46 protein-coding genes and 1 pseudogene (1 of these 47 running past the window's edge) are annotated in these 57,671 nt (G+C 72.7%); 28 read left to right on the top strand and 19 right to left on the bottom strand.

Annotated features, from left to right (window positions below):
- Window positions 1-111: 111 nt before the first annotated feature.
- Both glgA and ABZ854_RS23355 read right to left on the bottom strand, forming a co-directional pair.
- Window positions 112-1,260: a glycogen synthase gene (gene glgA, locus ABZ854_RS23350; protein ID WP_361214018.1), complete on the bottom strand. Its 1,149-nt coding sequence runs from the start codon at window positions 1,258-1,260 to the stop codon at window positions 112-114.
- A gap of 40 nt (window positions 1,261-1,300) precedes the next feature.
- Complete coding sequence (locus ABZ854_RS23355; RefSeq protein ID WP_361214020.1) at window positions 1,301-2,050, bottom strand: (2Fe-2S)-binding protein; 750 nt, start codon at window positions 2,048-2,050, stop codon at window positions 1,301-1,303.
- Window positions 2,051-2,325: 275 nt separating this feature from the next.
- Between ABZ854_RS23355 and ABZ854_RS23360 the strand changes: the two genes are divergently transcribed.
- On the top strand, window positions 2,326-3,561 hold the full coding sequence (locus ABZ854_RS23360) for a DMT family transporter (RefSeq protein ID WP_361214022.1): 1,236 nt from the start codon (window positions 2,326-2,328) through the stop codon (window positions 3,559-3,561).
- A gap of 26 nt (window positions 3,562-3,587) precedes the next feature.
- Here ABZ854_RS23360 and ABZ854_RS23365 read toward each other — a convergent pair whose 3' ends face one another.
- Window positions 3,588-4,823 (bottom strand): transglycosylase family protein, encoded by a 1,236-nt coding sequence (locus ABZ854_RS23365; protein WP_361214024.1) that lies wholly within the window; start codon window positions 4,821-4,823, stop codon window positions 3,588-3,590.
- A 283-nt stretch (window positions 4,824-5,106) separates the two neighbouring features.
- Here ABZ854_RS23365 and gndA point away from each other — a divergent pair, with 283 nt between their 5' ends.
- Entirely contained in the window at window positions 5,107-6,546 is a 1,440-nt protein-coding gene (gene gndA / locus ABZ854_RS23370) for an NADP-dependent phosphogluconate dehydrogenase (RefSeq protein WP_361214026.1), read from the top strand.
- Window positions 6,547-7,116: 570 nt separating this feature from the next.
- Here the strand turns inward: gndA and ABZ854_RS23375 are convergent.
- Genes ABZ854_RS23375 through panD form a run of 3 tightly spaced genes read right to left on the bottom strand, consistent with a single transcriptional unit; the run spans window position 7,117 to window position 8,575 of the window.
- Window positions 7,117-7,764 (bottom strand): aspartate/glutamate racemase family protein, encoded by a 648-nt coding sequence (locus tag ABZ854_RS23375; RefSeq protein WP_361214202.1) that lies wholly within the window; start codon window positions 7,762-7,764, stop codon window positions 7,117-7,119.
- Between the two features lie 14 nt (window positions 7,765-7,778).
- Window positions 7,779-8,123: a GNAT family N-acetyltransferase gene (locus ABZ854_RS23380; protein WP_361214028.1), complete on the bottom strand. Its 345-nt coding sequence runs from the start codon at window positions 8,121-8,123 to the stop codon at window positions 7,779-7,781.
- A 32-nt stretch (window positions 8,124-8,155) separates the two neighbouring features.
- Window positions 8,156-8,575: an aspartate 1-decarboxylase gene (gene panD / locus ABZ854_RS23385; RefSeq protein ID WP_361214030.1), complete on the bottom strand. Its 420-nt coding sequence runs from the start codon at window positions 8,573-8,575 to the stop codon at window positions 8,156-8,158.
- Between the two features lie 554 nt (window positions 8,576-9,129).
- Here panD and ABZ854_RS23390 point away from each other — a divergent pair.
- The 3 genes from ABZ854_RS23390 (at window position 9,130) to ABZ854_RS23400 (ending at window position 10,648) form a co-directional block, all read left to right on the top strand.
- Window positions 9,130-9,405 carry a hypothetical protein gene (locus ABZ854_RS23390; protein ID WP_361214032.1) on the top strand — a complete coding sequence of 92 codons (276 nt, stop codon included), beginning with the start codon at window positions 9,130-9,132 and terminating at the stop codon, window positions 9,403-9,405.
- A gap of 394 nt (window positions 9,406-9,799) precedes the next feature.
- Window positions 9,800-10,096, top strand: a complete 297-nt coding sequence (locus ABZ854_RS23395; RefSeq protein WP_361214033.1) for a DUF488 family protein — start codon at window positions 9,800-9,802, stop codon at window positions 10,094-10,096.
- Window positions 10,097-10,243: 147 nt separating this feature from the next.
- Entirely contained in the window at window positions 10,244-10,648 is a 405-nt protein-coding gene (locus ABZ854_RS23400; protein ID WP_361214035.1) for an STAS domain-containing protein, read from the top strand.
- Window positions 10,649-10,987: 339 nt separating this feature from the next.
- On the opposite strand, the gene ABZ854_RS23405 is transcribed toward ABZ854_RS23400, so the two are convergent.
- The 6 genes from ABZ854_RS23405 to ABZ854_RS23430 all read right to left on the bottom strand — a co-directional run bounded on the left by ABZ854_RS23405 (window position 10,988) and on the right by ABZ854_RS23430 (window position 15,793).
- Window positions 10,988-11,470 (bottom strand): universal stress protein, encoded by a 483-nt coding sequence (locus tag ABZ854_RS23405; protein WP_361214037.1) that lies wholly within the window; start codon window positions 11,468-11,470, stop codon window positions 10,988-10,990.
- Between the two features lie 67 nt (window positions 11,471-11,537).
- Window positions 11,538-11,669 carry a hypothetical protein gene (locus tag ABZ854_RS23410; protein ID WP_361214039.1) on the bottom strand — a complete coding sequence of 44 codons (132 nt, stop codon included), beginning with the start codon at window positions 11,667-11,669 and terminating at the stop codon, window positions 11,538-11,540.
- 430 nt (window positions 11,670-12,099) lie between these two features.
- Window positions 12,100-12,354, bottom strand: a complete 255-nt coding sequence (locus tag ABZ854_RS23415) for a DUF5302 domain-containing protein (protein WP_361214041.1) — start codon at window positions 12,352-12,354, stop codon at window positions 12,100-12,102.
- A gap of 114 nt (window positions 12,355-12,468) precedes the next feature.
- The gene (locus tag ABZ854_RS23420; RefSeq protein WP_361214043.1) at window positions 12,469-13,884 is read right to left on the bottom strand and encodes a DEAD/DEAH box helicase; all 1,416 of its coding nucleotides are present in this window, start codon (window positions 13,882-13,884) and stop codon (window positions 12,469-12,471) included.
- A gap of 487 nt (window positions 13,885-14,371) precedes the next feature.
- A complete protein-coding gene (locus ABZ854_RS23425) occupies window positions 14,372-14,602 on the bottom strand; it encodes a hypothetical protein (RefSeq protein ID WP_361214045.1) in 231 nt (76 codons plus the stop codon).
- Between the two features lie 183 nt (window positions 14,603-14,785).
- A complete protein-coding gene (locus ABZ854_RS23430) occupies window positions 14,786-15,793 on the bottom strand; it encodes an Lrp/AsnC family transcriptional regulator (RefSeq protein ID WP_361214047.1) in 1,008 nt (335 codons plus the stop codon).
- A gap of 132 nt (window positions 15,794-15,925) precedes the next feature.
- Between ABZ854_RS23430 and ABZ854_RS23435 the strand changes: the two genes are divergently transcribed.
- The 9 genes from ABZ854_RS23435 (at window position 15,926) to ABZ854_RS23475 (ending at window position 27,344) form a co-directional block, all read left to right on the top strand.
- On the top strand, window positions 15,926-17,149 hold the full coding sequence (locus ABZ854_RS23435; protein WP_361214049.1) for a M20 family metallopeptidase: 1,224 nt from the start codon (window positions 15,926-15,928) through the stop codon (window positions 17,147-17,149).
- Between the two features lie 53 nt (window positions 17,150-17,202).
- Complete coding sequence (locus tag ABZ854_RS23440; RefSeq protein WP_361214051.1) at window positions 17,203-18,633, top strand: cytosine permease; 1,431 nt, start codon at window positions 17,203-17,205, stop codon at window positions 18,631-18,633.
- Between the two features lie 45 nt (window positions 18,634-18,678).
- Window positions 18,679-19,899, top strand: coding sequence for a metallophosphoesterase (locus ABZ854_RS23445; RefSeq protein ID WP_361214053.1), 1,221 nt, complete (start codon window positions 18,679-18,681; stop codon window positions 19,897-19,899).
- A 245-nt stretch (window positions 19,900-20,144) separates the two neighbouring features.
- Complete coding sequence (locus tag ABZ854_RS23450) at window positions 20,145-21,161, top strand: GlxA family transcriptional regulator (protein WP_361214055.1); 1,017 nt, start codon at window positions 20,145-20,147, stop codon at window positions 21,159-21,161.
- A complete protein-coding gene (locus tag ABZ854_RS23455; protein WP_361214057.1) occupies window positions 21,158-22,915 on the top strand; it encodes a thiamine pyrophosphate-binding protein in 1,758 nt (585 codons plus the stop codon). Before ABZ854_RS23450 ends, ABZ854_RS23455 begins: the two co-directional genes overlap by 4 nt.
- The gene (locus tag ABZ854_RS23460; protein ID WP_361214059.1) at window positions 22,887-23,540 is read left to right on the top strand and encodes an SRPBCC family protein; all 654 of its coding nucleotides are present in this window, start codon (window positions 22,887-22,889) and stop codon (window positions 23,538-23,540) included. The genes ABZ854_RS23455 and ABZ854_RS23460 overlap by 29 nt, the downstream gene beginning before the upstream one ends.
- Window positions 23,537-24,556: a ketoacyl-ACP synthase III family protein gene (locus tag ABZ854_RS23465; protein ID WP_361214061.1), complete on the top strand. Its 1,020-nt coding sequence runs from the start codon at window positions 23,537-23,539 to the stop codon at window positions 24,554-24,556. The genes ABZ854_RS23460 and ABZ854_RS23465 overlap by 4 nt, the downstream gene beginning before the upstream one ends.
- A gap of 222 nt (window positions 24,557-24,778) precedes the next feature.
- Window positions 24,779-26,203 carry a cytochrome P450 gene (locus tag ABZ854_RS23470; protein ID WP_361214063.1) on the top strand — a complete coding sequence of 475 codons (1,425 nt, stop codon included), beginning with the start codon at window positions 24,779-24,781 and terminating at the stop codon, window positions 26,201-26,203.
- Between the two features lie 58 nt (window positions 26,204-26,261).
- Entirely contained in the window at window positions 26,262-27,344 is a 1,083-nt protein-coding gene (locus tag ABZ854_RS23475) for a MerR family transcriptional regulator (RefSeq protein WP_361214065.1), read from the top strand.
- Between the two features lie 71 nt (window positions 27,345-27,415).
- Here the strand turns inward: ABZ854_RS23475 and ABZ854_RS23480 are convergent, their stop codons facing one another.
- Complete coding sequence (locus ABZ854_RS23480; RefSeq protein ID WP_361214067.1) at window positions 27,416-30,205, bottom strand: lectin; 2,790 nt, start codon at window positions 30,203-30,205, stop codon at window positions 27,416-27,418.
- 535 nt (window positions 30,206-30,740) lie between these two features.
- Between ABZ854_RS23480 and ABZ854_RS23485 the strand changes: the two genes are divergently transcribed.
- From ABZ854_RS23485 to ABZ854_RS23505, 5 genes are read left to right on the top strand one after another with little or no spacing between them, the layout of a single operon-like run.
- On the top strand, window positions 30,741-32,003 hold the full coding sequence (locus tag ABZ854_RS23485) for a phenylacetate--CoA ligase family protein (protein ID WP_361214069.1): 1,263 nt from the start codon (window positions 30,741-30,743) through the stop codon (window positions 32,001-32,003).
- A gap of 38 nt (window positions 32,004-32,041) precedes the next feature.
- The gene (locus ABZ854_RS23490; RefSeq protein WP_361214071.1) at window positions 32,042-33,340 is read left to right on the top strand and encodes an MFS transporter; all 1,299 of its coding nucleotides are present in this window, start codon (window positions 32,042-32,044) and stop codon (window positions 33,338-33,340) included.
- Entirely contained in the window at window positions 33,337-34,542 is a 1,206-nt protein-coding gene (locus tag ABZ854_RS23495) for a GNAT family N-acetyltransferase (protein ID WP_361214073.1), read from the top strand. The genes ABZ854_RS23490 and ABZ854_RS23495 overlap by 4 nt, the downstream gene beginning before the upstream one ends.
- The gene (locus ABZ854_RS23500) at window positions 34,539-35,705 is read left to right on the top strand and encodes an acyl-protein synthase (protein WP_361214075.1); all 1,167 of its coding nucleotides are present in this window, start codon (window positions 34,539-34,541) and stop codon (window positions 35,703-35,705) included. Before ABZ854_RS23495 ends, ABZ854_RS23500 begins: the two co-directional genes overlap by 4 nt.
- On the top strand, window positions 35,702-38,227 hold the full coding sequence (locus ABZ854_RS23505; RefSeq protein WP_361214077.1) for an acyl-CoA reductase: 2,526 nt from the start codon (window positions 35,702-35,704) through the stop codon (window positions 38,225-38,227). The genes ABZ854_RS23500 and ABZ854_RS23505 overlap by 4 nt, the downstream gene beginning before the upstream one ends.
- A gap of 84 nt (window positions 38,228-38,311) precedes the next feature.
- Here ABZ854_RS23505 and ABZ854_RS23510 read toward each other — a convergent pair whose 3' ends face one another.
- Window positions 38,312-39,352 carry a LacI family DNA-binding transcriptional regulator gene (locus tag ABZ854_RS23510; protein ID WP_361214079.1) on the bottom strand — a complete coding sequence of 347 codons (1,041 nt, stop codon included), beginning with the start codon at window positions 39,350-39,352 and terminating at the stop codon, window positions 38,312-38,314.
- A 236-nt stretch (window positions 39,353-39,588) separates the two neighbouring features.
- On the opposite strand from ABZ854_RS23510, the pseudogene ABZ854_RS23515 reads away from it, so the two are divergent.
- Window positions 39,589-40,427, top strand: a pseudogene (locus ABZ854_RS23515) (MBL fold metallo-hydrolase).
- A 7-nt stretch (window positions 40,428-40,434) separates the two neighbouring features.
- On the opposite strand, the gene ABZ854_RS23520 reads toward ABZ854_RS23515, so the two are convergent.
- From ABZ854_RS23520 to ABZ854_RS23540, 5 genes are all read right to left on the bottom strand, one after another.
- Window positions 40,435-42,603 carry a xanthine dehydrogenase family protein molybdopterin-binding subunit gene (locus ABZ854_RS23520; protein WP_361214081.1) on the bottom strand — a complete coding sequence of 723 codons (2,169 nt, stop codon included), beginning with the start codon at window positions 42,601-42,603 and terminating at the stop codon, window positions 40,435-40,437.
- 26 nt (window positions 42,604-42,629) lie between these two features.
- Window positions 42,630-43,625 (bottom strand): xanthine dehydrogenase family protein subunit M, encoded by a 996-nt coding sequence (locus ABZ854_RS23525; RefSeq protein ID WP_361214083.1) that lies wholly within the window; start codon window positions 43,623-43,625, stop codon window positions 42,630-42,632.
- Window positions 43,622-44,182, bottom strand: coding sequence for a 2Fe-2S iron-sulfur cluster-binding protein (locus ABZ854_RS23530; RefSeq protein ID WP_361214085.1), 561 nt, complete (start codon window positions 44,180-44,182; stop codon window positions 43,622-43,624). Before ABZ854_RS23530 ends, ABZ854_RS23525 begins: the two co-directional genes overlap by 4 nt.
- 110 nt (window positions 44,183-44,292) lie before the next feature.
- Window positions 44,293-46,512 carry an RICIN domain-containing protein gene (locus ABZ854_RS23535; RefSeq protein WP_361214087.1) on the bottom strand — a complete coding sequence of 740 codons (2,220 nt, stop codon included), beginning with the start codon at window positions 46,510-46,512 and terminating at the stop codon, window positions 44,293-44,295.
- A 150-nt stretch (window positions 46,513-46,662) separates the two neighbouring features.
- Complete coding sequence (locus tag ABZ854_RS23540) at window positions 46,663-48,549, bottom strand: ABC transporter ATP-binding protein (RefSeq protein WP_361214204.1); 1,887 nt, start codon at window positions 48,547-48,549, stop codon at window positions 46,663-46,665.
- 209 nt (window positions 48,550-48,758) lie between these two features.
- On the opposite strand from ABZ854_RS23540, the gene ABZ854_RS23545 reads away from it, so the two are divergent.
- The 8 genes from ABZ854_RS23545 to ABZ854_RS23580 form a co-directional block, all read left to right on the top strand.
- The gene (locus ABZ854_RS23545) at window positions 48,759-49,523 is read left to right on the top strand and encodes a crotonase/enoyl-CoA hydratase family protein (RefSeq protein ID WP_361214089.1); all 765 of its coding nucleotides are present in this window, start codon (window positions 48,759-48,761) and stop codon (window positions 49,521-49,523) included.
- Window positions 49,524-49,706: 183 nt separating this feature from the next.
- Complete coding sequence (locus ABZ854_RS23550) at window positions 49,707-50,798, top strand: mechanosensitive ion channel family protein (RefSeq protein ID WP_361214091.1); 1,092 nt, start codon at window positions 49,707-49,709, stop codon at window positions 50,796-50,798.
- Window positions 50,799-50,863: 65 nt separating this feature from the next.
- Window positions 50,864-51,295, top strand: coding sequence for a DUF4186 domain-containing protein (locus ABZ854_RS23555; protein ID WP_361214093.1), 432 nt, complete (start codon window positions 50,864-50,866; stop codon window positions 51,293-51,295).
- Window positions 51,296-51,414: 119 nt separating this feature from the next.
- A complete protein-coding gene (locus ABZ854_RS23560; protein WP_361214095.1) occupies window positions 51,415-53,634 on the top strand; it encodes an NADP-dependent isocitrate dehydrogenase in 2,220 nt (739 codons plus the stop codon).
- Between the two features lie 157 nt (window positions 53,635-53,791).
- Entirely contained in the window at window positions 53,792-54,784 is a 993-nt protein-coding gene (locus ABZ854_RS23565) for an alpha/beta fold hydrolase (protein WP_361214097.1), read from the top strand.
- A 109-nt stretch (window positions 54,785-54,893) separates the two neighbouring features.
- A complete protein-coding gene (locus ABZ854_RS23570) occupies window positions 54,894-55,673 on the top strand; it encodes an N-formylglutamate amidohydrolase (RefSeq protein ID WP_361214099.1) in 780 nt (259 codons plus the stop codon).
- Window positions 55,674-55,767: 94 nt separating this feature from the next.
- The gene (locus ABZ854_RS23575; protein WP_361214101.1) at window positions 55,768-56,991 is read left to right on the top strand and encodes a cytochrome P450; all 1,224 of its coding nucleotides are present in this window, start codon (window positions 55,768-55,770) and stop codon (window positions 56,989-56,991) included.
- A 143-nt stretch (window positions 56,992-57,134) separates the two neighbouring features.
- Window positions 57,135-57,671, top strand: partial view of an FAD-binding oxidoreductase gene (locus tag ABZ854_RS23580; protein ID WP_361214103.1) — the 5' portion only. Its footprint extends 624 nt past the window's final position; only the first 537 of its 1,161 coding nucleotides appear in the window; its start codon is at window positions 57,135-57,137; the stop codon falls past the right edge of the window.

The raw sequence follows: 57,671 nt of genomic DNA on the forward strand, positions 1-57,671 counted from the left end.
CTCGGCGTGCGCCCGGATCGCCCTCGTACTGGACGTACTCGGGTGATTCGGGCGTGCGGCGAGAGGGCGTGCCAGGCGTCGCGGGCCCACGAAGAACCGCCGGACAGGTCCTTAAGCCTTGAGGATCTCCTCGTACAGCCGGACCGTGCGGCGGGCGACCGTGTCCCAGCCGAACTCGCCACGCGCGCGCCGCTGTCCGGCCTCCCCCATCCGCCGGGCCGCCTCCGGGTCGCCGAGGACGGTGTCCAGCGCCCGCGCCAGACCCGCCTCGAAGTCGTCGTCGACGGGGACGAGCAGGCCCGTCTCCCCGTCCCGGACCACCTCGGGAATCCCGCCGACCCGGGAGGCCACGACGGGCGTGCCGCATGCCATCGCCTCCAGGTTCACGATGCCCAGCGGCTCGTACACCGAAGGACAGACGAACACGGCGGCGTGGGTGAGGAGTTGGACGACGTCCCCGCGCGGCAGCATCTGCGGGAGCCAGTGCACGCCCTCGCGCACCCGGCTCAACTCCTGGAACAGCTCCCGGAACTCCCGGTCGATCTCCGGGGTGTCGGGCGCGCCCGCGCACAGCACGACCTGGACGCCCGGGTCGATGTCCCGTACGGCGCGCAGCAGATGGGGCACTCCCTTCTGCCGGGTGATCCGGCCGACGAACAGCACGTACGGCCGCTTCGGGTCCAGGCCGGCGCGCACGAGGGCGTCGGTGCCGTGGTCCGGCCGGTACAGGCTGGTGTCGATGCCGTTGTGCACGACGTGCACCCTCGCCGGGTCCAGCGCCGGGTAGCAGGCTAGGACGTCCTCCCGCATCGCCCCCGATACGGCGATCACGGCGTCCGCGGCTTCCACGGCGGTGCGCTCGCTCCACCCCGACAGGGCGTAGCCGCCGCCGAGTTGCTCGGCCTTCCAGGGCCGCAGCGGCTCCAGGGAGTGGGCGGTGAGCACGTGCGGGACGCCGTACAGCAGCTTGGCGAGGTGGCCGGCGAGGTTGGCGTACCAGGTGTGCGAGTGGACGAGTTCGCGCCCCTGGAGGGCGGCCGCGATGGACAGGTCCACGGAGAACGTGCGCAGCGCGTCGTTGGAACCGTCGAGGACGGACCAGGGGCGGTGGCGTACGACGCCCACCCCGCGTCCCTCGCCCCAGCAGTGCACCTCCAGGTCGACCAGCGAGGCCAGTTCGCGGGCGAGGAACTCCACATGGACGCCCGCGCCGCCGTACACGTCCGGGGGATACTCCCGGCTCAGCAGTCCCACTCGCACCCGACAACCCCCTGGTTCCGGCGGCAGGTTCCCCTCATGGTCACCCGGATGGGGCGCGCGGGGAAGAGCGCGGCGGCCGGGTGAAGCAGCAGTCGCCGCATACTCCGCCGCCGGGCACCCGGTAGTACAGGCAGCAGCTGCGCCGGCGGAACGCCGTTCCGGTGCGGGAGCCGGTGCCGCGCAGCAGCGGGTGGGCGAAGAGGGCGCTGGTGAGCTCGGAGGACCGCACCGCCACGTCGGTTCGGCCGTGCGCGTGGGCCCAGCGGTCCAGTTCGCGGGCGGCGCCGGCGAGCGTGGAGGCCGCGTTGCCCCTGAGGAGGCCGGCCGCGATCCCGTAGCGGGCCCTCAGGGCTGCCCCTAGGGGTTCGAGGTGCCCGAGGAGGACCGTCTCGGCGAGGGTGCCGGCGTCCCCGGGCAGCCCACGGACCCCGCGGAGTTGGAGATCGTCGGGGGCGGCGGCCGAGCCGTCCCAGCGCAGCAGGCGCGGGGCGAGGTCCGGGACGCTGCCGTACAGGGCGGCGCAGGCGAGGGCCGGGGACCACAGCCGTGCGGCGAGTGCCTGGTGGGCGATGGAGGCGGCGACCCGCGTCTCCCGGGTGGCGAGGCGGTCGGCGACCGTGGCGACACGCGAGGTCAGCGCGTTCGGGTCAACCCCCGCGCCGGCCGCGGCGTAGGTCTCCGCGAGCGTCGGGGGCGGCGCGCCGTCGGCCCCGGCGCCCTCCGCGACCGTACGCAGGACGAAGAAGCCGCCGAGCGGGCGGAGCGCGGCGAGGCCGGGGTCGAGGGTCACGAGGAGCAGTACTACCAGGGTGCGCTCGGGGTGCCGCCCCGGGGGCCGCAGCCGAGGGCGCGGGTGCCGCCGGGGACCCCGGACCCTGGGCGGCGCGCCACCGATAACCCACCCTGGGGATGATCGAGACGCTGCCGTACTCCATCGGTAGTAGGACGCATTGAGTGCTCAGGAACGACGACGGGAACAAGCCGGGACGGCAGAGTGTTGCTCATGAGAGCCGACCGTACGCCGCGCCGGGACCAGTGCCCCGGCCTCACGCAGGGGAGCCGCCGATGAGCGCCCTCGCGTTGTCCGTGCTCCTGTCGTTCGTGTCCGCCGTCGCCTACGCGGCCGGGGCGATCGTGCAGGAACAGGTCGCGGTGTCCTCCGGCGGGCAGTACGCGCCGCTGCGCCGGCCCAGCTGGTGGGGCGCGCTCGCCCTGAACGGTCTCGGCGGTCTGCTGCACGTCGTCGCGCTGGCCTACGGCCCCCTCAGCCTGGTGCAGCCGCTCGGCGCGCTCACCATCGTCTTCGCGCTGCCCATGGCCGCGCTGTTCGTCGGCCGCAAGGCCGGTGCCACCGCCTGGCGCGGCGCCATCATGGCCACGGTCGGCCTCGCGGGCCTGCTCTCCCTGGTCGGCGCGTCCGACACGCGCTCCCTCGACGCGGCCGAGCGGGTGGGCGTCGCCCTGGTCACCGGCGGCGCCGTCGTCGCCCTGATGATCGCGGGCCGGGCCGCCCACCGGCACCCGGCCGTGCGCAGCGTGCTGCTCGCCACCGGCTCGGGCATCGCGTTCGGCATGTCGTCGGTGTTCACCAAGACCGTCGCCGTCGACTGGACCCACGGCGTCGCCCTGACCGAACTGCCCTCCCTCGCCGTGATCGCCGTCTTCGCGACCGCGGGCGTACTGCTCTCCCAGGCGTCGTACAAGGGCGGTGGCCTCGCCGCGCCGCTGGCCACCCTGACGGTGGTCAACCCGGTGCTGGCCGCGGCGGTGGGCATCACGATGTTCGGCGAGACGTTCCGCTACGGCACCACCGGCACCGTGCTCGCACTGGGCTGCGGCGTCGTGGCGGCGGGTGGCCTGATCCTGCTGACGACGGAGCGGATCGGGCGGAGCGTCGGGCGGCCGGCGGCCGTGCCCGTGGAGGCGGCGGGCGGCAGACGGGGTGGGGCGGCCCCGGTGCCCGCGGCGGAGGCTCTCGACGCGGTTCCGCAGCAGCGTCCGACGGTGGAGAACGCGCGGACCGAGCCGGTGGCGGGCGCCACGGGCGCGGACGTGGCCGACTCCGGGGCCGGTGCCGGGCCCGGAGCGGACGACGTCGCGGACGGCGAGGTGGGCGCCGGTGTCGAGAGGCTGCTGGACGACGTGCTCGGGCGGCCGGTCCCGGACGGCGTGCCGCCCGGTGCCGCGGACGCCCGGAGGGCCGTCGAGTCCTGCCTCCCGGCGTCCTACGTCCCGTTCCCCTCGGGCGTCGCGGTACCGCTGCCCGTCCTGGACCGGCACCGCGCCCGTGTCAGATCCTGACCACGTCAGATCCTGATCTGATCACGTCAGATCTTGACCCCACCGGCTCGCAGATAGGCGAGCGGATCGACGTCAGAACCGAACCCGGGCCCCGTCCGCACCTCGAAGTGCAGATGCGGGCCCGTGACGTTTCCGGTGGCACCGGACCGGCCGATGCGCCGGCCCGCGGCGACGCTCTGCCCGGCGCGTACCGAGATCGCCGACAGGTGGGCGTACTGCGTGTAGTGGCCGTCGGCGTGCCGGATGACGACCTGATAGCCGTAGGAGCCGCCCCAGCCCGCGGCCACGACGTGCCCGGCCTCGACCGCGCTGACGGAGGTGCCGGTCGGCACGAGGAAGTCCACTCCGGTGTGGTAGCCCTTCGACCAGTGCGGTCCGGCCACGCGGTAGCCGGTGCCTATGGCCGCGTGCACCGGTGCCACGAGGGTGTGCCGGTCGGTGGACGCCGAGTGGCCGTGGTGGCTCTCGTGGTGGGGTTGCCTGTGCTCCGGCGGCTTTCGCTCCGGGGCCTTCCTTCTGGGGGACTTGGTGGTGGTGTGCGGCGGGTGTGCGGCCGGGGTTCCGGTGGCGCGCAGGTCGAGCCGCTGTCCCGGCAGGATCAGGTCGGGGTCGGCGCCGATGGTCGTCCGGTTGCCGGCGTACAGCCGCTGCCAGCCGCCCGGCACCCGCTCCGCCTCGGCGATCCCGGAGAGGGTGTCGCCGTGCACCACGGTGTACATCTCGGCCTTGCCGGCCCGGGACTGCGGGGTGGTCTGGGGGCGCACGTCGGGGGCGGAGGCGGACTTGGCGCGAGCGGTGGTGGTGTGAGCGGAGGCGGGCTCGCCGCCGGTGGCCCGTGCGGGCCGCTCACGGGTGCTCTCGGTGTGCACCGCCGCTCCGCCACCGTCCCGGTGCAGTCCCGCCCGCACCGAGCACACCGGCCAGGCGCCCGGCCCCTGCCCGTCGAGGACCTTCTCGGCGACGGCGATCTGCTGCTCCCGGCCCGCCAGGTCGGCGCGCGGCGCATACCGGGTGCCGCCGTACGCCTCCCAGGTGGACTGGGTGAACTGCAGCCCGCCGTAGTAGCCGTTGCCCGTGTTGATGTTCCAGTCGCCACTGGCCTCGCAGGCGGCGACCTTGTTCCAGGTGGCCGAGTCGGCCGCGCCGGCGGTGCCCGCGGCGACCAGCGGGATCGCGAGGCCGGCGCCGCTCGCGGTGACGGTGAGCGAGGCGCGGTTGATCCTGTTCGGCTGGTACCGGCGATGCCGGCCGCGTACGGCCATGTCCGAAGTCCCCTCGGCATGCGTCAGGAGGGGCAAAAGTAAGCGCCGCGAACAGGCCATGACAAGACGGCATTTCGGCCGCGTCGGCCCGTCAAGTGGCCGGGGGAACGGCGTGCCTTGACGGAGCCGGCGGCCGGACGGGGCCGCGCTGAGGCGTCGGGCAGGTCCCGCGCGTACTCAAGCGCGGCGGGCCGGATGTGCGCTCGCCGGAGCGGCGCGTCAGGATGGGCCGTGGCCCGCACGGACGGGGCCGTACTGACAAGGCAACCAGGGAGCAGGCGGTATGAGCACTTCAGCGCAGATCGGCGTCACGGGCCTGGCGGTCATGGGCCGCAATCTCGCCCGCAACTTCGCGCGCAACGGCTACGCGGTCGCCGTGCACAACCGTACGGCGGCGAAGACGCACGCGCTGGTGGAGGAGTTCGGGCACGAGGGCGAGTTCGTCGCGGCCGAGACCGCCAAGGAGTTCGTGGCGGCGCTGGAGCGGCCGCGCCGGCTCGTCGTGATGGTGAAGGCCGGCGAGCCGACTGACGCGGTGATCCAGGAGTTCGCGCCGCTGCTGGAGCCCGGCGACATGATCATCGACGGGGGCAACGCGCACTTCGCGGACACCCGGCGCCGGGAGCGGGAGCTGCGCGAGCGCGGCCTCCACTTCGTCGGCGCGGGCATCTCCGGCGGCGAGGAGGGCGCGCTGCACGGGCCGAGCATCATGCCGGGCGGATCGCCCGAGTCGTACGAGTCGCTGGGCCCGATGCTGGAGAAGATCTCCGCGAAGGCGGCGGACGGCGCACCCTGCGTGACGCACGTCGGCCCCGACGGCGCCGGCCACTTCGTGAAGATGGTGCACAACGGCATCGAGTACGCCGACATGCAGCTGATCGGCGAGGCGTACCAGTTGCTGCGCGATGTCGCCGGGTACTCCCCCGCGCAGATCGCGGACATCTTCCGCACCTGGAACACCGGGCGGCTGGACTCCTACCTGATCGAGATCACCGCCGAGGTGCTGTCCCACGTGGACGCGGAGACCGGCAAGCCGTTCGTGGACGTGGTCGTCGACCAGGCCGAGCAGAAGGGGACCGGCCGCTGGACCGTGCAGATCGCGCTGGACCTGGGCGTGCCGGTGTCCGGGATCGCGGAGGCCGTGTTCGCGCGGTCCCTGTCCGGGCACGCGGCCCTGCGTGAGGCGTCGCGCGGGCTGGCGGGGCCGAAGGCGTCGGCGCTGAGCGAGGCTGAGGCGGGCGCGTTCGCGGACCGTGTGGAGCAGGCGCTGTACGCGTCGAAGATCGTGTCGTACACGCAGGGCTTCCACGAGATCGCCGCGGGCAGCGAGGAGTACGGCTGGGACATCGACCTGGGTGCGGTCTCCTCGATCTGGCGGGGCGGCTGCATCATCCGCGCCGCGTTCCTGGACCGGATCCGGGCCGCGTACGACGCGCGCGCCGACCTGCCGAGCCTGCTGTCGGACGGCACGTTCGCACAGGAGATCGCGGCGGCGCAGGACGACTGGCGCGAGGTGCTGGTCGCCGCGGTGCGGCAGGGGGTGCCGACGCCGGGGTTCGCGGCGGCGCTGGCGTACTACGACGCGTTGCGGGCGGAACGGTTGCCTGCGGCGCTTACGCAGGGGCAGCGGGACTTCTTCGGGGCGCACACGTACCGGAGGGTGGACCGGGAGGGGGCGTTCCACACGCTGTGGGGCGGGGAGCGGGGGGAGGTTTCGGCGTAGGGCCGGGTTCGTTCGGTTCGGCCCGGTCCGGCTTGGCGCCCAAGGGGGCGTGGGGTGCGGTTGCTGCGCGGGGGCGGGTGTTTGGTGGCTTGTCGCGCAGTTCCCCGCGCCCCTTTGGGACGCGTTGAAGTGGGCCGGAGTTGTCAGGTGAGGGGTGGGCCCGGTTCTGGGGTGGGGGTCGGGTCCGGGTTCGGGGGGACCGGGGCGGGGCCCGGTGGTCCGGGGTGGGGTGGAGCCGGCGGGTGTGTGGGGTCGGGGCCCGGTGCGGGTGGGGCCGGGGGTGGGGTGGGGTCCGGTCCCGGTGCGGGCGGCGTCGGTTCCGGGCCCGGTGCGGGGGGTGGGACCGGGGACGGGTAGGGGTCCGGTGGGGTGGGGGTGGGGCCCGGGGTCGGGCCCGGGGGGACGGGGTCGGGGTGCGGGTTGGTCATGGTGTCCTCCGGCCGGTCGCTGGACGGTGCTGGACGTCGCCTCTGGACTACTCCCCCGCCTACCCGGGGCCCGCGCGGCCACTCACGGCCCGCCCGGCCACTCACCCGACGGCGGGCACGGCGCGGGGCCAGGTGGCCGTGCTCAGTGGCCGGAAACCGCCGCCAGGGCGGCGGCGGCCAGGCCGGGGCGCGGGCTGGAGAGCACCGGGAGCGTGGTGTCCGTGAGCCGCTGGGCCGGGGCCATGGAGGCCTGGGCGAGGACGATCACGTCGGTTTCGGTGGCGGTGACCGCGTCGGCCGCGGCGGCCACGTGACGGGCGTAGGCATTGGTGTCACCGGAGGCGAAATGGCGCCAGGCGCCGTCGACCAGCCGGGTGCGGACGGAGACGGGCCGGCCCGAGCGCGCCGCTTCCTGCTCGATCAGGTCGACGGTGGGGCGCAGCGTGGCGGCGACGGTCGCGAGGACGGTGACGCGCGGGCCGGCGGCGACGGCGGCGGCGGCCATGGGCCGGTCGACGCGCAGGACCGGTACGACCGCGTCGGCGCCGAGGTCCTCGGCAGCGCCGCCGATCGTGGAGCAGGTGCAGAGCACGGCGTGCGCGCCGGTGGCGACGGCCCGGTCGAGGGCGGCCCGCACGTCGTCGGTCACGGCGTCGACGCCGTGCCGCCCGGCCCGCTCCAGCAGGTCTTCGTCCACCAGGTGGCAAAGGCGCAGGCCGGGGTGGTCGCCGTCGCGCAGGGCGTCGAAGACGGGGATGTGGGCGGGCGAGGTGTGCAGCAGGGCGAGCATCGTCCGGGAGGCCATCAGAACCGGCCGGGGTGCGCCGCCAGCCACCGCTTCGCAGCGTCGAGCAGCTCCGAGTCGGCGGGCGGGGCGACGTCGCGGTGGCGTTCGGCCCACTGGACGACGTACGGGCACAGCGGGGCCACGGGGACACCGGCGCGCTCGGCGAGGGCGTACAGCTCGCGGGCCAGGGAGCCGGCAATGCCCTGCCCCTCGTGGGCCGGCTCCACGATCGTATGAACGGGGACCAGGGCGGGAGCGGGCGAGTCCAGCACGAAGTACTCGATGCGGCCGACGACTTCGCCGTCGGCCACGGCCTCCAGGCGGCCCGCCGCCCGGTCATCACGGATCTCGATGTCGCTCACGGGCACGCACGCTCCTGGTCCTCGTCCGGCGGTCAGGCCCCCACGGCCTGCGGGCTGCGCTCCTGGTCCGAGCCGGGCACCGGCTCCGACGGGTCGGCGCCGAGGGCCACGATCCGGTTGTCACCGTCGACGTGCACCACCCGCGGCTTCAGCGCGCGGGCCTCGGCGTCGCTGACCTGAGCGTAGCTGATGATGATCACCAGGTCGCCGGGGTGGACGAGGTGGGCCGCCGCTCCGTTGATCCCGATGACCCCGGACCCCCGCTCGCCCTCGATGACGTACGTCTCCAGCCGGGCACCGTTGGTGATGTCGACGATGTGCACCAGCTCACCGGGCAGCAGATCGGCGGCCTCCAGCAGCTCGGCGTCGATGGTCACCGACCCCACGTAGTGCAGGTCGGCCTGGGTGACGGTGGCGCGGTGGATCTTGGACTTGAACATGGTGCGCAGCATGTTGGACTCCCGAAAGACGGCTCCCTGCCCGCTTTGTGCAGGTCAAGGGCGCTCTTGACCCTACACCGACATCCCTGCCCGGTGTTGTGAGGAACATCGCTCCGCTCGGGCGGGACGGCTTCACGCCTGGGCTTTCGCGCCGCACGGCGCCTGTCCAGGCAATCCTCCAGGAAGGCCTGGCGACTCATGCTGACCGGATGCTGACTTGTCTGATGAGCCATCAAAGATGCGTGAGACCACTCTGCCCAGGACGCCGTGCCTGCACGCACCGACGGCCGGTCGGCGTTCGACCGCCCCGGAAGCCGGCTCGCTGCCTGCTGCCCGCCCGAGGCCCCTGGCAGCGTGGAACTCGCGAGCGAGGCGCGTCCAAGGCACCGACACCGGCCCGCCCGGGCCGAAGTCCACGTCCCGCGCCCCTGCGCACTTGCGTGCGCTGCTCCTCCCTTCCGTACCATCCAGCCGATGGCGAACCGGGGACCGGCTGCGGCGGATCTCGTGCTGAGCCGAGCCGCTTGCGCCGTGACAGCCGATGGCATCGCGGGTAGTCGGCCATCATGTCCGAGCGATTCCAGATTGAGCCGATGGGCGATCACGACTACCTGGTGCACCTCCGGTACAGCGGGGGCGTGATCGAATCCCGGTTCCAGGCGAGCCCGGCCGTCGTCGACGAACTCGATGCGGCGGAGGCCGACGAGCAGCGTGTGATCGAGGAGACCGCCCTCTACCTCGCCGAGCGGCAATCGGTCGTCGACTTCCCGCGATGGTCGACCTCGGCGATGTCGCGGCCGCCTACGGCGACCACTACATCGCCGAGACGACCCGGCGCTTGAAGGACGCGTGAAGCGCCGCCTGCCGCCCCGGCCTCGCGGAGTCGGGGCGTCGGCCGTCGTCGCCTGGCGCGGTCGCGGATCCGCCCTTCCGTCAGGACAGGCCGGCTCGGTCGTCATTTCCTCCACGGGGGCCCAGGCCGGCCTCGACGTCACCGCGCTTGTGCTGTTCGCCGTCAGCCTGGGAACGTATGTCACCGTGGCAGCCCGGCGACGGCGGCGGCGCCTCGGTGCAGGAGTGCGGGTGATGCGGGCGGGGGCGGGTGCCGGCCACCTCGTGGCCACATGATGTCCTCGCCAGGCCGTCCGGCATGTTCCTTCGACGGGTTCGCATGAGCCGCCTCCGATAAAATGGGCTGGTCGGGACCATCCGTTTCGCGGCAGGCCACGGAGCATCGTGGCCAAACAGATCACCTGCCGCAGGGTCTACGAGGAGACGGCGCCCGGGGACGGCAAGCGTGTGCTGGTCGACCGGATCCGGCCTCGGGGCATGCGAAAGGAGGACGCGCGTCTGGACGAGTGGCTACGTGACGTCGCCCCCTCCAGCGAACTGCGCAAGTGGTACGGCCACAAGCCCAGCCGCTTCACCAAGTTCCTCGCGGCCCACGAGAAGCTCACGCTGCTGACGGCCACCAAGGACGTGGACCACGGCCAGACCGCCGTCCTCGCCGAGTGGCTGACCAGGAACCGGTGACCCGCGCGGGAGACGGCGACGGCGGCAGCCGCCGTCGTTCACGCGAACACGTGCCTGCGCGGGCCGCGACCGCGGGGCGGGCCGGCCGTCTCTGCCGCACCACGACGGGGGTCTCGCGCCGTCACACGCCGGGAAGGAGGGATGGCGATGCGAACGAACATCATCCGGCACGAGAGCATGATGGTGAGCTACGACGTGGTCGACGGCTGGACCGTCGTCGAGGTCGACGGTGAGCTGGACGCTCACACCACACCCCTGATCCGGGAAGGGGTGATCAAGCTCGTCGACGAGGGACACCGCCACTTCGTGCTGGACCTGAGCTTCGTCCCCTTCATGGATTCGATGGGACTGGGCGTGATCGTGGCGATCACCAAGCGCATCCGTGAACACGAAGGCTCGCTGCGTATCGCGTCCGTCTCCCCCCGCATGCTCAAACTCTTCGACCTGAGCGGCATGCGGAAGAGCTACGAGATGTACCCCTCAGCAGCGGAAGCCACGCAATCCGTTCCCTCCCCCGGCAGCCTGGCGCGCTGGCCCCATCCGACCGACTAGAACGCGCACCGACCAGGAGAAGCCGCCGCGCCGATCGGCAGGTCGTCCGCCCAGCAGAAGGCCGGCGCCGCCGGGGCCTGCGGTTCCCACGATGCTGTGCAGCACGGTGCGCGTAGCCATGTCGGTGCTGACCGCACGGATCGCGTCCAGCACGTGCCGCTACCGGTGCCTGTCCAGCGCACGGTGCGGCGGCCACGCGGATACACCGCCCGGGGCCCGGCTCCGCTGCCGCCGCGGGGTGTCCGCCATGGTGCTTCCCCCCGGCGCGGTCGACCGCCGTCATCCATGTCGCCCTGCCTTGTCGCACTACGCGCTCACCTGGTCGGTGAGGGGCGCCCATCAGGATGGTTCGGCCTCCGTCATGGACGGCACGACCACCACAGGCAGGTGAGCGTGATGGACGACCTCGGTACTGGTGGATCCCAGGGTGAGGCGTCCCCACGCTCCCGAGCCTCTGCTGCCCACGACCAGGAGGCAGGCGTCCGCACTCGCGTCCAGCAGGACTTGCGAGGGCCGTCCTGGCTCCACCTTGATCTCCACTTCGACCGCGGCGCCCCCCAGTTCCTGCCCGGCTTCCGCCACGGCCTGGGCGACGGCCTCGTACGTGGCGTCGCGCATCTGGGTGTCCAGGTCGTGGGAATCCGGCACGGTCAGCCATCCGAGACTGCTCGTCCTGGAGGCGGTGAAATCGTAGGCGCAAACGGCACGTAGGCCGGTCCCGCGCAACTGGGCCTCGTGCAGCGCGAAGCGCAGGGCGAGTCCCGAGACGTCCGAGCCGTCCGTTCCCACAACGACCGGTGCAAGCTCCGTGGACTGCGTCATGGAAGTCTTTCCTCTTCGAGGAGGTGGAGGGCGGGATGATCATGAGGGGGCCGGTTTTCCCGTGCTGTCACTGATGGTCGTGCTCCAGCAGCACCAGGGGAACGGTCAGCGCCACCACGGCCACCGACGCGGCGCCCGGCATGTGCGCAAACCGGCCTCGCACTGTCTTTCGCCCGCCGCGCGGGGCAAGGGCGTCCATGAGGTGAGGCGACAACCGCCGACGGGACACGTCTCCACGGTCACGCCGACGTCCCGTCCCCGCAAGTTCCGCATCCGGGCGGGTCATCCGTCGGCGGCGCTCTTCGGGTGCACCGCCCACGCCGTCAGGCGCATCGCCCCACCTCACACACTCCGCGCCCTACCGGCTTGTGGCGCACTTCGGAGTCCATGAAGCGTTCTCATCTCGTCCGACCGGATCGCAGTCGGGTCGTCCAGACACCGCACGGCCACCAGCGCCACGGCCAACTCGTCACCCCGCGCTAGCTGTTCACGTGGGCTCGACCCTGTAGCCTCCTCGTTCTTGGTCTGTGCGGCCTCGTGGATGAGGGCGTGTGGACGCGGCGGGTCCATCGGATATCGACATCGGCGCGCAGGACGCCGGACCTCCCGGGCCCGCGAGACTGATCGGCTCAGCCGCCGCTCTTGCGCCTGAACGACCGCTGGGTCGCAGCCGGGCCGTGCGCCGCACGTACCTTCGACGCGTCCGGGTTGGCGGCGCCGTCGGCCGCGTCCGCCTGCGCACCGCGCTTGCGTGCCAGGGCTTCGCGGAACTTGCGCTTGAGGTCGTAGTTGCCGTCGCTGTCAGGGGCCAGGGGGGACGTCTCGGGGACGGCGGCCGGCTCCGAACCTTCCTGACCTTCCGTGGGTACGGACTCTGCGGTCATGGTGACCTCCTGGGTTCGGTGGGGGTGGGGCAGGCACAGCTTGTCATGCAGGGCGGGGTGCCGGGCGGAGGGTGTCGACCCCGGGGCCGGAATTCCTGCCGGGGCGGCAGCCTCTCAGCCGTTGCGGCGCACGTGCGCGGCCTTGCGGGCCTCGGCGAGCCTGCGGGCCTCGCCGGCTTTCCGGGACTTCCCTCCGGCGCGGCGGGAGGGGTCCTTGGTGGTGCCGAGACCGCGGAAGGGAGCGTTCGTGTTCTTGGCCCTGGGGACGGCGGGCCCGCCGTCGAGCGGGACGCCGGACGGAGCCTTCGCACCGGTGATCCGGCTCAGCTCCGCCTCGCCCGAACGCACCTTGGTCACGGTCGGCTCGACGCCGGCCTCAGCCATCACGCTGCTCGTCTCGCGCCGCTGGCCCGTCAGTACGAGCGTGACCACGCTGCCAGACTCTCCGGCGCGGGCGGTGCGGCCGGCCCGGTGCACGTAGTCCTTGGGGTCGGTGGGCGGGTCGACGTTGACCACGAGGTCGAGGTCGTCGACGTGCAGGCCCCGGGCCGCGACGTCGGTGGCCACCAGAGCGGTGATCTGACCGTCCTTGAACTGCGCCAGGGTCCGTGTGCGCTGCGGCTGGGACTTGCCGCTGTGCAGGGCGCCGGCGTGCACCCCGCTGGCCCGCAGGTGCCGGGTGAGCTGGTCGACGGCGTGCTTGGTGTCGAGGAACAGCAGTACGCGGCCGTCGCGGGCGGCTATCTCCGTGACGACGGCGTAGCGGTCGGGGCCGTGGACGACCAGAACGTGGTGCTCCATCGTCGTGACGGTGCCCGCGGACGGGTCGACCGAGTGGACGACGGGGTCGTGGAGGTAGCCGCGGACCAACTGATCGACGTCGCGGTCCAACGTGGCGGAGAACAGCATCCGCTGACCGCCGGGCCGCACCTGGTCGAGCACGTCGGTGACCTGCGGCAGGAATCCCATGTCGCACATCTGGTCGGCCTCGTCCAGCACGGTGATCCTGACCCGTTCCAGGCGGCAGGCGTTGCGCTCGATCAGGTCGTGCAGGCGCCCGGGGGTGGCGACGACCACCTCGGCGCCCTGGCGCAGCGCCGTGATCTGCCGGCCGATCGACATGCCGCCGACGACCGTGGTCATCCGCAACCGCAGCGCCTCGGCGTACGGCGCCAGTGCCTGGGTGACCTGTTGGGCCAGCTCCCGGGTGGGCAGGAGGATCAGGGCGAGGGGCTGCTTCGGTTCGGCGCGGCGCCCGGCCGTACGTGTCAGCAGCGGCAGGCCGAACGCGAGCGTCTTGCCCGATCCGGTGCGCCCGCGCCCCAGGACATCGCGTCCCTTCAGGGCATCGGGCAGTGTCGCGGCCTGGATGGGGAAGGGTTCGCGCACCCCGAGGGCGCTCAGCGTCCGCAGCACCTCCGCCGGCAGTTCCAGGCCGGAGAAGGAGAGGGCGGGGGGCGGCGCCGGGGTCGTGGCCACCGGCTGGGCGGGGACGCCGTGGGTGATGGCGGATTCGTCGGGGTGCTTCATGAACAGCCTTCCGCAGGGGGAACGTACCGAGGAAGGCCCGGCAGGATCGAACAGCAGCCCGCACACGCGCGGACCGATCAGGCGGAATCGCCCACCGCGACGACCACGCAAACGCAGAACACTAACACAAGGCACTCACACAGGGCGTGGCATCGCGTTGCCAGACCGGTGGCCCACCCCGCGTCGATGACCGGGGCGGGGGACGCGTGGCCGGTGAGATGGGGGGTGCGGCCGGGAAGCTGACCCGGCGGGGGTAGACGTCGGGTACGCCGGTGGTGATCGTGCCGGCCACTTCCGCCGGGATCACCTGCCGGCCTCCCACCGCGCCGCCGCAACGCAGCATCTTCGCCGAGCCGGGCCACGTCGCGTGCCGTCGCGCTGAATCCCCAGCCGGCGGCTTCGACACCGTCGGTGTCCAGGATGTAGTAAGCGTCCTCCTCCGCGCCGATCCCGGTCCACACGAGGCCGCTCAGGAGCGCGGAGGTGGTCAGGCCCGTGACCCTGCGGAGGACTTCGGCGGCGTCTCCACGTTGCCGTTCTCGTAGCGGAACTCCGCTCCCGGGGCCCCGGTGGCGCGAGCCGTCAGCAGGTGTTCGCGGATGCTGTTCGGACCGCTGTGGCCCAAGGGCCTCAACTGCGGGGCCACGACCGCGTGGTACCGCTGTGCCTCGATCTTCTTGTCGAAGGGGCGGCCCGCGTAGCCGACCCGGGTGCCCATGTGCAGCAGGTCCTGGACCCGCGCGTCACCGAAGGCGGTTCCGGCCGTTCGTCGCCGAGTCCGCCTTCCGCATCCTGACCGGCACGTCCGAGATCCAGCGCGACGGCATCGCCAGGCTCCGGCCTTCGACCACTGACCTACCACTGACCGGCCACTGGCCTTCGACCATCGACCCGGCTGAACTCAGCGCGGGGCCGGCTCGGCCCACGGGGCGAGGGGGACGGATCCGACGCCGTGGCCGCTCGCGTCGAAGAGCCTGCCCATGCGCTTGGCCGTGCGCAGCGCGATCGTGCGGTCCTGGACGAGGACGTCCGGGTGCCGGGCGGCGAGATCGGCCTCCAGCCGGTGGACTTCCTCGGCCCTGCGCAGCCAGAGCGTGACGAGCAGGTTCTCTCTGGCCGCCGTGGTCGCGACGAACCGCACGCTGGGGACGGCCGCCAAGTGACGGGCGACCGCCACCAGTTCAGGCGCCGGAACCCGCGCCCAGAGTGAGACGGTCACGGGGCGTTCGAAGAGCGGGCCCGCCACGTCGCAGCGCAGGGCCGCCTCCCCGCTGCCGACCAGACGTTCGGTCCGCCGGCGTGCGGTGGCGGCGCTGGTGCCCGCCGCCTGCCCCAGCTGGTGCCAGGCCAGGCGGCCGTCCCGCCCCAGTCCGGTCAGCAGCCGCCGGTCCAGTTCCGTCAGCGACCGCCCCGGCACTCCGCCGGGGCGGTCGGCGCGGCCGAGGGCGGCGGACTGGACCGGCGCCAGCGCGTCGAGTCGCCAGCGGCTGGCCTCCGTGACGACATCGGTCGCGATCGCCACCGTGGAGCCGGTCACCCCGGGTAGGCGCTCGACGCGGTCGAGCAGGTAGCGGCCGAACGAGGCCAGATCCGCCGTGATGACCTCCACCAGCAGGTCGTGGCTGCCCGCGGTGATCTCCACGGTGACGGCGGCCGGATCATGCGCGAGCGCCGCCGCCACCTCCTCGCGCGTGCCCGGCGCGCAGCGCAGACCGACGTAGGCCGTCAGGGCCGAGCAGTTCGGGCCGGGCACGGCCGTGACCCACGCCGACCCGGCCTCGGCGAGCCGTTCCCAGCGGCGGGCGGCCGTCGCGGGCGTGCACCCCAGCACCTCCCCCAGTTCGGTCCAGGAGGCCCGCGGCCGGACCTGGAGCGCGTGCACCAGAGACAGGTCCTCCTCGTCGATCATGCTCGATTCCCTCGCTGTTACGGCTGCGATTGTCTGATTCAGCCTATCCATCCGCTCACTGTGACCGGTGCCGCATCATCGTCTGCGCCGACTGGGGCCGGTCGAACGGCCGAGGAACACCGGAGGGAAGCGATGGACCTACGGGACGACGCGCGACGGATGTCCGAGTGGCTCACCCGGCTGCGCCGGGACGTGCACCGGGAACCGGAGACCGGGCTGCACCTGCCCCGCACGCAGGAGAAGGTGCTCGGCGCCCTCGACGGGCTCCCGCTGACCATCACGCAGGGCCGGGCGCTCTCCTCGGTGACCGCCGTCCTGGAGGGCAGCCGTCCCGGACCGGTCGCCCTCCTGCGCGCGGACATGGACGCACTCCCCGTCACCGAGCGGGCGAGCGTGGACTACCGCTCGCGCTTCGACGGCCGGATGCACGCCTGCGGCCACGACCTGCACACCGCGATGCTGGCCGGCGCCGCGCACCTGCTCGCCGCGCGGCGGGACCGGTGGGCCGGCCGGATCGTGCTGATGTTCCAGCCCGGCGAGGAGGGCCACGACGGCGCCCGGCACATGATCGAGGAGGGCCTGCTGGAAACGGCCGGGGAGCGACCGCGGGCGGCGTACGCGCTGCATGTCAGTGCGCGCCACTGGCCCGGGGGACGGTTCGCCACGCGCCCCGGACCGCTGATGGCCGCCTCCGACCGCCTCGCCGTCACCGTGCGCGGCATCGGCGGCCACGGCTCCGCCCCGAGCCACGCCCGCAATCCGATCCCCGCCGCCTGCGCCATGATCAGCGAACTCCCCGGCGCCCTCGCCCGCGTGGTGGAACCGCTCGAGCCCGCCGCCCTCAGCGTCGGCACCATCCGTTCCGGCACGGCCGCGAACGTCATCCCGGAGACCGCGCGGTTCGAGGCGACCGTCCGCACCTTCCGGCGGAGCACGGGCGAACGCCTCGCCGGCGAGCTCACCCGGCTGTGCCGGGGCGTCGCCGCCGCCCACGGGGTGGAGGTCGAAGTCCGGTACCTCAACGAGTACCCGCCCACCGTCGCCGCGCCCGCCGAGTCGGCCTTCGCCGCGGACGTGACCCGCGAACTCTTCGGCGCGGACCGCTACGAGGAGATGGCGCGTCCGCTCACCGCCTCGGAGGACTTCTCCCGGGTGCTGGAGGAGATCCCCGGCACCATCGTCCAGCTCGGCGCCGCCCCGCCCGGCCGGGACCACCGCGACGCACCCGGCAACCACTCCCCCCACGTCGAGTTCGACGACGGAGTCCTCGCCGACGGCGCGGCCCTGTACGCGGCCCTCGCCCTCCACCGCCTCGCCCCGGCAACGGCTCCGGTGCCGGCACCGGCAGCGCCGTAGCGCACCTCGTCCGATTCCCGTTCCCGTCCCGGCAACAGAGGAAGGCCCGCACCATGAGCGACAGCCCCCGGAGCAACAGCCTCCGGAGAAGCAGCACCCTCGAACAGCGCGCTATCGACCACGTCCCCGCCGGCGAACGCCACGGCAAGCCCTGGCACCTGTTCACCCTCTGGTTCGCGAGCAACGTCCAGATCACCGGCCTGGTCAACGGCGCCCTCGCCGTCACCATCGGCCTCGACCTGCCCTGGGCGGTCTTCTCGATCCTGGTCGGCAACCTGGTCGGTGGCCTCTTCATGGCCTACCACTCCGTCCAGGGACCGCAGCTGGGCATCCCTCAGATGATCCAGAGCCGGGCGCAGTTCGGCTTCTACGGCGCGATCCTCCCGGTCGCGATCGTGGTCGCCATGTACTTCGGCTTCGCCCTGGAGGGGGCGGTGGTCAACGGCCACGCGGTCGCCGACTGGATCCACGTCCCCTACGCCGCGGGCGTGGTCCTCTCCAACCTGGCCACCCTCGCGGTGGCCGTGGTCGGCTACAAGCTGATCCACGCCGTCAGCAAGTACCTCTCCGTCGTCTCCGGCGTGGTCTTCCTCGCGCTCTTCGTCCAGCTGGCCCGGCACCTTCCCGCCCACTACCACGGCACGTCGGTCAACGCCGGGACCGTGCTGCTCGCGATCTCCATCTTCGCGTCCTGGCAGATCACCTGGGCCCCGTACGTCTCCGACTACTCCCGCTACCTGCCCGAGTCCACCCCGGCGAAGGCCACCTTCTGGTGGACGTACCTCGGCGCGGCCGTCGGCGGGTCCTGGGTCATGGTGATCGGTGCGTTCGCGGCGGTCGTGGGCGGCGACTCGCTCGGCGACAACTCCATCGGCTTCCTGGCCCACCAGTTCCCCGCCGTGTCGGGGCTGCTGGTCGCGGCGCTGGTCCTCGGCGGCATCCCCGGCTCCGCCCAGAGCCCCTACGGCGCCTTCCTCACCGCACTCAGCGGCGTCTCCCCCACCGGCCGCGCCAAGGCGGCACCGCGCGCCCGCACCCTGTTCACCGTGGCGTTCACCGCCGTGACGACCGTGCTCGCGCTCCTGGCCGGCGCCCACACGATGGACCTGTTCCAGAACATCATCCTGATCCTGCTCTACCTGCTGATCCCGTGGACGGCGATCAACCTCACCGACTACTACCTGGTCCGCCACGGCGACTACGACGTGCAGGCGTTCTTCCGCAAGGACGGCCCGTACGGCCGCTGCGACACCGGAGCCGTGCTGATCTTCCTGCTCACCATCGCGGCCGAGATCCCCTTCATCGACAGCCCCGTCTACGAAGGCCCTCTGGCCGAGGCCCTGGGCGACGCGGACATCTCCTGGATCGTCGGCCTCGTCGTCGGCGCCGTCGCCTACTACCTCCACGCCACCCGCCGGCGCGCCCGCGCCCGTTCCCTCGCCCCGGCCGCCCCGAGAACACCGGTCCGGCCGGGCCGGGGGTGACCGGATACAGTGCGCGGAAGGGCAGTCCGGTCAGGGAGGGGAAACGTGACCGACACCAGCGACATCCGGCCCGCCAAGGGTGAGGCGCCGGCACCGCGGCTGAGCCTGCTGCACCGCCTGATGCGCTACCTCCCTCTGGTCGCCCCCGTCCTGCTGTGGGCCGTGCCCTGCTGGGTTCTCCTGTACGGCGGCCAGCACTGGCCGCTGCCCGCCACACTGGCCGGCACCGTCCTGTTCGTCCTCGGCCTCGCCGGTATGCCGCTCGCGATGGCGCGCGGCCACGGCCGGCGCCAGCAGGACCGGGCGGCGATCATCGGTGACACCCTGCTGGGCAGCAGCTGGGTCCTGTTCACGTGGTCCGTCGTGCTCGGTGTCGTCCTGCGACTCGCGCTGACCGTGGCCGGCGTGGAGGACGGTCAGGGCCGGGCCCGGATCGTCACGTGGGCCGTCCTCGGCGTCACCGCCGTACTGCTCGTCTGGGGGTACGCCGAGGCCCGCCGCGTACCCCGCGTGCGCCGGCTCGACGTACGCCTCCCACGCCTGGGCGCCGGACTGGACGGCACCCGCGTCGTCCTCGTCACCGACACCCACTACGGCCCGCTCGACCGGGCCCGCTGGTCGGCGCGGGTGTGCGAGACGGTGAACACCCTGGAGGCCGACCTGGTCTGCCACACCGGCGACATCGCGGACGGCACGGCCGAGTGCCGTCGCGCCCAGGCCCTGCCCCTCGGGACCGTGCGGGCCACCCGGGCCCGCGTGTACGTCACCGGCAACCACGAGTACTACAGCGAGGCCCAGGGCTGGGTCGACCTCATGGACGAGCTGGGCTGGCAGCCGCTGCGCAACCGCCACCTGCTGCTCGAACGCGGGGGCGACACCCTCGTGGTCGCCGGCGTGGACGACGTCACCGCCGAGTCCTCCGGTCTGGCGGGCCACCGCGCCCACCTCGCCGGCGCCCTCGACGGCGCCGACCCCGGCCTGCCGGTGCTGCTCCTGGCGCACCAGCCCAAGTTCGTCGACCGGGCGGCGGCGGCCGGGGTCGACCTCCAGCTGTCGGGCCACACCCACGGCGGCCAGATCTGGCCCTTCCACCACCTGGTCCGCATCGACCAGCCCGCCCTGGCCGGCCTCAGCCGCCACGGCGCCCGCACACTCCTCTACACCAGCCGCGGCACCGGTTTCTGGGGACCGCCGTTCCGCGTCTTCGCCCCCAGCGAGATCACCCTGCTCGTCCTCCGCTCCCCGGACCGGCCGGCCTCGTCGTAGCACCGGACGGGCCGATCCGTCCGGTTGGAGGTGTGCTCGGGCCGCGGGGTGCGACAGCGACCGACGGCCGGGCACCGCAACGATGTTGAGGGGGCGCCCTGTGAGCTGCCTCACCTGGCGTCGGCCGCTCGTCGTGCAATCTGCCTGGCCGTGGGCCTCCTCGCGGCGTCCGCGGCCGCCCGCTGGCCGGATACGTCAATAATCTGTCATTGCAGCCAGTGCGACGGCCGATACAGGCTGTCACCGTGCTGGAGCGACGTGTTGTTGTGGTGGTGTACGCGGGGGCGATGGCCCTGGACATCACCGGACCGATTGAAGTGTTCGATACCGCGAACCGGCTCCTGGGGGCCTCGGGGACCCCCTACCGGACCGACTTCGTCTCCGCCGACGCGCCGCTGGTGCGTACGAGTTCGGGGGTGGTGCTGGGTGCCTCGCCGTTGGAGGCGGGGGAAGGACCGATCGACACCCTGCTCGTGCCGGGTGGCTGGAGTCTCGACCGGGCGCTCCGGGACCAGGAGTTGGTCTCCTGGATCGGCCGGGCGGCGGCCCGGTCGCGCAGGGTCGCCTCCGTGTGCGGCGGATCCTTCCTGCTGGCCGAGGCGGGCCTGCTCGACGGCAGACGCGCCACCACGCACTGGGCGTACAGCGAGGCGATGGCGTGCCGCTATCCGCGGGTGACGGTGGACGCCGAACCGATCTTCGTGTGGGACGGCCCCTTCGTGACCTCCGCAGGCGTGTCGACGGGCATCGACATGGCGCTGGCCCTGGTGGAGGCCGACCACGGGGCGGCGCTCGCGCTGGAGACGGCGCGGTTCCTGGTGCTGTTCCTCAAACGGCACGGCGGACAGTCGCAGTACAGCGCCGTCCTCGACGCCCAGTTGGCCGACCATCCGCCGATCCGGGCGGCGCAGGAGTGGATCCTGGCGAACCTGGACAACCCGCTGCCCGTGGCCGAGATCGCGCGGCAGGCCAACATGAGCCACCGCAACTTCGCCCGGGTCTTCCGCCGCGAGGTGGGCACGACGCCCGGCCAGTACGTCGAGCGGACGCGTATCGCCCGCGCACGCGAACTGCTGGAGACCACCGACCTGACGATCGGCCAGATCGCCGGCCGCTGCGGGTTCACGGCCACCGAGACGTTCTTCCGCTCCTTCGGGCGGATCCTGGGCCTCACCCCCAAGGAATACCGGCACCGGTTCCAGGTCATCACGCCGTCCGGTCTCATCGACCGGCACCACGAGAGGGAGTCGAGTCCCGCATGACCACCACGGCCTCGGAAGCGTCCGCAGCGCGATCGTCACGACTGGTCGACCACCTGGCCGGGGAACTCGCCAGGGCCGGCGTCACCCACCTGTTCGGTGTCGGCGGCGCGAACATCGAGGACCTGTACGACGCCGTGCACCGCGGCGGCGCCGTCCGCGGCGTCGTCGCCAAGCACGAGTTCTCCGCCGTCACCATGGCCGACGGCTACGCCCGGACCACCGGTCGCCTCGGCGTGGTCGTCGCCACCTCGGGCGGCGGGGCGATGAACCTCGTACCGGGTCTGGCGGAGGCGTACGCCTCCCGGGTGCCCGTCCTGGCCCTGGTGGGCCAGCCGCCGACCGGCCAGGAGGGCCAGGGCGCCTTCCAGGACTCCAGCGGCAAGGCCGGCTCCTTCGACGCGCGGGAGGTCTTCGCCCCGGTCTCCCGGTTCTGCGCGTGGGTCCACGACGCGGACTCCTTCCCGGAGTTGCTGCGCCGTGCGGTCGCGGCGGCCCAGGCCGAGCCTCGTGGTCCGGCCGTGCTGTTGCTGCCCAAGGACGTGCAGCAGGCGGCGATTCACCTGCCGGCCCGCGGCCCGGCTCCTGAGTCCGCAGCTGCGTCTGCGTCTGCGCCGAGGCTCGACTCCGTCGCCGTAGACGCCGTAGACGCCGTCGTGGACGCCCTCCGCGATGCCCGTCGCGTCCTCGTCGTCGCCGGTGAGGGCGTCGCCGCCGACGGCGCGCGGGCGGAACTCGCCGAACTGGTCCGGCGGTTGGGGGCGTGGGTCGCGGTCACTCCGGATGCCAAGGACGTCTTCGACAACCATGACCCCCGGTTCGCGGGAGTGGCCGGGGTCATGGGTCACGCCAACGTGGAGGAGTGCCTGCGGCGGGCGGACCTGTGCCTGCTGGCCGGGACCCGGCTGCCGCTCCTCGCGCGCGGCGGCCTCGACCGCGCCCTGGCCGGCACCGACGTCGTGTCCCTCGGCCCGGAGGCCCCGTTCGTGGCGGCCACCGTACTCGGCGGGAACCTGCGGGACGCGCTGCGCGCGGTGACCGTCCGCCTGCCCTCGCGGCCACGGCCCTGCCCGCCGCACTCCGGCCCCCGCCCCTCCCCCACCCCGGGGCCGCCCGGCGGAGCCCGCGAGCGGACCGTCCCGCTGGCCCGGGCGGTCGCCGCCGTGGAGGCCGCGCTCCCCGAGGACGCGCACGTCTTCGTGGACGCCGGGAACGCCGGGGCCGCCGCGATCCACCGCCTCCCGGCACCGCGCCACGGCCGTTTCGTGGTGGCGACCGGTATGGGCGGCATGGGCTACACGTTCGGCGCCGGGATCGGAGCCGCGCTCGCCACCGGCCGGCGCACCTACGTCCTCGCCGGCGACGGGGCCTTCTTCATGCACGGGATGGAGGTGCACACGGCCGTCGAGTACGACGCCCCCGTCACGTTCGTGATCTTCAACAACAACGCGCACGGCATGTGCGCGTTGCGGGAGGAACACCTCCAGGGCGGCGTCCGTGACGACGACCTGTTCGTCCCGGCCGACATCGCCGCCGGCGTCGCCGCCGCCTTCCCGTCCCTGCGGGCCACGGGCGCCGTCGACGCGGCGCACCTGCGCACGGCGCTGCTGCGCGGCAACGCGGGCGGCGGCCCGGCGTTCGTGGCGGTGACCTGCGACCCGTACGAGATCCCCCCGTTCCTCCCCTTCCAGTCCTTCACCACGAACCTTGAAGAAAAGGAGATTTCAGATGAGCGAGGAGTCGTCCACGTTGGCTGACATCCCCGGTCTGATCCGGATCGAGAACGCCGGGAAGGAGGAACTGACCGCGCACTGCATGGAACTCACCCACTCGGTCTACCCCCACCACCAGGTCTACGGGCAGTACTGCACCATCCACGAGTACGTCGACTGTCCCCCGGAGCAGGCCTACGACTATCTGCGCCAGGGGCACCACCTGGAGGAATGGACGTGCAGCCTGCGGGACTTCGCGCCCACGGGCACGCCGGGGCTGTGGGCCGGCCGTGACCGGCTGGAGGACGACACCGCCATCTACTGCGAGGTGGTCGCGAACCCAGAGGCCATGACCGTGGACTACCACTGCTCCTGGGACCAGGGCGACGAGCTGTGGATGATCTACCTGATGCGGGTCGTGCCGGCCGAACTCGTCCTGAACCAACCGGGTTCGGTGATCACCTGGACCAACTGCCGGCACCCCTACTACGACAAGAATCCGCGCCCCGACCTGGCCCCCCGCCCGGACCGGCCCTGGGTGGGCGACTACTGGGACCTCTTCTACGCGGGCCACACCGTGGAGATGCGCAACCTCAAGGCCATCCTGGAACACCGCCACCGGCGCGGACTGCCCGTCGGTACGGCTCCGGCGAGGACGGTGAGCCGGTGACCACGGTCAGCCTCACCGACGTGGCGAGCTACCTGCCGGGCGAACCGGTGCCCGCCGCGTACTACACGGAGTATCCCGGAGCCGAGGACAAGCTCCGTCACCATCCCATGTTCAAGGTCCCGCCGTCGCGGCACCACGTGGCGGCGGACGAGACGAACGCGGACATGGTCGAACGGGCGGTGCAGCCGCTGATCGAACGGCACGGGCGGAAGGAGATCCAGGGCGTCGACGTACTGCTGGTGCACAGCCAGTTGCCCGACCTGCCGTTCGTCGGCGCCGGGACCGAGGTGGCGCGCCGGCTCGGTCTGAACCCGGAGTGGCTCGTCGACGTGGCCAACGCGGGCTGTGCGTCGTTCGTGCAGATGGTGAAGCTGGCCCGGCAGATCCTCGTCTCCACCGACGCCCGGACCGCGCTGATCTGCAACGCCCAGAGCGCCGCCGGGCAGTGGTTCACCCAGTCCGAGGTGCGCAAGCTCGCCCAGGCGGCGATTCCGGGCGACGGGTGCGGCGTCGGGTTCCTGACGACGTCGGCCGAATCGCCGGTGCTGGACGTGGAGACCCGCCACTTCGGGACGTACGCCGGTGACATGACCGTGGCGGTCGACGACGGTCGCAAGTACTGGGAGCCCGGCGAGTCCCAGCTGCGGATCGGGTTCACCGACGCGAGTGTCGCCAAGGTGCTGGCGCGCGGGAACCGGCTGGTCCCCGAGGTGATCACGGACCTGTGCCGGCGGCTCGGCGTGGCGAGCACCGACATCGACGTCCTCATCACCAACCAGCCCAACCGCACCTTCCTGCGGAACTGGCGCGAGGCGCTGCAACTGCCGGCCGAGCGGCACCTCAACACCTTCGACGCGTACGGCAATCTGTTCGGAGCGGCGATACCCGTCACCCTGGACCGGGCGATCGGCTCGGGTCAGGTGAAGGACGGCGACCTCGTCGTGCTGGGAGGATTCGCTCACGCCGGCGACTTCGCCGGGGCCACCGCCGTTCGCTGGCACGGGCGGCGGGGGTGAGCCGGGCCGCCGACTGACGGGACCGGGCCGCCTGAGGGGAGCGCCGGGCCGGGGGGTGGCGTGTGACACCGGGCCGGACGGCCGGGGGCTGGCGTGTGACACCGGGCCGGACGGCCGTAGGGCGGTGTGTGACGCAGGACTCGGTGCGACCGGGTATCACGGTAGGTGATCTTGGGCATGCATCGGCCGCATCGTCACCCCACATGAGGAGCGCGAAGCGCCGTGACCGCCTCGTCCACGTTCACCCCCACGCCGTCCGCGCCCGGTGGCCTCCCCCTCCTCGGGCACGCGCACCTGCTGGCCCGTTCCCCCCTCCCCTTCATCACCTCGCTGCGCCGCCACGGCAGCGTTGTCCGCATCGGAATCGGCACCACCCCCGCCTACGTGGTCACCGACCCGGCGCTCACCCGGCGCGTCCTCGTGACCGACGCGGCGCACTTCGCCAAGGGCGGCAAGATCATCGACGCGCTGCGGGTGTTCTTCGGCGACGGGCTCGCCACCGTCGCCGACGGCGACACCCACATGCGCAACCGCCGCCAGATGCAGCCCATGTTCAACAAGGCGCACATCGCCCGGCGCGGCGCCGCCATGATCGACCGGGTGGGATCCCTCGTCGCCTCCTGGAAGGAGGGCGAGGCCCGAGACGTGTACGCCGACATGAACGACATCACGCTCGCCGCCTTCCTGGTCGCCCTCTTCGGCACCGACCTGCCCGAGAACCTCCAGGGCGACTTCACGGCACTCATGCCGGCCATCATGAAGGGGACCATTCGGCAGACGGTCCTGCCGTCGTGGATCACCCGCCTCCCGCTGCCGGCCAACCGCGCCCACGCGGAGCGGGTCGCACGGCTGCGCAATCTCATCGACCAGGCCATCGATCACCGCAGCGGCACGCTGGACGCCGGTTCACCGCAGGAACTGGGCTGCCCGCACGCGAAAGCGGCGCAGGAACAGGACCAGGAACAGGAAGGACTGTTCGCCACGCTGCTGACGGCCGCCGACCCCTTGTCGCGGCAGCAGTTGCAGGACGAGGCCATCACACTGCTCACCGGCGCCATCGAGACGACCGGCACCACCCTGGCCTGGACGCTCTACGAGATCACCCGGCACCCCGGCATCGAGCGGCGGCTCCGCGCGGAACTCGACTCGGTCTGCGCCGAGCGGCCGGTGCGGTACGAGGACCTGGAGAAGATGCCGTACGCCAGACAGGTCCTCCAGGAGGCGATACGCAAGTACGGGCCGGCCTGGATGGTCACCCGCACCGCGACGGAGGACGTCGACCTGGGCGGCCACCGGATCCCGCGGGGCGCCGACGTCGTCTGGAGCCCCTATCTGCACCAGCACGACCCGGCGTACTTCCCCGAACCGGAGGTCTTCGACCCGGACCGCTGGAGCCCCGAACGCGCGGGCGCCACCCGTGGCTCGTTCCTCGCCTTCGGCGACGGCCGCCGTAAATGCATCGGGGAGAACTTCGCCTGGTCCGAGCTCCAGATCATCCTCGCGACGGTGCTGCGGACGTGGCCCCGGCTGGAACTGGCGTCCCGTCCGCCGGCCCCGCAGGCCGTCGTCACGGTGAAACCCGACGTGATCCGCCTGGCCTACTACGGTTCGGGTCAGCGGGAGACCGGCGGCACACCGGGGAAGTGACGGTGTGGTTGACCCTCGACCTTGTCGAGGGCTCAGAGTCCCGGGTGTGGAGAGCGAGATGCGCAGTATCGGGGAGATGGCCCGGGACAGCGGACTGGGCGTGAGCGCGCTGCGGTTCTACGACCGGGCCGGCGTGCTGGTCCCCGCCTGGGTGGACCCGGTCAGCGGCTACCGCTGGTACGAGCCGGGGCAGCTGGACGAGGCACGGGTGCTGGCCCGCCTGCGCCGGGCCGGCATGCCCCTGGCGGACATCCGGCTGGTGCTGGCCGGCTGGGCCGGGCCGGACACGGACCTGGTGCGCGGGCTCCTCAAGGCGCACCTGCGCCGTCTCGAACGGGGCCTGACCGATGCCCGCGTCGAGTTCTCCGCACTCCGAGCCCTACTCGACCACAGGGAGAACCCCATGACGTCGCCCCTCACCGCCACCGCCCGGCTCGCGGTCCCCGCCGGGGAGTTGGTCGCCGCGCTGGAGGCCGTGCGCTTCGCGGCCAGTACCGATCCGGAACTGCCCACGCTCGGTGGCATCCTGTTCGACATCGACGGCGAGAGCCTGACCGTGGTGGCCACCGACCGCTACCGCCTGGCTGTCGCCCAGGCCCCCGCCACCGGGCACGACGGACCCCGGGTGCGGGCCGTCGTACCGCTGCCCCTCGCCGACGCGATGCGGGCGCTGCTGCACGGCGAGGAGCCGGCCCGGCTCACCGTCGACGGAGACCGCGTCTTGCTGAAGTCCGGTGACCGCGAGACGGCCGGGCAGCGCCTCGACCACGACTTCCCCGACTACCGGCGCCTGGTCCAGCTGCCGGAGGGCCGCCGGGCCCGCGTCGACACGGCGGCCTTCCGCGAGGCACTGGTGACCGGACCGGTCCGTGGCTCCGAGACCCGTGAGCAGGACGGCGTGTCCTACGACGTCAGTGTGCTCGGCGTCACGGACGACGGCACCGTCACGGTCCAGGCGGACGCGGCCGACACCGAGGACGCCATCGGCGTGAACCGCGACTTCCTCCTGGACGCCCTCACCGCCGCGTCCCGCGACGAACTGATCCTCGAACTGGGCGCCCCCACGGCCCCCCTCGCCATCCGCCGCCCCGACGACGAGAAAACCTTCTCCCTGCTGATGCCGGTCCGGCTGGAGGACTAGCTCGGCCGGCGCGAACGGGCTCGCTCACGTCACCCGGGGTGATGTGAGCGAGCCCGTCGCTATTGCCGGTGTCAGGCCGGTGGCAAGGTCCAGTGTTGGGCTGCTGTGCCGTTGCAGGTGTAGAGCTGGAGGCGGGTTCCCTCCGTGGTGGTGGACTGGGGGTCGTCCAGGCAGAGGCCGGAGTGGGGGTTGTGGAGGGAGCCGTCGGAGGCGGCTGTCCATTGCTGGGCGCCGGTGCCGTTGCAGGTGTAGAGCTGCACGAGGGTGCCGTTGGTGGTGCCGCTGTTGGAGACGTCGAGGCACTTGCCGAGGGTGCGCAGGGTGCCGTCGGCGGCGATCGTCCAGTCCTGGGCGTAGGTGCCGTTGCAGCCCCAGAGGCGGATCGCGGTGTGGTCGGCGGTGGCGGAGTCGGCGTCGTCGACGCACAGGGCGGAGTTCACGCCGGCCGTGACCGGGCCGATGCGGGGTTTGGCCGGGGCGGAGGTGTCACCGGGGTAGGAGGGCGGGGCGGCGGAGGCCGCGGTGGCCCAGGTGGTGTCGGGGCTGGTGCCGAGGGTGAAGCCGAGGGTGCCGCCGGAGGTGATCGCGGTGGTGGGGGCGTAGGCGTTGTTCCAGGCGGAGCCGTCGAACGTGGCGGACTGGACGTAGGGGGCGTTGTCGGCGGCGCCGTCGCCGTTGATCGTCAGTGTCTTGCCGGAGGGGAGGGTGATGACCGCCTGCGGGAAGAGGGGTGAGCCGAGGGCGAGGTCGGCGGTGCCGGGGGTCATCGGGTACATGCCCAGGGCGGACCAGACGTACCAGGAACTCATCGCGCCCAGGTCGTCGTTGCCGTCGGCGAGGCCGGCCGGGGTGTTCGACCAGATGTGGTCCTGGATCGAGCGGACGGCCGCCTGGGTCTGGTAGGGGCGGCCGATGTAGTCGTACTCCCAGGGAAGTTCGATGCTGGGCTCGTTGCCGACCCAGGCGTAGCCGCGGTCGCCGGTGTAGCTGCGCAGCACGGTGTCGAGGTAGTCGGCCATCGCGTCGTCGCCGCCCTTGGCGGTGGCGAGCCCGGCCACGTCGAACGGCACCATGCCCGTGTAGATCCAGGCGTCGGCCTCCACCATGTCGGTGCCGCTGGTGGGGTCGAATCCGCCGGTCCAGCTGCCGTCGGCGTTGCGGGGCTGGACGAAGCCGGAAGCGGGGTTGAGGACGTTGCGCCAGTCCTGGGCCCGGTGGGCGTACGTGCGTTGGCTGCCGGTGTCGCCGAGTGCGCCGGCGAAGGCGGAGAGGGCGAAGTCGGCGGTGTTGTACTCCAGGGTCGTGGCGACCGGGCCGTAGAAGTTGCAGCAGCCGTAGCTGCCGTTGTGCGGCATGTAGCCCGGGTTGTCCAGGTAGTTGAGGCCGGGGCGGTCGTTGTTGGTGGTGCTGGCCTGCTTCAGCAGGCCGGACAGGGCCTTGGAGGTGTCGAAGTCCCGTGCGCCGAAGGCGTAGTAGTCGGCGACGATCGAAGCAGCCGGGTCGCCGACCATGACGTAGGACTCGCCGTTGTACTCGGACCACTTGGGGAAGATGCCGGTCTGGGTGTAATCGTCCGTCATCGACTGGGCGGTGTCGGAGGCGACCTGTGGGCTGACGAGCGCTTCGAGTTGGGCCTGGGAGCGGTAGATGTCCCAGCCGGAGTAGTTGGCGTAGGCGGCGTGGTGGCCCGCGTCCACGGTGTGGGTGCGGCCGTCGAAGCCGTAGTACTGGCCGTTGGTGTCACTGATGACGTTCGGGTGCAGCAGCGAGTGGTAGAGCGACGTGTAGAACAGGGTCTGCTGGTCCGCCGTGCCGCCGGCGATCCGTACCTTGCCGAGCGCGGTGTTCCAGGCCGCGTGAGCCTCGTCGCGGACGTCCGCGAAGTTCCAGCCGGGGTTCTCGGCGGTGCGGTTGGCCGTCGCGTTCGCCACGGAGACGTAGGAGATGCCGACCTTGGCCTGGACGACCGGGTTGCCGCTCGTGTCGAAGGTGACGTGGGCGTTCGACGCGGCGGCGGAGTCGGCCGCCGCCGTGCGGGACGCGTGACTGGGCGCCGCGCCGGCCGCGTGTTTCGGCATCGAGCCGTGCAGGCGGGGCTTGTTCGGCTGGTCGGCGGCGTTCTTTCCGGCCAGGTCGGTGGCCGGCCGGCGCAGCGGCGTCGCGTCCGCGAGGGTGGTGCCGCTGGAGGCGAAGGGCCGGTCGAAGACCATGTCGAAGTAGACGGTGTAGGTGTTGCCGGCGCCGCAGAACCGCCCGCTGGTGACCCGGCCGCTGACCTCCGTGTCGGAGACGACGTCGAACTGGGTGCCGGAACCGCCGTTCTGGCTGCCCGTCAGCTTGAACAGCAGGTTGGCCCGGGTGGTCGAGGGGAAGGTGAAGCGGGCCATGCCGCTGTGCGTGGTCGCGGTGAGTTCGGTGGTCACCTTGTTGTCGAGGGCGACCTTGTAGGAGCCGGCCGTGGCGGACTCGTTCGCATGCGAGAAGGAGTCCGTCGCCGTGTTGTTCACGCCGCCCACCGTCGGCAGCACGGGAACGTCACCGGCGGCGCCGCAGCCCGGCCCGGCGAGGTGGGTGAGGCTGAATCCGGTGATCGAGGAGTCCTTGTACTCGTAGCCGCCGCCGGGCGGCCGCGACGAGGTGTCCGGGCTCCACTGCACCATGCCGAAGGGCACGTCCGCGCCGGGGAAGTCGTTGGCGTCGTTGGACGTGCCGAGGAAGGGGTTGACCAGGTCGGCCGGGGAGGTGACGAGCCGGGCCGGTCTCTCGGGCGCCGCCCAGGCGGCCGGGGCGGCTGACGCGTACGCGCCGAGCAGGAGGGCGCCGGCGGCGGCGCCCAGGGCCGTGCGAAGGGGGTGGGGCATCGCGATCCGCCTCCTGAGGTCATTCGTGCGTCGAGGGGCCTGGGTTGCCTGGGCCGCGGCTGCGGCTGCGACACGGGGCGGCGAGGACTGCCGACAACGTTGTCTCCGAGCGGGCGTGACAGGGCACGGAGGCTGTGCATGACAACGTTGTCCATCGCGCGGGTGGAGCAGCCGTACCGGATCGGCTCGAGTACGGTCGCAACGTAGCCAGCGGGCGTGCTCACGTCAACAGGGTCCGCCGAACCGCCCTCCCGACCTCCGTCACATAAAAGCCACTTGAGGGTTATTCAAGTAACGCTTATACAAGGGCACAAATGTGAGCACCGTCTCTCCTTTCCGGGGAACCCGAAGGCATTACAGCCCATCCCGGGCCGAAGCGCCTTACCGACACACCGAGTTGGCGCAACTCCGTCCCGAATGGTGAGATATTCTTCTGGTCCGGAAGCCCGCCCGCCCGGGGCGCTTCCGTGTAACCGCCTCTCACCCCCGTCGGCCCATTCCCGCGCCGACACTCCACGCCTTCGAGCAGGAATTGATGCCCGTTCAACCATTTACGGAGCTCATACGCTTCGTACGCGCCAACTCGCCTTTCTACCGTCAGCTCTACGCGCGTCTACCTGAGGAGGTGACGCACCTGGCAGACCTCCCGCTGGTTCCGCAGACGGAGTTCTGGCGGGCCAATTCACCGCGTGACAACACCCTTCTGACCGCTCCGCTGCACGAGGCCGTCGTCTTCCGCAGCGGCGGCACCACCGGGGCTCCGAAGTTCTCGTATTACACTCGCACGGAATGGCGTGAATTCACCGCCGCGTTCGGAGCCGGGCTCGTCGCCGCGGGGCTGCGTCCCGGCCACCGCGTGGCCGATCTGTTCTACGCCGGTGACCTGTACGCCAGTTTCAGCTTCGTCCTCGACTCGCTGCACCGGTCACCGGTGGCCAATGTGCGCCTGCCGATCGGCGGTGCGGCACCCTGGGAATCCACCGCCGCGACGCTGGAGGAGTTCCGGGCCGAGGTCGTCGCCGGCACCCCGACCACGCTGTGCGCGCTCGCCGAGCGCCTGACCTCCGCCGACCGGACACTGCCGGACGTGGAGCTGCTGTTCTTCGGCGGCGAGTGCCTGTTCGGCGACCAACTGCCGCTGCTGAAAGCCGCGTTCCCGAACGCCGAGGCACGTTCGCTCGGCTACGCGAGCGTGGACGCGGGCCTGCTCGGTGAGGCCGTGCCCGGTGGCGACCCGCGGGTGCACCGCGCGTTCACGCCGCACACGGTGGTGGAGATACTCTGCGACGACACCGACCGGTCCGTCGAGGAGGACGGGGTCCCGGGGCGGCTCGTCGTGACCGACCTCCGCCGGCGGCTCATGCCCGTCATCCGCTACCCGGCAGGCGACCGGGCCGAGTGGGTGGACCGGGACGCGGGCGTCTTCCGCATCCTCGGACGCGCCGAGGAAGGCGTCCGGGTCGGCCCCGTCTCCCTCTACACCCAGGACGTCCACGACATCGTCACCGCCGTGGACACCGCCGGTGACGTGACCGGGCTGCAGCTCGTCGTGCGCCGGCTCTACGGCCGGGACGGCCTGACCCTGCGGCTCGCGGCCGGTGAACCCGGCCCCGGCCGGGCCGCGTTGGGGGACGCCGTGGTGGCCGCGGTGCTCGCCCAGCGGCCGCTGTACGCGAGCGCCACGGCCGCCGGCCATGTGAACCCGCTCACCGTCGAATGGGTGCGGCACCAGGACCTCTCGGTCAACTCCCGTACCGGCAAGCTCATCCGCGTCGTCGACGAACGGCCGCACTCGTGAGCGGGACGCCGGCCTCCCGTCCAAGGCGACTGCCTCTGGTGCTGCGCAACCCGTCCTTCGGACGGGTCTGGGCGGGGCAGTTGCTCACCCAGGCGGCGAGCCGGATGTTCCAGGTCGGCGCGGTCTGGTGGCTCGTGGGCTTCGCCGGGGGCGCGCACCGCGGGCTCGACTCGGGCCTGTTCCTCATGCTGAGCACGCTGCCCGCGGTCGCGATGGCGCCCGTGGTGGCCCGGATCGTCGAACGCCGCCCGCACCGCGCGGTGCTGGCCTGCGCGGCGGCCGGAGCGGGCGCGGTGGCCGGGGCGGCGGCCCTCTGGACGTACGCCGGGACCCTGCCGATGGCCGTCACCTACGGCGTGGGGCTCGCGCTGGCCGCCTGCCAGGCGGTGTTCGACCCCTGTCTGACGACGTCGGTTCCGGAGCTGGTCGAGGACGCCGACATCGAGTCGGCCACCGGCTTCGAGCTGTCCACCCAGTCGGTCGCCGGTCTCGCCGGCGGGCTGCTCGGCCCCCTCGCGGTCGACGCCGGAGGACTGAGCGGTGTCGTCACCGGCTGCGCGGCCGGGTATCTGCTCGCCGCGCTGCTCGTCGTCTCGGCCCGCTTCCCGCGCGCCGCGGTGACGTGCCCGGCCGCGACCGGGGCGGCAGGAGTGACGGACCAGGCCCCGGCCGACGCCGACCCGGCCCAAGTGGACCCGACCCAGGCAGACCCTGCACGACGTCCGTTGCGTCGCATTCTGGCTGAACTGCCTTTCATTCGGCGCGTGTTGATGTGCTTCGCCGCCGCCAACGTCTTCACCACCGCCGTCTACGTCGTGATGCCGCTCTACACCCGTGGCGTCCTGCACTCCACCGGCTCGACCGTCGCCTCGCTGGAGGCTGCGCTCGGCGCGGGCACACTGGTCGGCTCGTTCACCGGCGGCCGGCTGCCCGGACGGCCGGTCACCGTCGGGAGCGTCTGCCTGCTGGTGATGGGCGCGGCCCTGGGCCTGCCCGGACTGGTCACCGGCCATGCGGTGGCGCTCGGTTCGCTCGCCGTGACCGGCTGGTGCGTCGGGGTCATCGGCGTCCGGTTCGTCGCGCTGTTCCAGCGGCTGGTGCCCGCCGCCGACAAACCGGGCTTCTTCGCGGTCATGCAGGCGCTGCTGGGTGCCACGTTCCCCGTCTCCTCCCTCCTCTTCGGCGCGCTCGGCGACCAGTTGTCGGCCCGCACGCTCTGTCTGGTGCAGGGCGCAGGACTGGTGCCGGTGGCGCTGGCCCTGTGGTGGCTGGGCGGCCGGGCCGCCGTTCGCGACCAGCCCGCGCTTACGGCAGCACCCTCGGGAGCGACGGCGTGAGCGCGGACGTGTTCCTCTCCCCCGCGAGCGTCCAGGACATCGCGGAACTGCGGCAGTTGTACTTCGAGGTGTACGGGCACCGCTATCCGGTGCCGCTGGGCAGCGATCCGGCGGTGATGCGGCGGCTGATGACCGACGGCACCGCGCACTGGCTCCTCGCCCGCACCGCCGAGGGCGCCCTGGCCGGTTCGGCGGTCGTGCAGACCGAACCGGGCAGCCGCATCGGCAAACTCGTCGGGCTCGCCGTGCACCCCGGCCGGCGCGGCGGCGGGCTGGCGTCCCGGCTGACCGGCGCGGTCTGCGAGGAGGCCTTCGCCGGCGGCCGGCTCGACTCGGTCTACGCCACCGTCCGCGTCGTCACCGAGGGCCCGCAGCACGTCGTCGTACGCAACGGCTTCCGGCCGCTGGGCCTGCTGCCCAACGCGGTCGAGGTCGACGGCTGCGAGACGCTCGCCCTGTTCGCCCGGTACGCCGACGGCGTGCTGGAGCGGCGGGAACCCGTGGCCGCCGTACCGGAACGGCTGTCGCCGCTGCTGACCGCCGCGTCCACGGGTACCTGCACAGACACGGGAACGAGCACCGGCACCCCGAGCGGCCCCGGTCCCCGCACCACGACGGGCATCGACTACGGCGACACGGCCCGGCTCCCGGCCCACTTGGGACCCGCGCCCTCGGCCACCGGCGCCGAGCCCATCGAACTCATCGCCGCGCCCGCCTTCGTACGCCGCCGCTTCCTGGAGCGCTTCCCCGGCGCCGGGGACCGCTTCTTCCCGCTGCACACGCCGAACGCCCTGCTCGTCGCCGCCGACGGCGATTTCGAGGCGTACGCAGATCTCGATCCCGTGGCCGGGAGCTGCGCGCTCCTCGCCGTACACCCGCGTCCGGCGGCGGTCAGCGGCGCGCTGGAGGCGCTGATGACGACGGTCACCCGGGCCGGCGCGGACTACGCCGAGACGCTGCTGCCGCTGGCCGACACCGCCGCCCTGGAGGTGTTCCTCGCCTCCGGGTTCGTACCCAGCGCGGTGTACCCGGCGATGCGCCGCATCGGCGACCGGCTCCACGACTACGTGGTGCTGTCCCGCACCAGCCGTCAGATCGACTTCCGTACGACGGCCGTCAGCCCGCTCCTCCAGCCGTACCTCGGCGCCTATCTGAGCGCCTGGACCGCCACCTATCTGCCCCTTCCCGAGGTGTCCCGATGAACCCCCATCTCGCCCCCGTCGAGGTCCCCGACCCGGCGGCGCTCGGCCACGTCCAGCGGCTGTGCGACCTGACCGAGCCGTACGCGACCGGCGACGGCGCTGACGCGCTGTTCGCCGCCGCCATGGCCGAGGCGCACGCCTGGCACGCCGCTCGCTCCCCCTTCTTCGCCGCCCTGCTCCAGGACCCGCCCGAGGTCCCCGCGCCCACGGTCGGCGCGGACGTGCGCGCCCCCCTGGTGCCGGCCGCCTTCTTCAAGCGGCACGAGGTGCTCTCCGTGCCCCGCGACGAGGTGTTCCTGCACCTCACCTCCTCGGGGACCACGGGCCAGAAGTCCCAGATGTTCTTCGACGAGTGGACCATCCGCTCGGCCCAGCGCATGGTGGCCCGGATCTTCGACCACTACGGCTGGATCACCCCCGACCGGCCCGTCAACTACCTGCTCTACAGCTACGAACCGGCGCCCTCGCTGAAGCTCGGCACCTCGTTCACCGACAACTACCTGTGCGACTTCGCCCCTGCCCGGCACACCACGCACGCCCTGCGCCACACCGGCGGCGGCCACGAGTTCGACGTCCGCGGGTGCATCTCGGCCCTCCAGCGGTACGCCGACGACGACGTGCCGGTGCGCATCCTGGGCTTCCCCGCCTTCCTGTACTTCACCCTGGAGCGGATGCGGGCCATGGGCCTGCCGCCGCTCAGCCTGCCCGAGGGCTCGCTGGTGGTCCTCGGCGGCGGCTGGAAGGGCCACGCCGACCGCCAGATCGGCAAGGACACGTTCTACGCCGAGGTCGCCGACCGGCTCGGCATCCCCGGCGAGCGGATCCGGGACACCTTCGGCTCCGTCGAGCACTGCGTGCCGTACGTCGAGTGCGGGCACCACCGGCTGCACGTGCCCGTCTGGTCGCGGGCGGCGGTCCGGGACGTGGGCACGCTGCGCCCGCTGCCGTACGGGGAGCGCGGCTTCCTGCACCTGGTCAGCCCGTACATCACGTCCGTGCCGGCGCACAGCGTGGTGATGGGCGACCTCGCCTCGCTGCACCCGGGCGAGGAGTGTCCCTGCCCGCTGTCCACCGACTTCTTCACCGTGCACGGGCGTGCCGGAGTGAGCCGCAACCGCAGCTGCGCGGTCGCCGCCGCCGAACTGATGAAGGGAATGTCATGACCAACTCCCACCTGTGGCAGGGCGAGTTCATCGACGACGCCGAGGCCGGCCGGCGGCTCGCCGGGCTGCCGGAGCTGGCCGGACGTGTCCTCGGCAGGACGCTGCCGACCGACGTGGTCCTCGGCGCCTGCGCCGCGGTCGGCCGTGACCTGGCCGACCCCGCCTCCGCCCTGTACGGCCGGCTGGCCGGGCTGCTGCCCGCCGATGAGGCCGCCGTCACCCTGGCCGAGCTGGCCGCCGCGCTCACCCGCGAGGCCCTGGAGCGCAAGCTTCGCCGCGAGCTGGGGAGCCTGCGTCCGGAGCGGCTGACCCGGCCGGACGCCCGGGAGACGGTGTACGAGGCCTGGGCCCCCGTCGGACTGCTGGTGCACATCGCCCCCGGCAACGCGGCCGCCGTGGCACCGCTGAGCGTGGTGGAGGGCCTGCTGGCGGGGAACCTCAACGTCCTGAAGACCAGCCGGAACGACAGCGCGCTCGCCGCCGAACTGCTCGCCGCGCTGGGTGCGGCGGACCCGGCCGGGCTGATCGCCGAACGGATCGTCGTCCTCGGCTTCCCGTCCGCGCGCCGCGAGTGGCTCCAGGCGCTGTGTGGGGCGGCGGATGCGATCGCCGTGTGGGGCGGCGAGGACGCGGTGACCGCCGTGACGGAACTGGCGCCGCCTGGCTGCCGGGTGGTCGAGTGGGGGCACCGGATCTCCTTCGCCTATCTGACCCGGGAGGCCGCGGCCGACGACCGTGTGCTCGACGCGCTCGCCGAGGACGTGTGCCGCTTCGAGCAACAGGCCTGCTCCAGCCCTCAGGTGGTGTACCTCGACACCGATGACGCCGGTGCGGACGGTGAACTCCTCACACTCGCGGCACGATTCGCCGAGCGCCTGGCGAAGGTGTCCGGCGCCCACCCCGCCCCGGTGCCCGGCACGGCCGAGCAGGCGGAGATCACCACCGTCGAGCAGCTCGCCCGGCTGGAGCAACACCTGGGCCTCACCCGGGTGTTCGCCGCCGACGACGGCTCCTGGCGGGTCCTGGCCGACACCCGGCCGGCCCTGGACGCCTCCCCGCTGCACCGCAGCGTCCGGGTCAAGCCGCTCCCCCGGCACGCGGTCACCGCGACGCTGCGCCCGATGCGCCGCTACCTGCAGACGGCCGCCGTGGGCGGCGGCCAGGCGGACGTGGCCGAGCTGTCCCGCGCGCTGTTCGCGGCCGGCGTCACCCGCGTCACCCCGGTCGGCTCCATGCTCGACGGCTACGAGGGCGAACCCCACGACGGCGTCTACGCGTTGCAGCGCTACAGCCGCCGGGTCACGGTCCGCGCGGCCGAGCCGGGCTTCCGTACGGTGGCCTGCCTGGACGACCTGATCGGCGTGCCCGCGCTGCCCCCGGCGCCGGTCGCGCCACTGCTCGGCAAGGAGGGCGTCCAGCGTGCCCTCGCCACGCTGGAGGCCCGCCACGCCCACCTGTACTTCCGCAGCGGGGGCTCCAGCGGTGCGCCCGCCCTGTCGGTGTTCAGCTGCGACGACTACGACAACCAGATGCGCGCCGCCGCCGACGGGCTCCTCACCGCCGGATTCGACCCGGCCCGCGACCGGGCGGCCAACCTCTTCTACTGCGGCGGGATGTACGGCAGTTTCATCAGCTTCTTCTCCATCCTGGAGCGGCTGAACGCCACCCAGGTCCCGATGGCCGCGGGCCCCGACCACGCCGTGGTCGCCGAGGCGCTGGTCACCCACGCCGTCGACACCGTCTTCGGCATGCCGTCCTACCTGTGGCAGCTGTTCCACGCCGAGGGCGACCGGCTGCGCGGCTACGGCGGCATCCGCAAGGTGTTCTACGGCGGCGAGCACTTCACCGGCGAGCAACGGCGGGTGCTGGTCGAGGAGTTCGGAGTGGAGGTGATCCGGTCCGCCGCGTACGGCAGCACCGACCTGGGGCCGCTGGGCTACCAGTGCACCGAGGCCGCGGGGTCGGTCCACCATGTGCTGACCGATCTGCACACCCTGGAGATCCTCGATCCGCACGAGGACCGTCCGGTGCCGCACGGCGAGCCGGGACGGCTGGTGTTCACCTCCCGGGCCCGCGCAGGGCAGCGGCTGGAACGCTATGAGATCGGCGACCTGGGCCGGGCCGTGGCGGGGCCCTGCGGGTGCGGCAGCCATGTGCCGCGCATCGAACTGCTCGGCCGCTACGGCGATGTGGTGCGCGTCGGGACGTACTTCGTCAACTACCGGAGCGTCGTGCGCGCGGCCGAGGAGCGGCTCGGGTACCACGGCGAGGTGCAGGTGCTGGTGGCGCCGGGCGCCGGGCGGGAGCGGCTGACCGTCCGGCTGGACGAGGGGTACGCCGGCGGCGACCTTCGGGCGGCGCGGGACGTCATCGCCGGTGAGGTCGCCGAACTGGCGGCGGCCGAGGCGGAGGGGCTGCTGGAGTTCGCCGTCGAGGCGGTGCCGAGGGAGGGGTTTGCGCGGACCGCTACCAGCGGGAAGCTGAGGACTGTCGTCGACTTTCGCGGTTCGCTCCGCGGGTAGGGCCGCATTTCGGCTGCCGGTGCGTTGTGGCTGGGCGCGCAGTTCCCCGCGCCCCTTCGGGGCGCGTCCCCGCATTCCGCGTGGTCAGGCTGTGGCCCTCTGGATGAGGCGGGTCGGGATGATCAGGGGGGACGGGGGCTGGTCGGGCGCGTGCTTTGCGTGGAGGTCGCGTAGTAGCAGGCGCACCATCAAGCGGCCCATTTCCTCGATCTCCTGGCGGACCGTCGTCAGGGGTGGGTCCGTCAGTTCGACGACGGAGGCGATGTCGTCGAAGCCGACGACGGCCACGTCTTCGGGGACGCGGCGGCCGTGTTCGCGCAGGGCCCGCAGCGCGCCGGTGGCCATGAGGTCGGAGGCGACGAAGACGGCGTCCAGTTCCGGTGCCCGGTCCAGGAGTTCCGTCATCGCCCGGGCGCCGCCCGCGCCGGTGAAGTCGCTGTGGGCGACGAGCCGCGGGTCGGCGTCCGGCAGGGCGTCGCGGTAGCCGTCGAGCCGGTCCACGGAGGCCGTCTGGTCGAGTGGGCCGGTGATCGTCGCGATCCGCCGGCGGCCGAGGGAGAGCAGGTGGCGGACGGCGTCGGCGGCGCCGCCCCGGTTGTCCGAGTCGACGTAGAGGACGCTGTCGTCGCCGTCGGCGCCGGGCCAGCCGGGACGGCCTCCGAAGACGGTGGGGATGCCGATCCGGCGGGTGATGGCGGGCAGCGGGTCGTCGGCGTGCAGGGAGAACAGCAGGGCCCCGTCGACGTGGCCGCCGGCGAGGTAGCGGCCGACGCGGTCGTAGTCGGCGGAGCTCTCCACCAGCAGCACCACCGGCTGGGAGTCGTGGACGGTCAGCTCGCGGCTGATGCCGAGCAGCTGTTGCCCGAAGAAGGGGTTGGTGAAGACCTTGGTCTCCGGTTCCGCGACGATGACGGCGACGGCTCCGGTGCGGCGGGTCACCAGGGTGCGGGCCGCCTGGTTCGGGACGTAGCCGAGTTCCTCCACGGCGCGGCGGACCTTCTCCACCAGGACCTGGCGCACCCCGCTGCCCCCGTTGACGACCCGGGAGGCGGTCGCCCGCGAGACGCCCGCGCGTTCGGCCACGGCTTCCAGGGTGGGGCGGGGCGCGGAGATCTGGTCGGACAAGGAACGCTCCTCTCGGGACGGGACCAGCGTAGCCGTCGGCGGAGCGGCGGGCGGGCCGGTCGGAAAGCGCTCCCCGTACGGACCGAGGGCCGGCGCGGAGTCGCTTCCCCCGGGGCGGGGTACTCGCGCGTCACCGGTACGGGGCGGTGGCCCGGGACCGGACGGAAGGACGGAGCCGCCCCGCGGACGCGGTCGCTCGGAAGGAGCCCGCCATGGAGTCCGTCGTGGAGCCCGTCATGGGGCGCACGTCGCCCGAGGGCGCCGTGGAGCTGCTGTTCATCGGCAACGCCACCGTGCTGATCCGTTACGGGCGGCTGACCCTGCTGACCGATCCGAACTTCCTGCACCGCGGGCAGTTCGCCCACCTCGGTTACGGGCTGGTGTCCCGGCGCCGTACCGAACCGGCCCTGGCCGTGACGGAGCTGCCGCACGCCGACCTCGACGGCGTGGTCCTCTCCCATCTGCACGGCGACCACTTCGACCGGGTGGCCAGGCGCGGCCTGGACCACGGCCTGCCGTTCCTGACCACGCCGCACGCCTGCTGAAGGGCCTGTACGGGTTCCGGCACGCCACCGGTCTGCGCACCTGGCAGAGCCACACCCTGCGGCACGGGGACTCCGCGGTCCGCGTCACCTGCCTGCCCGGCCGGCACGCACCCCATCCGGCGCGTGCGCTGCTGCCGCCGGTGATGGGAAGCATGCTGGAGTTCGGCGACCGCGCCGGAGAGGTGCGGCTGGTCCTCTATGTCTCCGGCGACACGCTGATGTACGACGGCCTGGCGGAGATCGCCGCACGGTACCCCGACATCCACCTCGCCGTCCTGCACCTGGGCGGCACGACCCTGCCGGGCGGTCTCCTCGTCACCATGGACGCGGCGCAGGGCGCCGACCTGCTCGACCTGCTGCGCCCCCGGCGGGCGATGCCGGTGCACTACGACGACTACACGGTGTTCCGCTCCCCGGTGGGGGACTTCCTGGCCGAGGCGCGGCGCCGGGGGCACGGGGCCCGACTGCTGCGGTGCGCGCCCGGGGAGCGGGTGACGGTCGGCGCGGAAACGGTGGATGCCGTCCGCTGACGGTGGTTCAGGCCGCCAGCAGGCCGGTCAGCACCCGGTCGGGGGTGAGCGGGAGTTCGCGCAGCCGGACGCCGGTGGCGTGGTGGACTGCGTTGCCGATGGCGGCGGCGGTGCCGACGATGCCGATCTCGCCGATGCCCTTGCTGCCCATGGGGTTGAGGTGGGGGTCGTCCTCGTCGATCCAGTCGGCCTCGATGTCGGGGACGTCGGCGTGCGCGGGCACGTGGTAGGCGGCGAGGTCGGCCTCGGTGAAGTCGCCGAACGCGGGGTCCAGGGTGCTGCCCTCGGTCAGGGCCATGCCGAGGCCCATGGTCATGCCGCCGGTGAACTGGGAGCGTGCGGTGCGGGCGTTGAGGATGTGCCCGGCGGTGAAGATCCCGAGCAGCCGCCGTACCCGGGTCTCGCCGGTCACGGTGTCGACGGTGACCTCGGCGAAGTGGGCGCCGAACGCGTGCCGGGCGTAGGGGCTGTCGGCGTCGGCGAGGCCGCGGGTGTTGTCGTGTGCGTCGAGGCCGCCGTCGGGCAGCGGGCCGGTGTGCACGGCGAGCCGGCTGGACAGTTCGGCGCAGGCCCGGTGCACGGCCCAGCCCCAGGAGGCGGTGCCCGCGGAGCCGCCGGCGACCGGGGCCGGGGGCAGGTCGCTGCGGCCGATCTCGGTGCGCACCCGGTCCACGGGCACGCCGAGGGCGTCGGCGGCGATCTGGGCGAGGACGGTACGGGCGCCGGTGCCGATGTCGGCCGCGTCGACCCGGACGGTGAAGGTGCCGTCGGGCAGCGCGTGCGCGGACGCGGAGGACGGCCAGGCGTAGACGGGGTAGGTGGCCGCTGCCACGCCGGTGCCGACGAGCAGCGGGCCCTCGGTGCGGGAGCGGGGGCGCGGGTCGCGGTCCGCCCAGCCGAAGCGGCGGGCGCCCTCGCGCAGGCACGCCACGAGGTGCCGGCTGCTGAACGGCTTGCCGCTCACGGGTTCGTGCTCCGGTTCGTTGCGGACGCGCAGTTCGACCGGGTCCATGCCGAGCGCGTCGGCGAGTTCGTCGACGGCGGACTCCAGGACGTACATGCCCGGTGTCTCGCCGGGCGCGCGCATCCAGGACGGGCTGGGCACGTCCAGCGCGACCACGCGGTGGGTGCTGAGCAGGTGCGGCGCCGCGTACATGACGCGGGAGGGTACGGCAGCCTGTTCCACGAACTCCTTGACCCGGGAGGTCTGGGTGGTGACCTCGTGCAGCAGCGCGGTGAGCGTGCCGTCGGGGCGCGCGCCGAGCCGCAGCCGGTGCAGGGTGGGGGCGCGGTGGCCGACGGTGGTGGGCATGAGGCGGCGCGGCCAGGCCAGTGTGACGGGCCGACCGGTGTGGCGGGCGGCCAGCGCGGCGAGGACGGTGTCGGGGCGCGGGGTGCCCTTGGAGCCGAAGCCGCCGCCGACGTGTTCGCCGACGACCAGGACGTGGTCCCGGGGCAGCTCGAAGAGTCCGGCGAGCACAGCTCGGACGCCGGTGCCGTCCTGGGTGGAGGTGTACAGGGTGAGCCGGTCGCCGTCCCAGTGGGCGGTGGTGGTGTGCGGTTCCATCGGGTGGTTGTGCAGGGGCGTGACGTGGTAGGCGACGTCGACGCGGACGTCCGAGGCGGTGTAGGCGCCCTCGGGGTCGCCGTGTTCGACGCGGCACGGGTAGCCGCCGTTGACGATCTCCGGTTCGTAGGCGTCGGGGTGTTCGGGGGTGAGACGCAGGTCGGCGGGTTCGGCCTCGTACGTGACCCGGACGGCGTGGGCGGCGGCGCGGGCGGCTTCCAGGGTGTCGGCGACGGCGAGGGCGACGCACCAGCCGCGGTGCGGCACGTCCGGCTTCTGCAGGACGGCGAGGGTGGCGTCCTCCGGTTCGGCGAGGCGCGGGACGTCGGCGTGGGTGAGGACGGCGAGGACGCCGGGCAGGGCGAGGGCCTCGGTGGTGTCGACGGCGGTGACCCGGCCGCGGGCCACGGCGGCGGGCACGGGCCAGGCGTGGGCGCGGCCGGGCAGCGCGTACTCGGCGGCGTAGCGGGCGGTGCCGGTGACCTTCTGCCGCCCTTCGCGGCGCTCGACGGGGGCGCCGAGGGCGGGCCCGGCGCCGTCCTGGGCGGTGCCGGTGCGGCGGCCCGCGGCGTCCGGGGTGGTGCCGGTGCGGTCCGTGGGGTCCTGCATGGGGGTCCTCCTCGGGCGTGGCTTGGTCAGACCGTCGCCGGCGCCGGGGCCAGGCGCTTCAGGACGTCCAGGGCGAGGTTGCGGGCGAGGGGCACCTTGTAGGCGTTGTCCCGCAGGGGTTCGGCGTGGGCGAGTTCGAGGGCGACGGCCCCCTCGAAGGCGGGCGGGGTGGCGGCGGCGCCGAGCAGCGCCTGCTCGGCGTGGCGGGCCCGCCAGGGCCGGTGGGCGAGGCCGCCGAAGGCGATCCCGGCGTGGTCGACGACGCCGTCCTCGACGCCGAGGACGACGGCGACGGAGGCGAGGGCGAAGGCGTACGACGCCCGGTCACGGGCCTTGCGGTAGGCGGACGGCAGCCCGGCGCAGGCGGCCGGGAGCAGCACGCCGGTGATGATTTCGCCGGGGCGGATCTCGGTGTCCCGTTCCGGGTGGTCGCCGGGCAGCCGGTGGAAGTCGGCCACCGGGACGCTCCGGGCGCCGTCGGGGCCGTACAGCTCGACGTCGGCGCCGAGGGCGGCGAGGGCCACGGCCATGTCGGAGGGGTGGGTGGCGATGCACTGCGGGGAGTGGCCGAGGACGGCGTGGTCGCGGTGGACGCCGTCGCGGGCGCCGCAGCCGCTGCCCGGTTCGCGTTTGTTGCAGGGCTTGTCCAGGTCCTGGAAGTAGGGGCAGCGGGTGCGCTGGAGCAGGTTCCCGCCGGTGGTGGCCGCGTTGCGCAGCTGTCCGGAGGCGCCCGCGAGGAGGGCCTGGGACAGCACCGGGTAGCGGTCGCGGACGAGCGGGTGGGCGGCGAGGTCGCTGTTGCGGACGGTGGCGCCGACGCGCAGGGAGCCGTCGGCCGTCTCCTCGACGGTGTCCAGCGGGAGCCGGCCGACGTCGATGAGGACGGCCGGCTGTTCGACGCCGAGTTTCATCAGGTCGACCAGGTTGGTGCCGCCCGCGAGGTAGCGGGCGCCGGGGTGGGCGGCGAAGGCCTCGGTGGCCTCCTCGACGGTGGTGGGCCTGAGGTAGTCGAACGCTTTCACCGGATCACGTCCTCCACTGCGTCGACGATGCGCGGATAGGCGCCGCAGCGGCACAGGTTGCCGCTCATCCGTTCGCGGATCTCGGGCCGGTCCAGCGGCATGGGCCCGCCGGAGGGGGTGGCGGGGTCGGTGACCTGCGAGGGGTGTCCGGCGCGGGCCTCGGCGAGCATGCCGACGGCGGAGCAGATCTGGCCGGGGGTGCAGTAGCCGCACTGGAGGGCGTCGCGGTCGAGGAACGCCTGCTGGAGGGCGTGCGGCTCCTCGCCGTCGCCGCTGAGGCCCTCGACGGTGGTGATCTCCTCGCCGTCGAGGGTGACGGCGAGGAGCAGGCAGCTGTCGACGCGGCGGCCGTCGACCAGGACGGTGCAGGCGCCGCACTGGCCGTGGTCGCAGCCCTTCTTGGAGCCGGTGAGATCGAGATCGTCGCGCAGTACGTCGAGCAGGACGCGCCGGTGGTCGAGGAGCAGGGTGTGCGGTTTCCCGTTCACCCGCAGGGTGACCTCGGACTGTCGGCCGGGCTGGTTTCCGCTGGGCCCGGTCTGGTTTTCGCTGGTCATGGCGGGGATGACCTTCCGCAGGGGCCGTGGGGGCCGTGGTGCCGTGCAGACCGCGTATCCAGGCGGCGACGGCTCACACGTCCCCTGCGGAACAGGTGGGTCGGGGAGGGTCAGGGATAGCGGACGAGGTCGGCCACGTTGCCCGCCGCGTTCGAGGGTCCTCCGGTGCCGTTGACGACGTGGCTGATGGTGCCGGTGCCGCCGAGGGAGACGGTCACCATGCTGGTGAAGCGCACGCCGGGCGTGTCGGGCGCCTCGATGGCCCGGTCGGCGACGACGCCGGGGTTCGAGCTGAAGTAGCAGTAGCTGCCGAGGCCGTACGCCTGGTGGGAGGTGACGGAGTCGGCGACCTTGTAGGCGGCGTAGCCACGGGTGGAGCCGTGGCTCCAGGCGGACTGGTTCGGCGGGTCGTACGGCATCTCGTTCTGGAAGAAGTAGGTGCGGCCGCCGTCGCCGTTCCACTGCACCTGGTACTTCTGGAAATGCTCCACGAACAGCCCGTACATCGTGACGTCGGCGCCGTTGACGACGAGCCCGGTGTCGGCGGTGTTGCTGGTCCAGCCGACGCCGCTGCCGTGGTCGGCGCGCCAGATCCACATGTGGTCGCCGATGACGTCGTCGCTGTTGACGACGAGGCCGGTGGCCGCCTTGCCGACGCCGGCGCCGCCGACGCGGAAGTACACGTCGTGCAGGGAGGTCGGGTCGGCCGCGTGGGAGGCGCCGGAGCCGGCCGGCCCGACCTCGACGAGGGTCTTCGAGCTGGTCGTGCCGGCGTCGAAGAGGAGCCCGGCGATCTTGACGCCGTCCACGTCGGCGACGGTCATCGCGGTGACGCCGTGGTCCGGCACGAAGGTGGCGAGCCCGAGACCGAGGACGACGGTGTCGGGGCGGGTCACCTTCAGGGTCTGGTCGAGGTGGTAGACGCCGGGGGTGACGAGGAGGTTCTTGCCGTCGGCGAGGGCGGCGTTGATGCCGGCTGCGGTGGCGCCGGGCTTGACGACGTAGAACGCGCTCAGCGGGAGCGAGGTGCCGGCCGGGTGGCCGTCCGCCCAGCTGGTGGCCGTCGAGTCGGTGCGCACGGCCGGCACGAACACCTGGTAGGCGCCGGAGCCGTCGACGTACAGGAACGGCTTCTCCCGGCTGACCGGGCTCTTGGCGACCGTGGTGTACGGCGGCTTGGGGAAGCTGGTGGCGGGAACGCCCTGGCTGCCGGTGAAGACCATGTTCCAGTTGGAGCCCGTCCAGCCGCCGAGGCGGGAGTTGCGGGTCAGCCACTGCTGCTGGCTGCCGGAGTTCACCGTGCCGTCGATCCTGCTGTCGGCGAGATAGCCGCCGGAGGACCAGCCGCCGTCGTCCAGGGCGAGGTCGCCGCGCAGGTGCATCCGCCGGTACGGCGCGGCCTGCGAGACCGCCCAGCGGTCGGCGCCCCCGGTGGGGTCGACGGACAGGTTCTCGGCGCCGCGCCAGAAGTTCTGGGTGGCGTTGCCCTGGAACCAGTCGGCCTCCGCGTGCACGGCGCCGTCGATGCTGACGGCGTCGGGGGTCAGACCGAGGCCCAGGACCTGGGTGTAGAAGCCGACGTTGACGTCCGCGTCGTAGGCGCCGGGCTTGAACAGGACGGCGTAGCGCTGGGAGCCGAACTGGTTGGTCTCCTGCTGCATGAAGATCGCGTCGAGCTTGCCCTGGATCGCGGAGGCGGACATGGAGGGGTCGAAGACGACGACGTTCTGGCCGAGGTCGGGGTCGTTCGCGGACCGGTCCACGGGGACCACCTGCAAGCGCTGGGAGTCGGTGCCGTTGCACGTGTACTGCTGGAGCTGGACGCTGTTCGCGGTCGAGGCGCCGGGGTCGTCCAGGCACTTGCCGCTGTTGCGGTTGACGAAGTGGTAGGCGCCGCCGCCGTCGTCGACGGGCCGCCACTGCTGGTTGGCCCCGCCGCCGTACCCCCACAGGTGCACGGGCGCGCTGTCGGCGGTGGAGACGTCGGCGACGTCCACGACCTGGCCGGTGTCGTTGCGGGCGTTGATGCGGACGTATCCGTCGCCGGCGTCGGTGAGGCTCCACTGCTGGGCGCCGGTGCCGTTGCACGTGTACTGCTGGACGACGGTGCCGTTGGCGGTGCCGGCCGAGCGGGCGTCCAGGCATTTGCCGCTCGCGGCGTTCAGCAGCGTGGCGAAGCCGGTGGGCAGCGCGGCCGCCGCGCGGGTGGCCGCGGTGGAAGGGGAAGCGGCGGCGGCGTGGGCGGGAGCGCCGGTGAGCAGGGCCGCGGCGGTCAGGGCGACCACGGCGGCGGCCGTGACCGGTCTGCGGTGGGGGGTGTGGGGCAGCACGGGGGGCCTTTCGCGCGGGGTGGGGACGGGGCGGGGCAGCGCGCACAACTTCATTCGAGACGGCTTTATTTAAGGCGTGAAGCTAAAGGTCTGCACCAACGGCGTCAAGAGGTCGGACGTCAACTGCCCCTGCGCGCCCCGCGCCGGGCCTCAGCCGACCGGCACCCCGGCGTCCGGCTCCTGGCGCTTGGCGAACTGGGTGCGGTGCAGTTCGGCGTAGCGCCCGTCGGCCGCGAGGAGTTCGTCGTGGTTGCCGCGCTCCACGATCCGGCCGGCCTCGACGACGAGGATCTGGTCGGCGGTCCGGACGGTGGACAGCCGGTGGGCGATCACCACCGCGGTACGGCCCGCCAGAGCCTCGGTGAGGGCCTCCTGGACGGCCGCCTCGGAGGTGTTGTCGAGGTGCGCGGTGGCCTCGTCGAGGATGACCACGCGCTGGCGGGCCAGCAGCAGCCGGGCGATGGTCATCCGCTGGCGTTCGCCGCCGGAGAGGCGGTAGCCGCGTTCGCCCACGACCGTGTCCAGGCCGTCGGGCAGGGAGCGTACGACCTCGTCGAGACGGGCCCGGCCGAGCGCGTCCCACAACTCCCCGTCGGTGGCGTCGGGGCAGGCCAGGAGCAGGTTGGCGCGGACGGAGTCGTGGAAGAGGTGGCCGTCCTGGGTGACCATGCCGAGGGTGGCGCGCAGCGAGGCCGCGCTCAGGTCCCGTACGTCGACGCCACCGACGCGGACGGCGCCGCCGTCGACGTCGTACAGGCGCGGGAGCAGGCTCGCGATCGTGGACTTGCCGGCGCCGGACGAGCCGACCAGGGCGACCGTCTGCCCGGGTTCGGCGCGGAAGGTGATGCCGTGCAGCACCGCGGCGCCGCCGCGCGTGTCCAGGGCGGCGACCTCCTCAAGGGAGGCGAGGGAGACCTGGTCCGCGGCCGGGTAGGCGAACCGGACGTCGTCGAACTCGACGGCGACCGGTCCCTCGGGCACCTCGACGGCGTTCGGCTTCTCCTCGATGAGCGGCTTCAGGTCGAGCACCTCGAAGACCCGCTCGAAGCTGACCAGTGCGCTCATCACCTCCACGCGGGCGCCGGCGAGCGCGGTCAGCGGCGCGTAGAGCCGGGTCAGCAGCAGGGCGAGGGAGACGATCGCGCCGGCCTGCAGGGTGCCGCGGATCGCGAACCAGCCGCCGAGGCCGTAGACGAGCGCCAGGGCGAGCGCGGAGACGAGGGTGAGCGCGGTGATGAACACCGACTGCGCGGTCGCCGTACGCACGCCGATGTCGCGCACCAGGCGGGCGCGGGCGGCGAACTCCACCGACTCCTCCTCCGGCCGCCCGAACAGCTTGACCAGGGTGGCGCCGGGCGCGGAGAAGCGCTCGGTCATGCGGGTGCCCATGGCCGCGTTCAGAGCGGCGGCCTCCCGCTGCATGCGGGCCATCCGGCTGCCCATGCGGCGGGCGGGCAGCACGAACACCGGCAGCAGGACCAGGGCGAGCAGGGTGATCTGCCAGGACAGGGTGAGCATGACGGCGAGGGTGAGCAGCAGGGTCACCAGGTTGGTGACCACGCCGGACAGGGTGTTGGCGAAGGCCCGCTGGGCGCCGATGACGTCGTTGTTGAGACGGCTGACGAGCGCTCCCGTACGGGTACGTGTGAAGAATGCGACCGGCATGCGCTGCACATGATCGAACACAGCCGTTCTGAGGTCGAGGATGAGTCCCTCCCCGAGCGTCGACGACAGCCGCCGCCCGAGGATGCCGAGCGCCGCCTCGGCGAGGGCGACGAGCGCGATCAGCAGGGCGAGGCGGACGACCCGGCCGGAGTCGTGGCCCGCCACGATCGTGTCGACGACGCGGCCGGCCAGCACGGGGGTGGCCACGGCGAGCAGTGCGGTGAGCACCCCGAGCAGCACGAAACGGGCGATGCCCGCGCGGTGCGGGCGGGCGAAGGCGGCGATGCGGCGTAGCGTCGCGCGGGCGAAGGGGCGGCGTTCCGCCTGCGCGGTCATCACGCTGTGCAGCTGCGTCCAGGCGGTGGTCTCCATGCTCATGGGGAGACGGTAGGACGCGGGACGCCGTCCGGGTCAAGCTTCGCAGGGGTTTCACCTGGGCCGAGGGGATTGTCGTCCGGTGCCGGGGGCCGGCCGTGTGCCGGGGGTGCCGGTGCGGGTGGTGGGCCGCTGGGGCAGAGTGATCCTCCCAGCCGAGGCGGCCCGGTGTGCCCGGCCGCCGCCCGAGGAAGGAGTCAGCCGTCGTGCCGGTGCGTACCGAACGCGGGGACCATGTCACCACCGTCATCCTGTCGCGGCCCGAGGCCCGCAACGCGGTCGACGGTCCGACGGCCGCCGAACTGGCCGCCGCCTTCCGAAAGTTCGAGGCCGACGACGACGCCCGGGTGGCCGTGCTGTGGGGCGAGGGCGGCACGTTCTGCGCGGGCGCGGACCTGAAGGCGATCGGCACCGGGCGGGGCAACCGGGTGGCCGCGGAGGGCGACGGGCCGATGGGGCCGACCCGGATGCGGCTGTCCAAACCGGTGATCGCCGCCGTCGCCGGGCACGCGGTCGCGGGCGGCCTGGAGCTGGCCCTGTGGTGCGATCTGCGGGTCGCCGAGGAGGACGCGGTGTTCGGGGTGTTCTGCCGCCGCTGGGGGGTGCCGCTCATCGACGGCGGCACGGTACGGCTGCCCCGGCTGATCGGCACCGGCCGGGCCATGGACATGATCCTGACCGGGCGTCCGGTGCCGGCGCGTGAGGCGTACGACATCGGTCTGGCCAACCGGCTCGTGCCCCCGGGCCGTTCCCGGCAGGAGGCGGAAGAGCTCGCGGCGTCACTGGCCCGCTTCCCGCAGGCCTGCCTGCGCAGCGACCGCGCCTCGGTGCTGGACCAGGAGGGCCTGGACGAGGAGACGGCCGTACGGCGTGAACTGGACCACGGAAAGGCGGTGTTGGCGGAGAGCCTGAAGGGGGCGGCCAGGTTCGCCGCGGGCGCCGGACGGCACGGGTCCACGACGGACTTCTGACCGGCGCCGACCGCACGGGCCGGGTGCGAACGACCCTGCCGGATGAGGCAGGATGAGCGTCCGCGCCGATCACCGCAGTCCGGGTGACCGGCGCGAACGCTTCCCGAACCCCGGACAGGTGACCCACGTGACGAGACTTCGCTTCCGGCCCCGCAGTGCGGCCTCGCGCCCGGGAGGCGCCCGGTGAACCGCGCACCGACCCTGGACGACTTCGTCCTCGCCGGAATCGCCCTGGCGGCGGGCCTGTTGCTGGCGTTCGTCGCCCGCGCGGTGCTGCGCTGGCTCGCCGGTCACGCCGAGCGGACGCGGTGGAGCGGCGACGACGTCATCGTGGACGCCCTGCGCACGGTCCTGCCGTGGGCGTCGGTCGCGGGCGGCGCGGCCTCTGCCGCCGCGGTCCTGCCGCTGACCCGTACGGTGCAGCACCAGGTGAACCAGACCCTCCAGGTGCTGCTCATCCTCGTGGTGACCCTGGCCGCGGCCCGGGTGATCTCCGGCCTGGTCCGCACGGTCACCATGTCCCGGTCGGGTGTGGCGGGTTCGGCCACCATCTTCGTCAACATCACCCGCGTGCTGGTCCTCGCGATCGGTTTCCTGGTGATGCTCCAGACGCTCGGCATCTCGATAGCGCCGCTGCTCACCGCCCTGGGTGTCGGCGGTCTGGCCGTCGCGCTGGCGCTGCAGGACACCCTGGCGAACCTCTTCGCGGGCGTGCACATCCTCGCCTCCAAGACCGTGCAGCCGGGCGACTACATCCGGCTCAGCAGCGGCGAGGAGGGCTACGTCGTCGACATCAACTGGCGCCAGACGACGGTACGGCAGCTGTCCAACAACCTGGTGGTCATCCCCAACGGGCAACTGGCGAAGACCAACATGACCAACTACTCCCGCCCCGAGCAGCGGCTGACGATCGTGGTGCAGGCGGGCGTGGGATACGACTCCGACCTGGAGCACGTGGAGCGCGTGACGGCTCAGGTGGTCACCGAGGTCATGACCGACATCACCGGCGCCGTCCCGGACCATGAGCCCGCCATCCGCTTCCACACCTTCGGCGACTCCCGCATCGGTTTCTCCGTGATCCTCGGGATCGGCGAGTTCAGCGACCAGTACCGCATCAAGCACGAGTTCATCAAACGTCTCCACCGCCGCTACCACGCGGAGGGCATCACCATCCCGGCCCCGACCAGGACGGTCGCCCTCCAGCAGGGCGCGGTACTGATACCGCAGCAGCGCAGCGGGGAGGACGCGGGGGCGGGCTACACCGGGGGCGAGTAGCGGGCGGCCGAGGGCGGGGCGGCGGCGGGGAGCCGGTCCGCGCTCGACCGTATGCTCGAAGTGACATGACCGGTTCCTCGGGTTCGCCGGACTCCCCCGGCCCCGTCTCCCCCGGCTCCCTCGACGAGCGTCTCGACACGATCGCGCGGGAGCCGTTCCGGGCGCGGTTCCACCTGCGCGGCCGGGACCTGGCCACCGCCCGGCTGAAGGGGGCGGCGACGCTGCGGTGGCACGCGTACGACCTGCTCGCCGTGCGGCTGGCTCCGGCCGAGCCGCGCAAGGACGGCAGGCAGACGCCGTACCGCGGGCACCCGGTGTTCGTCGCCCAGCACGCCACCGCGACCTGCTGCCGCGGCTGCCTGCAGCGCCGGCACGGCATCCCGAAGGGGCGCGAGCTGACCCGGGCGGAGCTGGTGTACGCCGTGGACGTGATCTGCCGCTGGATCGAGCGGGAGGTCACCGGCGCGGGCGGACTCGGGCACGGCCGCCGGGGCTGACCGCTGTGGGGCCGAAAGCACCCGGGCGGCGACGCGGGGCGCGGACCCCTGTCGATGCGGCGCCGCTCACGAGATATCTTGATGTCGAGCAATGTTGCAGACGTGGAGCGGAGCACCCGGTGACTGACTCGACCATCATCTACACACACACTGACGAGGCCCCGGCCCTGGCGACGTATTCGTTCCTGCCGGTGGTCCGGGCGTACGCCTCGCAGGCGGGTGTCGCCGTCGAGACCCGCGACATCTCGCTGGCGGGCCGGATCATCGCCGTGTTCCCGGAGTACCTGACCGAGGACCAGCGCATCCCGGACGCCCTCGCGGAACTCGGTGAGCTGGCCAAGACGCCGGCCGCGAACATCATCAAGCTGCCGAACATCTCGGCGTCCATCCCGCAGCTGAAGGCGGCCGTCGCCGAGCTGCAGGGTCAGGGCTACGCGCTGCCGGACTACCCGGACGACCCGAAGACCGACGAGGAGCGGGAGATCCGCGCCCGCTACGACAAGGTCAAGGGCTCTGCCGTCAACCCGGTGTTGCGCGAGGGCAACTCCGACCGCCGCGCGCCCGCCTCGGTGAAGAACTACGCCAAGACCCACCCGCACCGCATGGGCGCCTGGACCGGCGAGTCGAAGACGAACGTGGCGACCATGGGCGTCGACGACTTCCGCTCCACCGAGAAGTCCGTGGTGATCGCCGAGGACGGCGCGCTGCGGATCGAGCTGGTCGGCGACGACGGCACCACGACCGTGCTGCGCGAGTCCGTGCCGGTGAAGAAGGACGAGGTCGTCGACGCCTCCGTGCTGCGCGTCGGCGCGCTGCGCGAGTTCCTCACCGCGCAGGTCGCCCGCGCCAAGGCGGACGGCGTGCTGTTCTCCGTGCACCTGAAGGCCACGATGATGAAGGTCTCCGACCCGATCATCTTCGGTCACGTGGTGCGCGCCTTCTTCCCGAAGACCTTCGCGGAGTATGCCGAGACGTTCGCCTCGGCCGGCCTGACCCCGAACGACGGTCTGGGCGGCATCTACAAGGGCCTCGAGGCCCTGCCGAACGGCGACGAGATCAAGGCGTCCTTCGACGCCGAGCTGGCCGAGGGCCCGGCGCTGGCCATGGTCGACTCCGACAAGGGCATCACCAACCTGCACGTGCCGTCCGACGTCATCGTCGACGCGTCCATGCCGGCGATGATCCGCACCTCCGGTCACATGTGGGGCGCGGACGGCCAGGAGCACGACACCCTCGCCGTCATCCCGGACTCCTCCTACGCGGGCGTCTACCAGGCCGTCATCGACGACTGCCGAGCCCACGGCGCGTTCGACCCCGCCACCATGGGCTCGGTGCCGAACGTCGGCCTGATGGCGCAGAAGGCCGAGGAGTACGGCAGCCACGACAAGACGTTCGAGATCCCCACCACGGGTACGGTCCGCCTGGTCGACGCCGGCGGCGACGCCGTCATCGAGCAGGCCGTGTCCGCCGGTGACATCTTCCGCGCCTGCCAGACCAAGGACGACCCGATCCGCGACTGGGTCAAGCTGGCCGTCACCCGCGCCCGCGCCACCGGCGACCCGGCCGTGTTCTGGCTGGACGAGGGCCGCGCGCACGACGCCAACCTGATCGCCAAGGTGAAGCAGTACCTCCCGGAGCACGACACCGAGGGCCTGGACATCCGCGTCCTGTCCCCGGTGGAGGCGACGAAGCTGTCCGTGGAGCGCATCCGCCGCGGCGAGAACACCATCTCCGTCACCGGCAACGTGCTGCGCGACTACCTGACGGACCTGTTCCCGATCCTGGAGCTGGGCACCAGCGCCAAGATGCTGTCGGTCGTCCCGCTGATGGCGGGCGGCGGCCTCTTCGAGACGGGTGCCGGCGGCTCCGCCCCGAAGCACGTGCAGCAGCTGGTCAAGGAGAACTACCTGCGCTGGGACTCCCTCGGCGAGTTCTTCGCCCTGGTGCCGTCGCTGGAGCAGTTCGCCGCGGCCACCGGCAACGCCCGCGCCAAGGTCCTCGCCGACGCCCTCGACCGCGCCACGGCGACCTTCCTCAACGAGGACAAGTCCCCGACCCGTCGCGTCGGCGGCATCGACAACCGCGGCAGCCACTTCTACCTGTCCCTGTACTGGGCGCAGGAGCTGGCCCAGCAGACCGACGACGCTGAGCTGGCCAAGGCCTTCGCCCCGCTCGCCGAGACGCTGGCCGCCGCCGAGGCGACGATCGTCGAGGAGCTGAACGCCGTCCAGGGCAAGCCGGCCGAGATCGGCGGCTACTACCAGCCCGACCCGGCGAAGGCCGCCGCGGTCATGCGCCCGTCGGCCACCTGGAACGAGGCCCTGGCCTCCCTGAGCTGACGCCCCCGGGCCCTCGGGCCCGTCGTCTCCCTCCTCCGCCCCGGTCCGGCTCGCCCGCCGACCGGGGCGGAGGCGTGTCCTGGGCCATGGTGGTTCTGGGTCCACCCCTGTAGGGGTGCTGGACCGCTGGTGGGCCGAACGGGCCGTTCATAGCGTTGTGTTCATGAGGAATGACACGAACGGAGAACGAGAAGGTGCCACCCGGCGGACGGCGCTGCGTGGGCTGGGACTCGCGGTGGGGGGCGTGGCGCTGGCCACCGGACTCGGCGCCTCGCCGGCCGCGGCCGCCCCGCGTCACGGGCCCGTGACGTACGTGCTGGTGCACGGCACCCACAGCGCCGGCGCGTTCTGGATGCCGATCGCGCGGGAACTGGCGCTGCGCGGCCACCGCGTCGTCATGGTGGACCAGCCGCGGCACGGCGCGGAGGCTTTCGTGGCGGAGTCGTACCAGCGGCAGGACCTCACGGCGATGGCGGTCGAGCCCTCCCCGCTGAAGGGTCTCGGGCTGGACGACTACGAGGCGCGCGTCACGGGCATCGTGCGGCAGGCCGCACGGAACGGCCCGGTGGTGCTGGTCGGGCACAGCCTGGGTGGCGTGTCGGTCAGCCGTGTCGGCGATGCCGTCCCGCATCTGCTTCACCACATCTGCTACATGGCGGCCTTCTGTCCCAGCCGCGTCCTGCCCACGGCGGACGCCTGCACGGCGGCACCCGAGAACGCCAACGCCGTCAGCCCGGTGGAGCTGACGGTGGGTGACCCGGACCGGCTCGGGGTGTTGCGGCTGAACTTCCGTACGGGTGTCAGCGGTGAGCTGGCCCTCCTGAAGGAGATGATCTGCGCGGACTACCCCGACGCCGACTTCCGCCGGATCCTGGCCGGCATGCAGACCGACGAGCCCGTCGCCGCCTACGCGGGCCGAGCGGTCGGCCGGCCCGGCACCTGGGGACGCGTTCCCCGCACGTACCTGCGTTTCGGCAGGGACCGTACGATCGCCACCGCGCTCCAGGACAGGATGATCGCGGAAGCCGACGCGTCCACACCCGGCAATCGCTTCCGCGTGCACGATTTCCCCGAGGCCTCACACGTCGGCCCGCTGGATCCCACCCCGGTCGCGGACGTCCTGGGCACGCTCGCGGGGCGGAGGGGCTAGGTTCTGCACAGTCACCGCGACTGCGGTGCGGCGGTCGGCGGTCCGGATGTCAGTGGCGTATGGCACCTTGATCCGGGTCAGCACACCGCCGATCTTCCGGGAGCCGCCCGTGTCCTCGTTCGCCCTTCTTCCCGGTGCCCCCGACTCGCCGGTCCTGCTGCACGTCCCGCATGCGGCGCGGGCGATACCGGACGGCGTGCGCGAGGGCATCGTGCTGGACGACGCGGCGCTGGAACGCGAGCTGGACCACATCACCGACGCGCACACGGACCGGATCGCCGAGGCGGCGGCCGGGCTGGCGGGCCGTACGCCCTGGCGGTTCGTGAACCGGCTGTCCCGGCTGGTCGTGGACCCGGAGCGGTTCCCCGACGAGCGCGAGGAGATGCTCGCCGTCGGCATGGGGGCGGTGTACACGCGGACGACGCACCGGGGTGAGCTGCGGGCCGCCGGCACCGACCCGGAGCCGCTGGTCGAGCGGTACTTCCGGCCGTATGCCCGTGCCATGAGCGAGGCCGTCGCCGAGCGGCTGGCCGCCGTCGGGCGGGCCGTGATCGTCGACGTGCACTCCTACCCGGCCGAGGCGCTGCCCTACGAGCTGCACGGCTCCGGCCCGCGCCCGCCGGTGTGCCTGGGCACCGACGCGTTCCACACCCCGCCGGACCTGCTCGCGGCGGCGCGGAAGGCGTTCTCGGTGTGCGGCGAGACCGGCCTGGACAGCCCGTTCAGCGGAACGTATGTGCCGCTGGAGTTCTACGGGCGCGACGCACGGGTGAGCGCGCTGATGGTGGAGATCCGCCGCGACCTGTACATGACCGAGCCCGGCGGACCGGCGGGACCCGGCGTCGGAGTGCTCGCCGCCGCGCTGGCCGCGCTCGTCGACTCCCTCTAGGTCTCGTCGTCCGGACCGGGCCCCCGGACGGCCCCGACCTCCGGCTGGAGCACTCCGGCAGGACAGGGCGCGGAGCGCGTACGAGGGTGAGGGCATGACCGAGGAGACCAGTACGCTCACCGGCCAGGCCCCACCGCCCGTACGGGACTGGCCCTCGCTCGACCTGGACGGGACGGACTTCGATCCGGTCCTCGCCGGCCTGATGCGCGAGGGCCCGCTGACCCGGATCCGGCTGCCGTTCGGAGAGGGCTGGGCCTGGCTGGCCACCCGCTACGAGGACGTCAAGCTGGTCACCAACGACCCGCGGTTCGGCCGGAACGAGGTGACGCAGCGTCAGGTCACCCGGATGGCACCGAACTTCGCACCCCGGCCGGGCTCGCTCGCCTGGGCGGACCAGCCCGACCACAACCGGCTGCGCAAGGCCGTCGCCGGGGCCTTCACGGTGGGCGCGATGAAGCGGCTACGGCCCCGCGCGCAGCAGATCCTGGACGAGTTGGTGGACGGGGTCGTACGGGACGGGCCGCCGGCGGATCTCGTGGAGCGGGTGCTGGAGCCGTTCCCGGTCACCGTCGTCAGCGAGGTGATGGGCGTGCCGGCGGCCGAGCGGGAGCAAGTGCACGCCTGGACGCGGCAGATCATCTCCACCTCGGGCGGCGCCGAGGCCGCCGACCGGGCCAAGCAGGGCCTGTACGGCTGGATCACCGAGACCGTCCGGGCCCGCGCGGCCGACACCGGCGAGGACGTGTACTCGCTGCTGGGGGCGGCGGTGGCGCGCGGCGACATCCGTGAGGAAGAGGCCGTCGGGCTGGCCGGGCCGCTGCAGATCGGCGGCGAGGCCGTCACCCACAACTGCGGCCAGATGCTGTACCTGATGCTCAGCCGGCCCGAGCTGATGGAGCGCGTACGGTCCCGGGCCGGCGAACGGGGTCCGGTTCTGGACGAGTTGTTGCGATGGATCCCGCACCGTAGTTCGGTCGGGCTGGCCCGGATCGCACTGGAGGACGTGGAGCTGGGCGGGCATCGGATCGCGGCCGGTGAGGCGGTGTACGTGTCGTATCTCGCCGCGAACCGTGATCCGGGGGTTTTCCCCGATCCGGAGCGCATCTGTCCCGATCGGGATCCCCATCCGCATGTCGCCTTCGGGAACGGGCCTCACTATTGCACGGGGGCGCCGCTGGCTCGGCTGCAGATCGAGTTGCTGGTGGACACGGTGTTGGAGCGGTTGCCGGGGGTGCGGTTGGCGGTGCCTGTGGAGCGGGTGGAGTGGCGGCGGAAGACGATGATTCGGGGGCCTCGGGTGTTGCCGGTGGTGTGGTGAGGTCTTTTCACCCCCGCCGCCCCTTCCCGTCCCGTCCTTCGGGGGCGAGCCCCCGGGCCCCCTTTTGCGCAGTTCCCCGCGCCCCTATGGGGTGCTCCGGCCCGCCCCTTGGAGACGGATGCGGTATGTGACATAGTACTGATGTGGCTAAGCGGCTGAGCTGTGATGTCGTGGTTGTCGGTGCGGGGATGGTGGGGGCTGCTTGTGCGCTGTACGCCGGGCGGGCCGGGCTTGAGGTGACGGTGGTGGACCGGGGGGCGGTGGCCGGGGGGACCACCGGGGCCGGGGAGGGCAATCTGCTCGTGTCCGACAAGGGGCCGGGGCCCGAGCTGGAACTGGCGCTGCTGTCGGGCCGGTTGTGGGCCGAGCTGGCCGAAGAGCTGGAGGCGGCGATCGAGTACGAGGCCAAGGGAGGGCTGGTCGTCGCCTCGACGCCGGACGCGCTCACCGCGCTGCGCGGCTTTGCCGAGAGGCAGCGGGCGGCCGGGGTCGCCGCCGAGCCCGTTCCGGCGGATCGACTCGCCGAGCTGGAGCCGCACTTGACTCCCGGCCTGACGGGCGGTGTCCGGTATCCGCAGGACGCCCAGGTGATGCCCGCGCTGGCCGCCGCCCATCTGCTCCGTGCGTCCGGTGCTCGGCTCTGCACGGGCCGCGCCGTGACGGGGGTGCTGCGCACGGCG

The organism is Streptomyces sp. NPDC047028 (assembly GCF_040644095.1).
Classification (GTDB): Bacteria; Actinomycetota; Actinomycetes; order Streptomycetales; family Streptomycetaceae; genus Streptomyces.

Excerpts from the sequence above, each read along its gene's own strand:
- ABZ854_RS23410 (WP_361214039.1), bottom strand. The coding sequence starts at position 11,669 with ATGGACGCCCTTGCCCCGCGCGGCGGGCGAAAGACAGTGCGAGGCCGG.
- ABZ854_RS23500 (WP_361214075.1), top strand. The coding sequence starts at position 34,539 with ATGAACCCCCATCTCGCCCCCGTCGAGGTCCCCGACCCGGCGGCGCTC.
- ABZ854_RS23425 (WP_361214045.1), bottom strand. The coding sequence starts at position 14,602 with ATGGGCACCCGGGTCGGCTACGCGGGCCGCCCCTTCGACAAGAAGATC.
- ABZ854_RS23530 (WP_361214085.1), bottom strand. The coding sequence starts at position 44,182 with ATGACCAGCGAAAACCAGACCGGGCCCAGCGGAAACCAGCCCGGCCGA.
- ABZ854_RS23455 (WP_361214057.1), top strand. The coding sequence starts at position 21,158 with ATGACCACCACGGCCTCGGAAGCGTCCGCAGCGCGATCGTCACGACTG.
- ABZ854_RS23375 (WP_361214202.1), bottom strand. The coding sequence starts at position 7,764 with ATGCTCGCCCTGCTGCACACCTCGCCCGCCCACATCCCCGTCTTCGAC.
- ABZ854_RS23430 (WP_361214047.1), bottom strand. The coding sequence starts at position 15,793 with ATGATCGACGAGGAGGACCTGTCTCTGGTGCACGCGCTCCAGGTCCGG.
- ABZ854_RS23520 (WP_361214081.1), bottom strand. The coding sequence starts at position 42,603 with ATGCAGGACCCCACGGACCGCACCGGCACCACCCCGGACGCCGCGGGC.
- ABZ854_RS23400 (WP_361214035.1), top strand. The coding sequence starts at position 10,244 with ATGCGAACGAACATCATCCGGCACGAGAGCATGATGGTGAGCTACGAC.
- ABZ854_RS23555 (WP_361214093.1), top strand. The coding sequence starts at position 50,864 with ATGACCGGTTCCTCGGGTTCGCCGGACTCCCCCGGCCCCGTCTCCCCC.
- ABZ854_RS23575 (WP_361214101.1), top strand. The coding sequence starts at position 55,768 with ATGACCGAGGAGACCAGTACGCTCACCGGCCAGGCCCCACCGCCCGTA.
- ABZ854_RS23505 (WP_361214077.1), top strand. The coding sequence starts at position 35,702 with ATGACCAACTCCCACCTGTGGCAGGGCGAGTTCATCGACGACGCCGAG.
- panD (WP_361214030.1), bottom strand. The coding sequence starts at position 8,575 with ATGCTGCGCACCATGTTCAAGTCCAAGATCCACCGCGCCACCGTCACC.
- ABZ854_RS23415 (WP_361214041.1), bottom strand. The coding sequence starts at position 12,354 with ATGACCGCAGAGTCCGTACCCACGGAAGGTCAGGAAGGTTCGGAGCCG.
- ABZ854_RS23440 (WP_361214051.1), top strand. The coding sequence starts at position 17,203 with ATGAGCGACAGCCCCCGGAGCAACAGCCTCCGGAGAAGCAGCACCCTC.
- ABZ854_RS23475 (WP_361214065.1), top strand. The coding sequence starts at position 26,262 with ATGCGCAGTATCGGGGAGATGGCCCGGGACAGCGGACTGGGCGTGAGC.
- ABZ854_RS23420 (WP_361214043.1), bottom strand. The coding sequence starts at position 13,884 with ATGAAGCACCCCGACGAATCCGCCATCACCCACGGCGTCCCCGCCCAG.
- ABZ854_RS23480 (WP_361214067.1), bottom strand. The coding sequence starts at position 30,205 with ATGCCCCACCCCCTTCGCACGGCCCTGGGCGCCGCCGCCGGCGCCCTC.
- ABZ854_RS23405 (WP_361214037.1), bottom strand. The coding sequence starts at position 11,470 with ATGACGCAGTCCACGGAGCTTGCACCGGTCGTTGTGGGAACGGACGGC.
- ABZ854_RS23390 (WP_361214032.1), top strand. The coding sequence starts at position 9,130 with ATGTCCGAGCGATTCCAGATTGAGCCGATGGGCGATCACGACTACCTG.
- ABZ854_RS23435 (WP_361214049.1), top strand. The coding sequence starts at position 15,926 with ATGGACCTACGGGACGACGCGCGACGGATGTCCGAGTGGCTCACCCGG.
- ABZ854_RS23360 (WP_361214022.1), top strand. The coding sequence starts at position 2,326 with ATGAGCGCCCTCGCGTTGTCCGTGCTCCTGTCGTTCGTGTCCGCCGTC.
- ABZ854_RS23460 (WP_361214059.1), top strand. The coding sequence starts at position 22,887 with ATGAGCGAGGAGTCGTCCACGTTGGCTGACATCCCCGGTCTGATCCGG.
- gndA (WP_361214026.1), top strand. The coding sequence starts at position 5,107 with ATGAGCACTTCAGCGCAGATCGGCGTCACGGGCCTGGCGGTCATGGGC.
- ABZ854_RS23485 (WP_361214069.1), top strand. The coding sequence starts at position 30,741 with ATGCCCGTTCAACCATTTACGGAGCTCATACGCTTCGTACGCGCCAAC.
- ABZ854_RS23540 (WP_361214204.1), bottom strand. The coding sequence starts at position 48,549 with ATGGAGACCACCGCCTGGACGCAGCTGCACAGCGTGATGACCGCGCAG.
- ABZ854_RS23365 (WP_361214024.1), bottom strand. The coding sequence starts at position 4,823 with ATGGCCGTACGCGGCCGGCATCGCCGGTACCAGCCGAACAGGATCAAC.